This window comes from Shouchella tritolerans (assembly GCF_025770735.1).
Taxonomy (GTDB): Bacteria; Bacillota; Bacilli; order Bacillales; family Bacillaceae_D; genus Shouchella; species Shouchella tritolerans.
In genome coordinates this window covers 1-57,671 of record NZ_JAODPB010000010.1, presented here as the reverse complement: position 1 = coordinate 57,671, position 57,671 = coordinate 1, and the positions used below count along the sequence as shown (strand labels likewise).

At 45.4% G+C, this 57,671-nt stretch carries 58 protein-coding genes, 1 tRNA gene and 1 rRNA gene (1 of these 60 running past the window's edge); 54 read left to right on the top strand and 6 right to left on the bottom strand.

Translation table 11 applies throughout. From position 1 onward, the window contains the following. On the top strand, positions 1 to 259 hold the final stretch of the coding sequence (gene metG / locus N6H06_RS21455) for a methionine--tRNA ligase (protein WP_062751170.1). 1,718 nt of this gene lie to the left of the window's left edge; 259 of the gene's 1,977 nt are visible here — the last part of the coding sequence; its start codon lies beyond the left edge, outside the window; the stop codon is at positions 257 to 259. Positions 260 to 335: 76 nt separating this feature from the next. On the opposite strand, the gene N6H06_RS21450 is transcribed toward metG, so the two are convergent. Beyond that, positions 336 to 803 carry an ArsR/SmtB family transcription factor gene (locus tag N6H06_RS21450; protein ID WP_062751124.1) on the bottom strand — a complete coding sequence of 156 codons (468 nt, stop codon included), beginning with the start codon at positions 801 to 803 and terminating at the stop codon, positions 336 to 338. A 323-nt stretch (positions 804 to 1,126) separates the two neighbouring features. On the opposite strand from N6H06_RS21450, the gene N6H06_RS21445 reads away from it, so the two are divergent. Further along, positions 1,127 to 2,131 (top strand): pectate lyase family protein, encoded by a 1,005-nt coding sequence (locus N6H06_RS21445; protein WP_404830377.1) that lies wholly within the window; start codon positions 1,127 to 1,129, stop codon positions 2,129 to 2,131. A 364-nt stretch (positions 2,132 to 2,495) separates the two neighbouring features. Then, positions 2,496 to 4,121, top strand: a complete 1,626-nt coding sequence (gene abc-f / locus N6H06_RS21440; RefSeq protein WP_062751120.1) for a ribosomal protection-like ABC-F family protein — start codon at positions 2,496 to 2,498, stop codon at positions 4,119 to 4,121. 60 nt (positions 4,122 to 4,181) lie between these two features. Here the strand turns inward: abc-f and N6H06_RS21435 are convergent, their stop codons facing one another. Both N6H06_RS21435 and N6H06_RS21430 read right to left on the bottom strand, forming a co-directional pair. Then, entirely contained in the window at positions 4,182 to 4,421 is a 240-nt protein-coding gene (locus N6H06_RS21435) for a hypothetical protein (protein WP_062751119.1), read from the bottom strand. A 54-nt stretch (positions 4,422 to 4,475) separates the two neighbouring features. Then, on the bottom strand, positions 4,476 to 4,862 hold the full coding sequence (locus N6H06_RS21430; RefSeq protein WP_263707916.1) for an adenine nucleotide alpha hydrolase family protein: 387 nt from the start codon (positions 4,860 to 4,862) through the stop codon (positions 4,476 to 4,478). Positions 4,863 to 4,992: 130 nt separating this feature from the next. Between N6H06_RS21430 and N6H06_RS21425 the strand changes: the two genes are divergently transcribed. The 20 genes from N6H06_RS21425 to N6H06_RS21325 all read left to right on the top strand — a co-directional run bounded on the left by N6H06_RS21425 (position 4,993) and on the right by N6H06_RS21325 (position 24,930). Beyond that, the gene (locus tag N6H06_RS21425; RefSeq protein ID WP_263707915.1) at positions 4,993 to 6,696 is read left to right on the top strand and encodes a WG repeat-containing protein; all 1,704 of its coding nucleotides are present in this window, start codon (positions 4,993 to 4,995) and stop codon (positions 6,694 to 6,696) included. 194 nt (positions 6,697 to 6,890) lie between these two features. Further along, the gene (locus N6H06_RS21420) at positions 6,891 to 7,667 is read left to right on the top strand and encodes a TatD family hydrolase (RefSeq protein WP_263707914.1); all 777 of its coding nucleotides are present in this window, start codon (positions 6,891 to 6,893) and stop codon (positions 7,665 to 7,667) included. Between the two features lie 118 nt (positions 7,668 to 7,785). Continuing rightward, the gene (locus tag N6H06_RS23120) at positions 7,786 to 9,141 is read left to right on the top strand and encodes a G5 and 3D domain-containing protein (RefSeq protein ID WP_302475452.1); all 1,356 of its coding nucleotides are present in this window, start codon (positions 7,786 to 7,788) and stop codon (positions 9,139 to 9,141) included. Between the two features lie 92 nt (positions 9,142 to 9,233). Beyond that, entirely contained in the window at positions 9,234 to 9,818 is a 585-nt protein-coding gene (rnmV, locus tag N6H06_RS21405; RefSeq protein ID WP_153020600.1) for a ribonuclease M5, read from the top strand. Next, complete coding sequence (gene rsmA, locus N6H06_RS21400; RefSeq protein ID WP_062751112.1) at positions 9,811 to 10,698, top strand: 16S rRNA (adenine(1518)-N(6)/adenine(1519)-N(6))-dimethyltransferase RsmA; 888 nt, start codon at positions 9,811 to 9,813, stop codon at positions 10,696 to 10,698. The genes rnmV and rsmA overlap by 8 nt, the downstream gene beginning before the upstream one ends. 51 nt (positions 10,699 to 10,749) lie before the next feature. Beyond that, positions 10,750 to 11,637, top strand: coding sequence for a sporulation peptidase YabG (gene yabG, locus N6H06_RS21395; protein ID WP_062751110.1), 888 nt, complete (start codon positions 10,750 to 10,752; stop codon positions 11,635 to 11,637). 185 nt (positions 11,638 to 11,822) lie between these two features. Continuing rightward, positions 11,823 to 12,086 carry a Veg family protein gene (locus tag N6H06_RS21390; RefSeq protein ID WP_011244936.1) on the top strand — a complete coding sequence of 88 codons (264 nt, stop codon included), beginning with the start codon at positions 11,823 to 11,825 and terminating at the stop codon, positions 12,084 to 12,086. A 118-nt stretch (positions 12,087 to 12,204) separates the two neighbouring features. Next, on the top strand, positions 12,205 to 12,381 hold the full coding sequence (locus N6H06_RS21385) for a small, acid-soluble spore protein, alpha/beta type (RefSeq protein ID WP_062751108.1): 177 nt from the start codon (positions 12,205 to 12,207) through the stop codon (positions 12,379 to 12,381). A gap of 172 nt (positions 12,382 to 12,553) precedes the next feature. After that, positions 12,554 to 13,447, top strand: a complete 894-nt coding sequence (gene ispE / locus N6H06_RS21380; RefSeq protein ID WP_062751106.1) for a 4-(cytidine 5'-diphospho)-2-C-methyl-D-erythritol kinase — start codon at positions 12,554 to 12,556, stop codon at positions 13,445 to 13,447. Positions 13,448 to 13,478: 31 nt separating this feature from the next. Then, entirely contained in the window at positions 13,479 to 14,312 is an 834-nt protein-coding gene (purR, locus tag N6H06_RS21375; RefSeq protein ID WP_062751104.1) for a pur operon repressor, read from the top strand. Positions 14,313 to 14,325: 13 nt separating this feature from the next. After that, on the top strand, positions 14,326 to 14,697 hold the full coding sequence (locus tag N6H06_RS21370; RefSeq protein ID WP_062751103.1) for a RidA family protein: 372 nt from the start codon (positions 14,326 to 14,328) through the stop codon (positions 14,695 to 14,697). A gap of 198 nt (positions 14,698 to 14,895) precedes the next feature. After that, positions 14,896 to 15,192 (top strand): septation regulator SpoVG, encoded by a 297-nt coding sequence (spoVG, locus tag N6H06_RS21365; RefSeq protein WP_011244941.1) that lies wholly within the window; start codon positions 14,896 to 14,898, stop codon positions 15,190 to 15,192. 334 nt (positions 15,193 to 15,526) lie between these two features. Then, a complete protein-coding gene (gene glmU, locus N6H06_RS21360; RefSeq protein WP_213029606.1) occupies positions 15,527 to 16,891 on the top strand; it encodes a bifunctional UDP-N-acetylglucosamine diphosphorylase/glucosamine-1-phosphate N-acetyltransferase GlmU in 1,365 nt (454 codons plus the stop codon). 25 nt (positions 16,892 to 16,916) lie between these two features. Further along, entirely contained in the window at positions 16,917 to 17,867 is a 951-nt protein-coding gene (locus tag N6H06_RS21355) for a ribose-phosphate diphosphokinase (RefSeq protein ID WP_062751099.1), read from the top strand. Between the two features lie 119 nt (positions 17,868 to 17,986). After that, positions 17,987 to 18,643 (top strand): 50S ribosomal protein L25/general stress protein Ctc, encoded by a 657-nt coding sequence (locus tag N6H06_RS21350; protein ID WP_263707913.1) that lies wholly within the window; start codon positions 17,987 to 17,989, stop codon positions 18,641 to 18,643. A gap of 57 nt (positions 18,644 to 18,700) precedes the next feature. After that, positions 18,701 to 19,258: an aminoacyl-tRNA hydrolase gene (pth, locus tag N6H06_RS21345; protein WP_062751095.1), complete on the top strand. Its 558-nt coding sequence runs from the start codon at positions 18,701 to 18,703 to the stop codon at positions 19,256 to 19,258. Between the two features lie 166 nt (positions 19,259 to 19,424). Further along, positions 19,425 to 19,652 (top strand): anti-sigma-F factor Fin family protein, encoded by a 228-nt coding sequence (locus tag N6H06_RS21340; protein ID WP_062751093.1) that lies wholly within the window; start codon positions 19,425 to 19,427, stop codon positions 19,650 to 19,652. A 271-nt stretch (positions 19,653 to 19,923) separates the two neighbouring features. Continuing rightward, a complete protein-coding gene (gene mfd, locus N6H06_RS21335) occupies positions 19,924 to 23,466 on the top strand; it encodes a transcription-repair coupling factor (protein ID WP_263707912.1) in 3,543 nt (1,180 codons plus the stop codon). A gap of 166 nt (positions 23,467 to 23,632) precedes the next feature. Then, on the top strand, positions 23,633 to 24,172 hold the full coding sequence (spoVT, locus tag N6H06_RS21330; RefSeq protein ID WP_062751089.1) for a stage V sporulation protein T: 540 nt from the start codon (positions 23,633 to 23,635) through the stop codon (positions 24,170 to 24,172). Between the two features lie 119 nt (positions 24,173 to 24,291). Continuing rightward, positions 24,292 to 24,930: a YIP1 family protein gene (locus tag N6H06_RS21325; RefSeq protein WP_213029603.1), complete on the top strand. Its 639-nt coding sequence runs from the start codon at positions 24,292 to 24,294 to the stop codon at positions 24,928 to 24,930. 32 nt (positions 24,931 to 24,962) lie between these two features. Here the strand turns inward: N6H06_RS21325 and N6H06_RS21320 are convergent, their stop codons facing one another. Continuing rightward, entirely contained in the window at positions 24,963 to 26,027 is a 1,065-nt protein-coding gene (locus N6H06_RS21320; protein WP_062751085.1) for an undecaprenyldiphospho-muramoylpentapeptide beta-N-acetylglucosaminyltransferase, read from the bottom strand. A 34-nt stretch (positions 26,028 to 26,061) separates the two neighbouring features. After that, complete coding sequence (locus N6H06_RS21315) at positions 26,062 to 26,691, bottom strand: YIP1 family protein (RefSeq protein ID WP_263707911.1); 630 nt, start codon at positions 26,689 to 26,691, stop codon at positions 26,062 to 26,064. Positions 26,692 to 27,024: 333 nt separating this feature from the next. Between N6H06_RS21315 and N6H06_RS21310 the strand changes: the two genes are divergently transcribed. Genes N6H06_RS21310 through N6H06_RS21295 form a run of 4 tightly spaced genes read left to right on the top strand, consistent with a single transcriptional unit; the run spans position 27,025 to position 30,997 of the window. Continuing rightward, positions 27,025 to 28,587, top strand: coding sequence for a polysaccharide biosynthesis protein (locus N6H06_RS21310; RefSeq protein ID WP_263707910.1), 1,563 nt, complete (start codon positions 27,025 to 27,027; stop codon positions 28,585 to 28,587). Positions 28,588 to 28,600: 13 nt separating this feature from the next. Next, positions 28,601 to 30,067: a bifunctional methyltransferase/pyrophosphohydrolase YabN gene (locus tag N6H06_RS21305; protein ID WP_263707909.1), complete on the top strand. Its 1,467-nt coding sequence runs from the start codon at positions 28,601 to 28,603 to the stop codon at positions 30,065 to 30,067. A 13-nt stretch (positions 30,068 to 30,080) separates the two neighbouring features. Then, positions 30,081 to 30,335, top strand: a complete 255-nt coding sequence (locus tag N6H06_RS21300; protein ID WP_035202177.1) for an RNA-binding S4 domain-containing protein — start codon at positions 30,081 to 30,083, stop codon at positions 30,333 to 30,335. After that, positions 30,335 to 30,997 (top strand): HAD family hydrolase, encoded by a 663-nt coding sequence (locus N6H06_RS21295; RefSeq protein WP_082808488.1) that lies wholly within the window; start codon positions 30,335 to 30,337, stop codon positions 30,995 to 30,997. Before N6H06_RS21300 ends, N6H06_RS21295 begins: the two co-directional genes overlap by 1 nt. 176 nt (positions 30,998 to 31,173) lie before the next feature. Here N6H06_RS21295 and N6H06_RS21290 read toward each other — a convergent pair whose 3' ends face one another. Next, positions 31,174 to 32,139 (bottom strand): 2-hydroxyacid dehydrogenase, encoded by a 966-nt coding sequence (locus N6H06_RS21290; RefSeq protein WP_062751071.1) that lies wholly within the window; start codon positions 32,137 to 32,139, stop codon positions 31,174 to 31,176. A 130-nt stretch (positions 32,140 to 32,269) separates the two neighbouring features. Between N6H06_RS21290 and N6H06_RS21285 the strand changes: the two genes are divergently transcribed. The 27 genes from N6H06_RS21285 to N6H06_RS21155 all read left to right on the top strand — a co-directional run. Beyond that, positions 32,270 to 32,767 (top strand): GNAT family N-acetyltransferase, encoded by a 498-nt coding sequence (locus tag N6H06_RS21285; RefSeq protein WP_213029600.1) that lies wholly within the window; start codon positions 32,270 to 32,272, stop codon positions 32,765 to 32,767. 114 nt (positions 32,768 to 32,881) lie between these two features. After that, positions 32,882 to 33,913, top strand: coding sequence for an NAD(P)/FAD-dependent oxidoreductase (locus N6H06_RS21280; RefSeq protein WP_062751164.1), 1,032 nt, complete (start codon positions 32,882 to 32,884; stop codon positions 33,911 to 33,913). Positions 33,914 to 34,012: 99 nt separating this feature from the next. Next, a complete protein-coding gene (locus N6H06_RS21275) occupies positions 34,013 to 34,594 on the top strand; it encodes a YqaA family protein (RefSeq protein ID WP_062751162.1) in 582 nt (193 codons plus the stop codon). A 134-nt stretch (positions 34,595 to 34,728) separates the two neighbouring features. Next, positions 34,729 to 35,043, top strand: coding sequence for a sporulation protein YabP (gene yabP, locus N6H06_RS21270; RefSeq protein ID WP_062751067.1), 315 nt, complete (start codon positions 34,729 to 34,731; stop codon positions 35,041 to 35,043). Then, complete coding sequence (gene yabQ, locus N6H06_RS21265; RefSeq protein WP_213029599.1) at positions 35,043 to 35,606, top strand: spore cortex biosynthesis protein YabQ; 564 nt, start codon at positions 35,043 to 35,045, stop codon at positions 35,604 to 35,606. Before yabP ends, yabQ begins: the two co-directional genes overlap by 1 nt. Before the next feature lie 11 nt (positions 35,607 to 35,617). Next, a complete protein-coding gene (locus N6H06_RS21260) occupies positions 35,618 to 35,995 on the top strand; it encodes an FtsB family cell division protein (protein ID WP_238583397.1) in 378 nt (125 codons plus the stop codon). A 77-nt stretch (positions 35,996 to 36,072) separates the two neighbouring features. Beyond that, positions 36,073 to 36,501: a S1 domain-containing RNA-binding protein gene (locus tag N6H06_RS21255; protein WP_062751061.1), complete on the top strand. Its 429-nt coding sequence runs from the start codon at positions 36,073 to 36,075 to the stop codon at positions 36,499 to 36,501. A 256-nt stretch (positions 36,502 to 36,757) separates the two neighbouring features. After that, positions 36,758 to 36,831 (top strand) — tRNA-Met (locus N6H06_RS21250). Positions 36,832 to 37,078: 247 nt separating this feature from the next. Then, positions 37,079 to 38,401 (top strand): CitMHS family transporter, encoded by a 1,323-nt coding sequence (locus tag N6H06_RS21245; RefSeq protein ID WP_263707908.1) that lies wholly within the window; start codon positions 37,079 to 37,081, stop codon positions 38,399 to 38,401. Between the two features lie 287 nt (positions 38,402 to 38,688). Next, complete coding sequence (spoIIE, locus tag N6H06_RS21240; RefSeq protein ID WP_263707907.1) at positions 38,689 to 41,211, top strand: stage II sporulation protein E; 2,523 nt, start codon at positions 38,689 to 38,691, stop codon at positions 41,209 to 41,211. A 47-nt stretch (positions 41,212 to 41,258) separates the two neighbouring features. Then, entirely contained in the window at positions 41,259 to 42,011 is a 753-nt protein-coding gene (locus N6H06_RS21235) for a VWA domain-containing protein (protein WP_318527602.1), read from the top strand. Then, complete coding sequence (locus N6H06_RS21230) at positions 41,974 to 42,921, top strand: protein kinase domain-containing protein (protein WP_404830376.1); 948 nt, start codon at positions 41,974 to 41,976, stop codon at positions 42,919 to 42,921. Before N6H06_RS21235 ends, N6H06_RS21230 begins: the two co-directional genes overlap by 38 nt. A gap of 21 nt (positions 42,922 to 42,942) precedes the next feature. Then, the gene (tilS, locus tag N6H06_RS21225; protein WP_062751052.1) at positions 42,943 to 44,352 is read left to right on the top strand and encodes a tRNA lysidine(34) synthetase TilS; all 1,410 of its coding nucleotides are present in this window, start codon (positions 42,943 to 42,945) and stop codon (positions 44,350 to 44,352) included. Between the two features lie 41 nt (positions 44,353 to 44,393). Continuing rightward, a complete protein-coding gene (hpt, locus tag N6H06_RS21220; RefSeq protein ID WP_062751051.1) occupies positions 44,394 to 44,933 on the top strand; it encodes a hypoxanthine phosphoribosyltransferase in 540 nt (179 codons plus the stop codon). A 69-nt stretch (positions 44,934 to 45,002) separates the two neighbouring features. Then, entirely contained in the window at positions 45,003 to 46,991 is a 1,989-nt protein-coding gene (gene ftsH / locus N6H06_RS21215; RefSeq protein ID WP_062751050.1) for an ATP-dependent zinc metalloprotease FtsH, read from the top strand. Positions 46,992 to 47,049: 58 nt separating this feature from the next. Beyond that, positions 47,050 to 47,820, top strand: a complete 771-nt coding sequence (locus tag N6H06_RS21210) for a type III pantothenate kinase (RefSeq protein ID WP_062751047.1) — start codon at positions 47,050 to 47,052, stop codon at positions 47,818 to 47,820. A gap of 16 nt (positions 47,821 to 47,836) precedes the next feature. Beyond that, positions 47,837 to 48,724, top strand: coding sequence for an Hsp33 family molecular chaperone HslO (gene hslO, locus N6H06_RS21205; RefSeq protein WP_062751046.1), 888 nt, complete (start codon positions 47,837 to 47,839; stop codon positions 48,722 to 48,724). A gap of 134 nt (positions 48,725 to 48,858) precedes the next feature. Continuing rightward, positions 48,859 to 49,797 (top strand): cysteine synthase A, encoded by a 939-nt coding sequence (gene cysK / locus N6H06_RS21200; RefSeq protein WP_213029596.1) that lies wholly within the window; start codon positions 48,859 to 48,861, stop codon positions 49,795 to 49,797. A 182-nt stretch (positions 49,798 to 49,979) separates the two neighbouring features. Then, on the top strand, positions 49,980 to 51,416 hold the full coding sequence (gene pabB, locus N6H06_RS21195) for an aminodeoxychorismate synthase, component I (RefSeq protein WP_318527601.1): 1,437 nt from the start codon (positions 49,980 to 49,982) through the stop codon (positions 51,414 to 51,416). A 12-nt stretch (positions 51,417 to 51,428) separates the two neighbouring features. Then, a complete protein-coding gene (gene pabA / locus N6H06_RS21190) occupies positions 51,429 to 52,022 on the top strand; it encodes an aminodeoxychorismate/anthranilate synthase component II (RefSeq protein ID WP_263707905.1) in 594 nt (197 codons plus the stop codon). Continuing rightward, entirely contained in the window at positions 52,007 to 52,846 is an 840-nt protein-coding gene (gene pabC, locus N6H06_RS21185; protein WP_062751038.1) for an aminodeoxychorismate lyase, read from the top strand. The genes pabA and pabC overlap by 16 nt, the downstream gene beginning before the upstream one ends. After that, positions 52,843 to 53,667, top strand: a complete 825-nt coding sequence (gene folP / locus N6H06_RS21180) for a dihydropteroate synthase (protein ID WP_062751037.1) — start codon at positions 52,843 to 52,845, stop codon at positions 53,665 to 53,667. Before pabC ends, folP begins: the two co-directional genes overlap by 4 nt. Then, positions 53,660 to 54,025 (top strand): dihydroneopterin aldolase, encoded by a 366-nt coding sequence (gene folB, locus N6H06_RS21175; RefSeq protein ID WP_263707904.1) that lies wholly within the window; start codon positions 53,660 to 53,662, stop codon positions 54,023 to 54,025. Before folP ends, folB begins: the two co-directional genes overlap by 8 nt. Further along, on the top strand, positions 54,018 to 54,536 hold the full coding sequence (folK, locus tag N6H06_RS21170; protein WP_062751036.1) for a 2-amino-4-hydroxy-6-hydroxymethyldihydropteridine diphosphokinase: 519 nt from the start codon (positions 54,018 to 54,020) through the stop codon (positions 54,534 to 54,536). Before folB ends, folK begins: the two co-directional genes overlap by 8 nt. 119 nt (positions 54,537 to 54,655) lie before the next feature. Then, on the top strand, positions 54,656 to 55,657 hold the full coding sequence (gene dusB, locus N6H06_RS21165) for a tRNA dihydrouridine synthase DusB (RefSeq protein ID WP_062751035.1): 1,002 nt from the start codon (positions 54,656 to 54,658) through the stop codon (positions 55,655 to 55,657). 91 nt (positions 55,658 to 55,748) lie between these two features. Then, a complete protein-coding gene (gene lysS, locus N6H06_RS21160; protein ID WP_263707903.1) occupies positions 55,749 to 57,248 on the top strand; it encodes a lysine--tRNA ligase in 1,500 nt (499 codons plus the stop codon). A 332-nt stretch (positions 57,249 to 57,580) separates the two neighbouring features. After that, positions 57,581 to 57,671, top strand: a 16S ribosomal RNA gene (locus N6H06_RS21155); the annotation flags it as partial.

Below are 57,671 nucleotides of genomic sequence, written 5' to 3'. Positions count from 1 at the left end.
ACCGGTGGAAGGCGCGGACCGACTGTTGAAAATCCAGTTGGACCTTGGCACAGAAACGCGCCAAGTTGTTTCAGGGATTGCTAAGTATTATGCACCAAGTGATTTGGTTGGAAAAAAAGTCATTTGCGTGACGAATTTAAAGCCTGTTAAACTACGTGGTGAATTGTCACAAGGGATGATTCTTGCTGGTTCAAAAGGAAAGAAATTGCAACTAGCAACCGTTGATGGTGATCTTCCTAACGGGGCGCAAGTAAAATAACATTTTGCCTAATCATACAAAGAACCAGTTGACCGGAGTTGCCGGCCGACTGGTTCTATTGTTTGTTTACACACTCTCACTCACTTTTGCCTTCTTCCTGTATTTCGGTGATGGAAAATTCAACGACACATGGGATTTGCGCAGTTTTATCGGCCCGTGCCTTTTCGCCGTATTTTATAAAAAGCTGGTGCATCTCTTCACGCATTTCTTCAATTAACGTATCGGACAAGTATAAAGGCGCCCTGCTTTTCGCACGATGCTCTTCCCCCTGTCCCCCAGGTCCCCTGAACAAAACGGTTTTCGCCTTATAATACTTTTCAACAATTCCTTTTACTGTTTCCACATGGTCAAGTTCCAGAATGCCATGGTCATACAATTGCTTAATATGGTAATAAATTGTTCCAGGGTTCTTCCCTAGCTGAACGGCTGTTTGTTTTGAAGTCATCGGTTTTTCTGCGAGCAAACTGATGATTTGCCCACGCAAAGGATCGGATATGATTTTTTGTTGTTTTAACGTAATGTCCATAATTTCATATTTTTGCATGACGATCCCTCATTTTAGTGAATATGCAAGTCGATTTATTTTTTTAAATTAACAGTAGATCTATTCTACCTATTGAGAAACAAAATTGCAACTGTATTGCCAGTACAAAAATCTTTATAACAGCCGATAAGGACTCCATTGTCCGAGTAAAAAAATAACGAAAAAAAAGCGAGTGACGAGTTGCTTTGAGTGGGTTCTGAGAGAATGATTATCATGGTTATAGCAAGCTGTGTAATAAACTGAGCATGATTTACAAATGAAAGGAGGCAAGTATGGAAGTCGGTTGCTAAGTAGAAAAAATAAAAGAAAGCAGGGGATGAGATTTGAGAAAGTTGTGGTCGTTAATGGTTGCGTTTTTGCTGGCGTTTGGTGCTTTTTCCGTACCAGCGTATGGGCAAGAAGGGGCTGAAGCAGCCAATGTTCATTTTTCAATGCAAGGGTTTGCCACTCTTAATGGTGGGACAACAGGGGGTGCTGGAGGAGAGGTTGTAACCGTTTCCACTGGTGATCAATTGATAGCCGCGCTAAAAAATAAAAAGGCGAACACACCTTTAACCATTTATATAGACGGAACGATCACGCCTGCAAACACATCTGCAAGCAAGATTGACATTAAAGATGTCAATGATGTGTCTTTGTTAGGGGTGGGAACAAATGGGGAACTTAATGGAATTGGCATTAAAGTATGGCGGGCCAATAACGTGATTATCCGCAATTTAAAAATCCATCATGTGAATACAGGCGATAAAGATGCAATTAGCATTGAAGGCCCGTCCAAAAACATTTGGGTTGACCATAACGAATTATATAATAGCCTTGATGTGCATAAGGACTATTATGATGGATTGTTTGATGTGAAACGCGATGCTGATTACATCACTTTCTCATGGAACTATGTACATGACAGCTGGAAGTCAATGCTGATGGGTTCGTCTGACAGCGATTCATACGGACGAAAAATCACATTCCACAATAATTACTTTGAAAACTTGAATTCCCGTGTGCCTTCTGTTCGTTTTGGCGAAGCCCATATTTTCAGCAATTACTACGCAGATATTAAAGCGACAGGGATCAATTCTCGGATGGGCGCTCAAGTACGAATCGAGGAGAACTATTTTGAAAGGGCAAACAATCCAATTGTGAGCCGAGACAGCAAGGAAATCGGGTATTGGCATTTGGTCAATAACCGCTATGTTCAATCGACTGGCGAGCAGCCAACTGTCTCGACAACGACTTATAATCCGCCATACAGCTATCAAGCAACGCCTGTAAACCAAGTCAAGGATGTGGTGCGGGCGAACGCCGGAGTTGGCGTTATTTCTCCTTAAAGCTGTGTGAAAGCGCTATCTAGAGAGAGAAAAAGGCAACCGTCTCTCGTTCTAGGAATAGAACGCTTTACATTTTTGCCTTCTTCCATTACGCTAACAGTAATGATGAAGGAGGTGAGTAGATAATGGATCTTTTTAATGGCAGCCAGGCAAAGTTTCGCGCCTATTTGTGGATTTGTCAGGCTATTTTTTCCGCTGTTGTTGCAAAATTGGACCAGTCTGTCCTTTTTTACGCAACTGCATAGGAAAAACCATTAGGAAGAGACATTTCTACTCGCATACGGATTGAGGCGGCGGAGAATTTCTCTGCCGTCTTTTTGGTGTACCCAAGTCTCTTCCTACTATCAAATAGGAGGAACGAAACGTGATTCTTTGTTATGCCAATCAAGTCAGCCAATCATATGGCGCTACACAAGTGTTTGCGAACCTGTCAATGGAAATTAAAAGCGGTGCCCGCATTGGCCTCGTCGGGCGGAATGGCGAAGGGAAGACAACGCTGGCCCGCATTCTTGCCGGAGTAGAACGCCCTGCAAGTGGCGAGATCGGCTGGCGAAAAGGACTGACGAAAGGCATGTTAGCCCAAGCACCTACCTATTCGCCAGACAAGTGTGTCTACACGATACTAGAAACGGTATTTAGCGATATAAAAAAAGTGAAAGAGCATATGACGCGATTGGAAGAAGTGCTCGCAATCGAGCAGCAACCAGCCAAGCTAGAACGTGTCTTAGAGGAATACGGCAGCTTGCAGCAGCAGTTTGCTGATGTTGGTGGCTTTGAATATGAGGCCAATATTCGCCGCATTGCCGCAGGGCTTGGCATTACGGGATTGCTTGAGAAACGTTGGGGAGCTCTTAGCGGTGGCGAACGGACGAAAGTCGGCCTAGCCTGTTTATTGTTGCAAAAGCCTGAATTACTCATTCTAGATGAACCAACTAACCATCTTGATCTGTACGCGTTTGATTGGCTTGCTGACTGGGTGCGCCATTATGCAGGAGCAGTGCTCATTATTTCTCATGACCGTGCTTTCCTTGATGCTGCTGTAACGGAAATATGGGAAATGGAGAACGGTGTGTTGCATCACTATGCAGCCAATTACAGTGGCTATTTAATAGAGCGGGAAGAACGCCTCATGAGAGAATTCCAGCAATACGCGGATCAACAGAAAAAGATCAAAAAGATGCGGGAAGCGATTAAGCGCTTAAAAGAATGGGCGAACCGCGCTAACCCGCCTAATGCAGGGATGCACCGTCAGGCTAAGAGCATGGAAAAAGCATTAGCGCGAATGGAAGAGCTAAAAAAGCCGCCGCAAACGAAGAAAGTAGAACTGTCTTTTGAGCAGCAAGGGCGCAGTGGTGAAGATGTAGTTGAACTAACATCAGTTTCGAAAACATTTGGCGAACGGCAAGTGCTCGGTCAAGTTGACTTAGCTGTGCGCCATCAAGAACGAGTCGCCCTTGTTGGCGCTAATGGGGAGGGGAAGTCGACGCTATTAAAGCTCATTTTAGGGGAGATCGAGCCTGATACAGGACAATGCAAAATAGGGGCTAGTGTTTCATTAGGCTATTTGTCACAGCATGGCACAGAACTTGATCCAAAGCAGACGGTGCTCGAAGCATTCCGTGCCAGTGCGCTTTTAACAGATGGCGAAGCCCGAGGCCAGTTGGCGCGCTTTTTGTTTTATGGGCAAGATGTTTTTAAGCGTGTCGCCGATTTAAGCGGAGGCGAAAAAATGCGGCTGCGGCTAGCCCAGTTGATTTTTGAAAAACATAACGTGCTCCTATTGGATGAACCGACAAACCATCTCGATATAGACTCAAAAGAAGTGCTTGAAGAGGCATTGGCTGAGTTTGCAGGCACGATCATCACGGTATCACATGACCGTTATTTTTTGAACAAACTTTTTCCTGTCACTTATTGGCTTGAAAATGGGGCTGTCACTCGTTATGAAGGCTCGTTTTCATACGCCTGGGCAAAACGAAAAAAACAATAGCAATAACCAGCCAAAGCAAAAGCGCCAGACAAAGGGAAATGCCCGTCGTTTGGCGCTTTTTTAGATGGAAGGGGCAATTGGCAAATAGATGGATTCGCGACCATTATGTTTCATCGATGTCGACCAGTTGGCGGACTGTGCCATCATCAACACGAACTTCAAATATATGGCGTCCTTAGCGAAGGAGAAAATGCCGCTGTCAAAATCCGTTTGCCACTCTTTAAAGAAGACGCCTTCATAGGTGAAGCCTTTGCTGGCGTCAAATCGCCGTTCATAAGGGCCATCTATTTGTTCCACCAAATAGGCAGATATGCCCCTTTCATAATTCTAATTATCCGTTTCATCGGCCCGTTCTTAAGGGACTACATGAAGATCAGCGAAAGGCGCTTTTTCAAGCAACGTGTCAATAATCGAACCGTCAAGTAAGGTAGTCCATAAATTTTCGGCAATTTGTGTTGCTTGTTTTTCTTTTGCCAAGTTGAGGATGACGTTTGTAATGTTGTAGGCATGAGATTTCTCTACACTCAAATCAGCGCCGTATTCATCAGCAAGTTCTTTAAAAATGGACATATCCATTTTTTTATCGTGTTTATACTCCTCCTCTGGCAAAGAATCAAACACAAGGATCGATAAAGGCGCGTTAAGTTGAGATGCAAGAGCGGCCACTCTTTTAATGAGTTTGCTGCCGTGATGGCCGTAATGGACGCAAACAAGGATCTGTTCGTTAGGCGAAGTAGACATCCATTTCCCTCCATTCCTTTTCTGATACTTACACACGGCAATGGCCGAATGAAAATCGGCAATTTTTGTACATGGCTTAGGAAAAGCCGTCATATACTGGACCAACCAGGCGAAGCAGGAGGTTGGTAGCATGGAACGATTGACCGAGAACCTTTATCCCGTTTCGACGAAGACGGTGAATGGCACAAAATGGGGGTATATAAACGACAGAGGGCGTATCCGCATTTCACTCGTTTATGATGGGGCAGAGCCTTTCCAAAAGAATGGTATGGCGATTGTTACGTTAACTGAAAAGCAAGGGCTTATTAATCAATTTGGCCGTTTTGCCGTTAAGCCAGTCTATAAAAGCATTCAGCCTTTTTCAGAAGAACGGGCCATAATTCAAACAAAAGACGGGTTTAAAATGATGGATGAGGAAGGCCATGTACGCACGAAAAAAACGTATGCCTACATTGCTCCAATGAAAAATGGCCGTGCGCTGTTTCAAACAAATGGCCGTTACGGGTTTCTTAATCCTGCTGGCGAGGAAGTCATAGCAGCCCATTATCTTTTTGCCTTTGATTTTGACGAAGGAAAAGCAGTAGTGCAAACGAAAACCGCAGAGTTTCAACTGATTGATGAGAACGGTCATGTGCTGCATACATATCCATATACCGATGTTGGATCGCTAAGCGAAGGACGGATAGCTTTTAAGGAAGGCGATCTTTATGGCTATTTGGATGAGGCAGGAAATGTTGTTATTCCGCCCAAATATGGCATGGCTTTTGCCTATGAGGATGGCTTTGCGATTATCGCAACCAGTGGCGACAACTATTCTTATGGGTTGATCAACAAAGCAGGCGACACCGTATTTGAACCTACATACAATGAAATACGCTTGCTTCAAGAAGGACGTATTGCGCTTGGGAAAGCGAAGGACGCCAATAGGCCGTTTTTAAGCCGTTATGCGATTGCTGATACAAGCGGGGCCGTATTGACGGACTTTGTCTATGATGATGTTGGCTCTTTTAGGAAAGGTACTGCCAGCGCGGTGAAGTCAGACAAAACGTTTTTTATTGATAAAGAAGGCCATAAAGTCAAGACATTTCCGGCTTTTTCTGGTACAGGTGTACTTCGGAAGGATAATGGCATTGTTTCAGCATTTATTGACCAGCGCCTTTTTTATACAGATGAGCATGGAAAAATCATTTGGCACCCGGAGACAGAAATACCACTGCGCCGTCCTTATCGCATCCAAGAACGCCTCTATAAACGTGGACCCAATTATTACGTCTATTATCCACAAATTGAAGGGATGGCGAACCAACTTGAACAACAGGCCATCAACCAAAAATTGGCGAAACAAGCGGGAGTACGCCATGTTACGGAGACAGAAACAAAGGAACGTACGTTTACAGGTGATTTTAATGTTTTATTTTTTAAAAAACACCTCGTTGTGTTGGAAATCGATGGCTATACGTATCCATTTGGAGCAGCGCATGGGATGCCAACAAGGACTTTTGCAAATGTAGACGTACGCAATGGCCATGATTATGCCCTTTCGGAGCTATTTAAACATGGCCGTGATTATGTGACAGCGTTAAGCAAACTAGTAGGCGAACAAATTAAAAAAAGGGCTGATGATTACTTTCCAGATGCATACAAAGGGGTGAAAAGCACCCAACCTTTCTATGTTGATGAGCATGCGCTCTATCTTGTCTTTGATGTATATGAGCTGGCGCCTTATGCGGCTGGTTTTCCTACTTTCAAAATCCCCTTTGCCGAGATTGAACCGATCATTGACCAATCAGGGCCGTTTTGGCAGTCGTTCCACTATCACCATCAGCCAAACTGATGGAAAACTGCCAGAAAACGAGGGGAAATGGGTGTTCATGGGCAAAGGGTTTTGTGTACACGAAACGGCTAGGAGAGGCAAGCGGCGAAGTATGCGTGCGTTTGTCTCTAGTCTGTAAAGGGTGCCCACTTTTTTAATGCTTTACTTGCGTTCACATAGCCAAAAGGCATAAAATGCCTTTGAGGTGAATAGTGATGTTATTTGATACGCATGTCCACTTGAATGCCAAGCAGTTCCACGGAGATGTCAAGGAAACGATTGCCAGGGCGCAGGAAGCAGGCGTTAAAGAAATGGTTGTCATAGGTTTTGACGAGCCTACAATTGAGCGGGCGATGGAACTGATCGAACAATACAACGATTTATATGCGGCTGTCGGTTGGCACCCGGTAGACGCCATAGATATGAAGGATAAGCATTTGCACTGGTTGGAAGAGCTGTCAGCCCATCCGAAAGTGGTTGCTCTTGGCGAAATGGGCCTTGATTACCATTGGGACAAATCGCCAAAGGATGTCCAAAAAGAAGTGTTCCGCAAACAAATTGCTTTAGCAAAAAAAGTAAACTTGCCGATTATTATTCACAATCGCGAAGCCGACCAAGATGTTGTCCAACTCCTTGAGCAAGAAGGAGCAGCTGAAGTTGGCGGCATTATGCATTGTTTTGGCGGCAGCGTTGAAATAGCAGACCGTTGCTTAAACATGAATTTCCATATAGGCCTAGGCGGCCCTGTCACATTTAAAAACGCCAGACGGCCAAAAGAAGTAGCTGCGCATGTGCCGATTGAACGGTTGCTGATCGAAACCGATTGTCCTTATCTGGCTCCTCACCCTTATCGAGGAAAACGAAATGAGCCGGCCTATGTAAAGCGGGTTGCAGAAGATATCGCAGAATTACGGGGTATAAGTTATGAGGAGCTGAGCCGGAAAACGAGGGAAAACGCACTGAAATTATTTGGAATTAAAGATAATAGTTAGTTATTGTTCCTATCATTTGGACAAATTGCAAAGGTTACTGCTTTGTTACGTTTGTGTAACTGTTGTTGACACGCTATTCGTTCGTCTCTATAATTCGGTGCTTGAGGAGGGACGAACGATGAGCGATAAGCACAACCTGTTGAATAGGCCTGAAGCCGACCCTGCCATTAGGCGGAGGATCTTGATTGCAGTCGCGCTTTTCCTAGGACTAATTCTTATTTTATCTGGATTATTTGAGTTGACCAAAAAAGCGGTTGCTGTTGAACAAAACGGTGAGAAGGTTACTGTGCGCACGCACGAATCGACAGTCGCGGATTTGCTTGAAAGCTTGGAGATTCGTGTAGGGGAGCATGATTTGATTGAGCCGTCGTTGCAAACGGAGATTGAATCTGGGATGGACATTGTTTATAAGCCTGCGGCTGAAGTGACATTGTCTGTTGCCGGTGAAGAGACAACAGTCTACACAGTTGCTGACAATGTAAACGATTTGTTTGCTGAGTTAGGAATCGAACCAAAAGCCGAAGACGAGATTGAACCAAGTGGAGATACCCCGATTGAGGATGGGTTACATATTGCCTATTCGCCAGCCGTGCTTTTAACTTTTGCCTCTGACGGCAATGAAGACGAGTACTGGAGCACCTCAGCGACTGTCGCTGACTTTTTGAAAGAAGCCAATGTCGAGCTTGGCGAACTCGACCGAGTTGAGCCAGATCTAGACGAAGAATTGCGAGACGGGCTTGATATCCGCCTCGTACGTGTTGAAAAAGTCACCGATGTCATTGAGGAACCAACTGCATTTGAAACGCTTCGCGAAGAAGACAACGATTTAAACCAGGGCGTGGAGCGTGTAGTAGAACAAGGGAAAAAAGGCAAGCAAGCTCTTCACTATGAAGTGACGCTCGAAGACGGCATCGAGGTTGACAGGCAGCTTGTGAAGAAGGAAACCGTTGAAGAGAGTGAAAACCGCATTATTGCGATTGGAACAAAACAAGAAGAGGCAAAAGAGTATGTCTCTGAGACGCAAACGGCCCATGAAACAGTAACCCAAGAACCAGTGAATGAAGAACCAGTGAATGAAGAGCCGGTTAGCCAACCGGAAAAAGAACCGGCAAAGTCGGAAAAACCGGAACAGGAAAGCGAGCCGCAACCGCAAGAAAAACAAGAAGTGCAGCAAGAGAAACAACAAAAGACGTTGCAAATGCAATCGACTGCTTATACAGCAGCTTGTGACGGCTGCAGCGGAGTTACAGCAACTGGCATTGATTTAAAAAGCAACGCCAATATGAAAGTTATTGCTGTAGATCCAAGTGTCATCCCCCTCGGCACCCGTGTACACGTTGAAGGGTACGGCGAAGCCATTGCTGGTGATACAGGCGGTGCTATCAAAGGAAACAAAATTGACGTACACGTCCCGACAAAAGAAGATGCTACGAACTATGGAAGCAAAAGCGTGAAAGTGACAATACTCGATTAATAAGCGAAAAAAGCAAGCTGCTGGCAAAGCACTTGCTTTTTTTTTGCATGAAAACAGGCTACAATAACGTCATGGTCTTTTTAGAGAACGGAGTGAACGACATTTTAGTGATCAATGAAATGATTGTTGTGGAAGGAAGAAAGGACACGGTTTCCATCAAACGGGCTGTTGAAGCGGATACGATTGAAACAAATGGATCGGCGGTCGGCGAGTCTGTGTTAAAACAAATCGAGCTTGCTGCCCAACGCCGCGGTGTCATCGTATTTACGGATCCGGACTACGCAGGGAACCGCATTCGCCAAATTGTCAGCAAGCGAGTGCCAGGCTGCAAGCATGCATTTATCAAAAAAGCGGACGCGAACCCGAAACAGCAGGGGAAGAGTGTAGGCGTAGAGCATGCCTCGCCCTATGCAATCCGGGAGGCGCTTCTTGCCGTTCGTACGGAGCAGCTTGAGCCCTTTGCAGCACAAATGACGGTTGCTGATTTAATGGAAGCAGGATTATTATCAGGAAAAGGGGCGAGAAGCCGCCGCGAACGTTTAGGCGAGCACTTGTCGATCGGCTATGCCAACGGAAAACAGCTTTTGAAGCGGCTGCACATCTTTCGGATCACCCCTGAAGAATTTAAGGAAGCGGTGAGGTGGATAAACAAACAGGAGGAAAGTGAAGTTGAATAAAGACATTGCGACACCAGCGCGGACAAATGCAATTTTAAAAAAGCACGGATTTACATTAAAGAAAAGTTTAGGACAAAATTTTCTCATTGATTTGAACATCCTTGCCAAGATTGTGGAAGCAAGTGGTTTCGATGAACAAGACGGCATTGTCGAAATTGGTCCAGGCATAGGCGCCTTAACGGAACAACTGGCGAAAAAAGCAGACAAAGTGGTCGCCTTTGAAATTGACGGCCGTTTAATCCCGGTATTGGAAGACACCCTTTCGGCTTACCCGAATGTTAAGATTATCCACTCTGATGTGCTTAAAGCCGACTTGGCCGGTGTGCTGGACACTGAGTTTTCGAAAGGGCAAGCTATCCATGTTGTTGCCAATTTGCCCTATTATGTCACTACCCCTATTTTAATGAAATTGCTGGAAGACAGGCTCCCTTTTAAAAGCATCACCGTCATGATCCAAGCAGAAGTAGCAGAGCGAATTGCGGCAAAGCCAGGGTCGAAAGAATACGGTGCCCTATCGATCGCTGCCCAATATTACGCGGAAGCAAAGCCAATGGTGGTTGTGCCGGCCTCTGTTTTCGTGCCACAGCCACGGGTTGATTCAAGTGTATTAAAATTAACGATTCGCGAAAAGCCGTTAGTGGAAGTCATTGATGAACGTTGGTTTTTTGACGTATTCCACGCTAGTTTTGCCAATCGCAGAAAAACAATTTTAAACAACCTTGTCCATAACCTTGCCGGGAAGGACGCCAAAGCCGCTGTTGAACAAGGGCTGTCCGAGGCGGGGATTGATCCGAAACGCCGGGGTGAGACGCTGTCACCGCAAGAATTTGCTCGTTTGAGCGATGCCCTTTATTCAACGTTGCGGAAAGCTGACCGATAAAGGAACCATCGCCGTTGCCTCTTCATAGGCTATCGCAGAGGGGGCAACGCGATGACAATACAAGTTGGTGATGTGGTAGGCCGACTCTCTTATGATTGCGATGTCTTGTTTCGTGTGCTTGCAATCGAGCGCGGCTTGGCAACATTAGTCGGTGAAGAAATGCGTCTGCTGGCGGATGCGCCAGTGACCGATCTAAAAAAGATGTCCGCAAAAGAACGGGAAACGGATAAAAAGCGACAAAAAGAGCGAGAGGATGTTTCCTACCGGTTGTTTCGCCAAGATGCAAAATTAATGAAACGAAGGCAAGAATATCAAGCTGCATCAGGCTACGAAGAAACGCCGCGTTTTTTTGAAATGAGAGGCCGTGTTCTTCACTTAGATGGAGACTCAAATTATTTAAATCGTTGCACGGCGTTATATGAAAAATTCGGCGTCCCCGTTTACGGCGTCCACATGGAAGAAAAAGAAATGCCAACGCAAATGGCCTCGCTTATGGAAATGGTCCAACCGGATATTGTTGTGATTACAGGGCATGATGCCTACTCAAAAGCAAAAGGAGACAGGAATGAGTTAAAGGCTTATCGCCACACAAAGTATTTTGCGGACTGTGTCCGTATTGCAAGAAGCACGGTACAAAGCCGTGATGACTTGCTTATTTTTGCTGGGGCCTGTCAGTCCCATTTTGAGACGTTAATTAAAGCTGGCGCTAATTTTGCCAGTTCCCCAGAACGTGTTAACATCCACGCGCTTGATCCAGTCTATATTGCATCAAGGCTTAGTCGTACTTCTTTTTTAGAGACGGTTAATTTATGGGAAATATTGCGCAATACCATTACAGGACAAAAAGGAATAGGCGGCATTGAAACACGTGGCTGTATGCGCCTCGGTTTGCCGTTAAAAGAGCAAGATGAAACGCCTCAAACGCCTCAAACCGACTGAGGCGTTTTTTTGGCTGTCATTGACATTTATTAGCATACATAAAGGAAGCGTTTTTAGTATATCCTACAAACAACAAAAGTTGACAAAGATAGTTGTTGACAAACAGGTTTACTGGTTGTTATAATTTAAAATTTGACTTTTTTGTAATTGCGTTATATACTATGAAGAGCGAGGTGGTTGTGAGTATGGCAAACACAATAATTGACATTAAACGGGCACTAGACAAAAATGTTGGCAAGCGTATTACCATTAAGGCAAATGGCGGACGCAGACGCTCTTCAGAGCAGTCAGGCATGATTGAGGAGACATATCCTGCCGTGTTTATTGTTAAATTGGATGAAGACCAAAACTCGGTGGAACGCGTCTCTTACAGCTATGCGGATGTGCTCACTGAAACAGTTGAACTGTTTTTGTCAGGAGAAAACGGCCAAAAAGCAACAATTATATAGGAATAGGCGTTTGCCTCAGTGACTTTCTTTCCAGCAAAAAGAAAGTCTTTTTTTTGTCCATTTGCTCATACTAAGGGTGCTGGGCTAACCAGCAACAAGCAAAAGGAGCGGGTTTAAAATGGGGAGAAGACGAGGCATTATGTCAGATCGCTTAAAAGAAGAACTTGCAAAAGAGCTTGGTTTTTATGATACGGTCCAAAAAGAAGGCTGGGGCGGCATTACGACAAGAGACGCAGGGAACATGGTAAAACGTGCGATCGAAATTGCCGAACGAAACTTGCAAAATGGACAGTAATGGTTTGAAGCCTGTTGCGCAGCCGCGCAACAGGCTTGTTTATATCTGTGAACGAAATAGGGCATACAGAGGTGTTTCTCTGTTGCTAGAGCTGGCAGGATAGAAAAGGTGGTATGTTGCACGGACAAGTGATAAAATAACGAAAGCATATGCGAGTATAGAAGGTGACGATGTGAAGTATTCAATTAAAGCGCCTGCAAAGATCAATTTGTCCCTTGATGTGATAAGGAAACGGGAAGATGGTTATCATGAAGTTGAAATGATCATGACAATGGTGGACTTAGCTGACCGAGTCGATTTATCACTCCGGGCTGATGGAGGCATATCGATAGACGTTTCTGAAGGGTTTGTCCCGAGTGATGAGCGGAACTTTGCTTACCAAGCGGCATCGTTGTTAAAAAAACGGTACAATGTTAAAGAGGGCGTACACATTTACATTACGAAACGGATACCGGTAGCAGCGGGCCTGGCTGGCGGCAGCAGCGATGCAGCCGCAACGTTAAAGGGCTTAAATGAGCTTTGGAAACTCGGCCTCTCAGTGGATGAACTGGCAACGCTAGGCGCTGAGATTGGTTCTGACGTTTCTTTTTGTGTGTACGGCGGCACGGCGCTAGCGACAGGAAGAGGAGAGCAAATTAAGCCGATTGCTTCCCCCCCGCCCTTATGGGTGATTTTGGCAAAGCCACCAATTGGCCTGTCAACGGCGGACGTTTATAATGGCCTAAAGTTAAGCGAGGCAAGGCATGCAAAAACAGCAGAGATGATTGCGGCTCTTGAGCGCCAAGATGCTGCATCCATTTGTGCGTTGCTCCATAATACATTGGAAGATGTGACGCTACGGCTTTATCCGGAGGTCGCCCATATTAAAGAGCAAATGAAACGCTTTGGCGCTAACGGTGTACTAATGAGTGGAAGCGGTCCGACTGTTTTTGGCATTGTCGAAAAGGAGTCGCGGGTTAACCGGATTTATAACGGCCTTCGTGGCTTTTGTGATGAAGTGTACGCAGTGCGACTGATTCGTACAAGCGACACTTGTCCAAATACGGATGAAAATGGTATGTTATAAATAAATATTCGGTTATGAGTGCGGAGGGATTATGAAAAAGTTGAAGCGCAGTGGGCGCCTTGTAGATATGACTCATTTTTTGCTGCAACATCCCCATGAAATCGTATCACTAACCCATTTTTCTGAACGTTATCAAGCGGCTAAATCCTCTATTAGTGAAGACTTGGTCATTATTAAAGACATGTTTGAAGAAGAAGGCTACGGTGCGTTAGTGACGATACCAGGGGCAAGCGGCGGCGTAAAGTTTATGCCAAAGATGAACAAAAAAGAAGCAGAGCAATTAATTGGCGAATTGGTACAGGCGTTAAACAAACAAGAACGGATTTTGCCAGGCGGTTACCTGTATATGATGGACTTGTTAGGCAATCCAAAGTTAATGCACAAAGTGGGCCGCTTGTTTGCAGCAGTGCTTGCCGATAAGGAAATTGATGCGGTTATGACGGTAGCAACGAAAGGCATCCCCCTTGCTTATGCTGTCGGCCATTATTTAGGGGTTCCCGTTAGCATTGTAAGAAGGGATCACCGCATTACAGAAGGTTCAATGGTCAGCATTAATTATGCTTCTGGATCTTCTGACCGAATCCAGACAATGACGCTCGCACGAAGAAGCTTGGCGCCAGGATCAAACGTATTCATCGTTGATGATTTTATGAAAGCAGGCGGTACACTTCGAGGAATGGTCGATTTGCTCGAAGAGTTTGAAGCCGATTTAGTTGGCATTGGCGTATTGGTCGAGTCGGCGGAAGTGTCGGAAAGGCTTGTTGATGATTATTTGTCTTTGACAAAATTAACGAACGTCAATGTTCGTGAAAAAGTGATCGATGTTACAGAAGGAAACATTCTAACCAAATTAGAAACATCTTAAAGGAGGCTGCTTTATGAAAGTCGTGCATACCAATGAAGCGCCGGCAGCAATCGGCCCTTATTCACAAGGAATTATTGTAGGAAATCTCTTCTTTTCATCTGGGCAAATTCCACTTACTCCTGCTGGGGAACTGGTTACAGGTGGAGTAGAAGAGCAAACCCATCAAGTGTTTGCAAACGTAAAGGCGGTATTGGAAGAAGCCGGTTCATCACTTGAAAAAGTGGTAAAGGCGACCGTTTTCATCAAAGATATGAACGATTTCCCGCGTATTAATGAAGTGTACGGCAGCTATTTCCGTGAACATAAGCCGGCAAGGTCATGTGTGGAAGTAGCGCGGCTGCCTAAAGATGTACTTATTGAAGTGGAAGTCATTGCAACCATTTAAAACACTGATCTTCTACTACTCTGGATGATCGTCTGAGTACGGTTGTCGTCAAAGTCGACTGAAGCACCTTTCTCATGCTGGGAAAGGTGCTTTTTCGCTGGTAAAAAAGTTTAGCAAAAAAGATTTGAAATAGGTGAAGGTAATTTTCTTTTTACCGCGAATTGTTTAAACAGATCAACAATAAGAGAGGTGGCTAACATGGAAATTACTGACGTGAGACTTCGCCGTGTCCATACGGAAGGCCGCATGCGTGCAATCGCATCGATTACAATGGACCATGAGTTTGTTGTTCATGATATCCGCGTAATAGATGGCAACAACGGGCTTTTTGTCGCAATGCCAAGCAAGCGGACGCCTGACGGCGAATTTAGAGATATTGCCCATCCTATTTCCTCAAAAACGAGAGAAAAGATCCAGATTGCCGTTATAAACGAGTATGAGCGTGTCGGCGAATATGAAGACGCCCCTAATTATGAGGAAGCAGGAGCTTCTTGAGGTTGTCGGAAGAGTCGGCAAAATCACTCAGGCTAAAAGGTGCGAATTAGCACATAGCTTGTTTTCATGCTTCCAAAGTATGCAAGCGAGGCGTTTGTCTACAGTTTGAGAACGTCGAACTTCCTGAACATGGTAAGTGTTTTCATTTTTAGCCATCTGCTAAAAGAGGATGGCCAAAAATGGATGTTACAGTTGTAAAAAGCCAGCCGGCAAAATCTAGGCTGGCTTTTTACAACTGTAACTGCCTAAACTGTGTAAAGGCGGTGGAATGCCTTGAAATACCGCATTTTTTAAAGTATAGTTTTAATGACAAAGGATTGGCTGGAGGGACATAATGAGCGGACGATTTGCGGTTATTTTAGCAGCAGGGCAAGGGACGCGTATGAAGTCAAAGCTTTATAAAGTGCTACACCCTGTCTGTGGCAAACCGATGGTTGAACATGTAGTCGATCAAGTTTCCAAATTGGCTTTTGATAAAACAGCGGTTATTGTGGGGCATGGAGCAGAGGAAGTAAAAAAAACACTAACTGAAAAAATTGAATTTGTAATGCAACCAGAACAGCTTGGTACAGGCCATGCTGTTAAATGTGCTGAGCATCTATTGGCAAGCCATAAGGGCACAACGGTTGTGCTGTGCGGAGACACCCCTTTGATTACAGCCGCCACAATTAAGAAATTGATGGATACCCATGAAGCAAACGGAGCCAAAGCAACAGTGTTGACGGCTCACGCTCCAGATCCTAATGGCTATGGCCGTGTGATTCGCGGAAGCCATGGGCAAGTGGAGAAAATTGTTGAACATAAAGATGCTTCTGTGGAGGAGCTGGCGATTGCGGAAGTGAATACAGGTACGTACTGTTTTGACAATGAAGCATTGTTTGAAGCTCTTGCAGAAGTAAAAAATGAAAATGCACAAGGGGAATATTATTTGCCTGACGTTATTGGCATTTTACGGCAAAAGGGCGAAACCATTTCTGCCTACCAAACAGACACGCTTGCGGAAACGATGGGCGTGAATGATCGTGTAGCTCTCTCACAAGCAGAGGCAGCGATGCGCATGCGCATTAATGAAGAGTGGATGCGCCAAGGCGTTACGATTATTGACCCGCAAACAACGTATATTTCTGCAGACGCATCGATTGGTCAAGATACGGTCCTTTACCCAAATACGACCATAAAAGGGCGGTCTGTTATTGGGGAAGACTGTGTGATTGAATCAGGGACAGAAATCGCTTCTGCAACGCTTGGCAGAGGCGTTCACGTGTGCAGTTCGGTAATAAGCGACAGCGTGGTGGCCGCCGGCTCATCGATTGGCCCATTTGCCCATATCCGTCCTGGCTCAGATGTTGGAGAAAATGTACGCGTTGGCAATTTTGTCGAGCTAAAAAAGGCAAGCGTCGGTAATGGAAGCAAAGTTTCACATCTCTCTTATGTGGGCGATGCGGAAGTAGGCAGTGATGTCAATGTCGGCTGCGGCGTCGTGACTGTCAATTATGATGGCAAAAACAAACATAAGACAATTATTAAAGACGGCGCTTTTGTTGGTTCAGGATCGAATTTGATTGCGCCTGTAGAGATTGGCGAGCGTGCATTTGTTGCAGCCGGCTCAACGATCACGGATGATGTTCCGAGCCAAGCACTATCGATTGCAAGGTCGAGGCAAGTAAATAAGGACAATTACGTGAAAAAAGATGTATAAGAACAACTGGAGGTCAAGCAACGAAATGGCAAATTACAGCGATCCAAGCTTAAAGGTGTTTACGCTCAATTCTAATAAAGGGTTGGCTGAAGAGATTGCCCGGCACATCGGCGTCTCACTTGGAAAGAACTCAGTGATGCGATTTAGCGACGGAGAAGTGCAAATTAACATTGAAGAAAGCATCCGTGGCTGTGATGTCTATTTGATTCAATCGACATCAGCTCCAGCCAACGAACATTTAATGGAGCTTCTCATTATGATTGACGCAGTAAAACGGGCTTCAGCACGAACGATAAATGTCGTGATCCCTTATTACGGCTATGCGCGCCAAGACAGGAAAGCGCGGGCGCGGGAGCCAATTACCGCCAAACTCGTTGCCAATTTACTTGAAACAGCAGGGGCAACCCGTGTGTTGACCATTGATTTACATGCTACGCAAATCCAAGGGTTTTTTGACATTCCAGTTGACCAGCTAATGGGCGTTCCGCTCTTGTCTGATTACTTTGAGAGCAAAAAGCTTGATGATATTGTTGTTGTATCGCCTGACCACGGCGGTGTTGTACGCGCGAGGAAAATGGCGGACCGCTTAAAAGCACCAATTGCAATTATTGATAAGCGTCGCCCGAAACCAAATGTTTCAGAAGTCATGAATATTGTCGGCAATATTGAAGGGAAAACAGCTATTATTATTGACGATATTATTGATACGGCAGGAACGATTACACTTGCGGCGAATGCATTAGTAGAGCAAGGGGCTACAGAAGTGTACGCGTGCTGTACACATCCTGTTTTGTCGGGACCGGCTATCGAACGTATTAGCAATTCAAAAATAAAAGAGCTAGTCGTAACTAATACGATTGCACTAAATGAAGGCCAAAAAGGGGAAAACATTACACAACTTTCTGTTGCCGGCTTGATGGCTGAAGCGATTATCCGCGTCCATGAAGACGCGTCGGTGTCAACCCTTTTTGATTAAGGTTAGCTGGTGATGTCGGAAGGTCACGGGAAAAAACGATCCATGTCTGTTTGAAAACCTAGCTATGAGGGAACACATGTAAGTAGTTGTGTTAAATCTTACAGTAGAGGTGAAAGATCATGACCGTATTGAATGCTCGTGAACGCAAAGACCAAAAAGCACACCAAACAAAAGAACTCCGTAATCAAGGGCATGTCCCAGGCGTATTATATGGCAAAAAGGTTAAAAGCACACCTGTATCTGTAGAAGCTGTCGCCTTTTTAAAGACATTCCGCGATGTTGGCCAAAATGGCTTGTTTGACCTTCAATTAGAGAACGGCGGCAAACATCATGTCATGGTTCAAGAAGTACAAATTGATCCTCTTAACAATCAGTATATGCACGTTGATTTTTTTGAAGTTGATATGAATGTAGAACGGGATGTGAATGTTCCCGTCCATTTAGAAGGAGATGCGCCGGGAGCGAAGGAAGGTGGCATCGTCAACCATTTGCTTTATGAAATAACGGTCAATTGCCTTCCTGCTGATATTCCTGAAGCAATAACGGTTGATATTTCAAGCCTGAACATTGGCGATAGCCTTTCTGTTTCTGACATCCGTGCCAATGTGCCCGTTACGATTGTCAATGAAGACGATGAGACCGTTGTTACGGTAACGCCGCCGACGGTCGCTGAAGACCTAGATGCAACAGAGGAAGATAATACGACGGCAGAATCAGTGGAAGCGACAGGAGAACGTAATGACGATAACCTTGATCGGCCAGGACGTGTAGAATAAGTGTAAAGGAAAGGTATGGCTCGTGTGAGTTATGCCTTTTTCGTAAAGGAGTAGCAAATGAAGTTAGTAGTGGGTCTAGGGAATCCTGGGAAAAAGTATGAACACACGCGGCATAATATTGGGTTTGACATTATTGACCGTTGCGCACAAGAACTTGACTTGCCCCTGGACAAGCAAAAGTTTAAAGCAATTTATGGAGAAAAGCGGATCGGTAGTGAAAAAGTTGTTCTTTTAAAGCCGTTAACGTATATGAATTTATCAGGCGAAGCTGTACGCCCGTTTATGGATTATTTTAATATTAGCAATGACGAGCTTGTTGTTATTTATGATGACCTCGACTTGCCTGTAGGGAAAATACGCTTGCGAAAGAAAGGCAGCGCTGGCGGCCACAACGGCATTAAATCACTGATTGCTCATTTAGGAACAGAGGAGTTTAACCGTATTCGTGTTGGAATAGGCAGGCCGGCACATGGTGAGCCTGTTGTCAATTATGTCCTCGATACGTATCGCAAAGAGGAATTGCCTCTTATAAATGAAGCAGCCGAAAAATCGGCAAAGGCGATTGAGGCGTGGTTAGAAAAACCTTTTCTTGAAGTGATGAATACGTTTAACTGAGTTGATTTTGATAACGATAACTGGCCGTTCCATGGATGGGTGAACGAGCGATTCCATGGCTTTAGCCATGTTGAAGGCTCAAGCGGATGGCAGCTACTAGAATTCGGATATTTCCCCTTTTTTTTGTCCATACTATGGAAATCACGTGTGAAAAAGAGGTGGAAAAATGGCTGTATACTATGGCTGCCGTCATTGTGGACAGACGATCGGTGTTGTGTTTGAAAACGCAACGGAAGTTGACTTAGGTTTTCATGAATTGAATGAAATGGAAAAAGACGAACTATTGACTTACTACGAGAATGGTGATATACATGTGAAGGCCATATGTGAAGATTGCTATACCGCGTTGAGCGATAACCCTCAGCTGTATAGTTACCCGTATTTCATCCATTGAAAAGAGGCGGCTTCGTTTATAGAAAGAACAAAAAAAACAACGCTTTGGTCAGCTTTTTAACCAAAGCATTTTTCCGTTCATAAGATGCATTGGCATATTCCGCGCTGTCAATGAGTAGCAATAAGCAAGTTCCTTTAAGGAGTTATCGTTAAAAAGTCGAGTATGTATCCGTAAAAATACGTACGGCGCTCGGGGTTTCTTTAACGCGTCTCGACTTGTTTTTCCGCTTATGTGAATACGCGAAGAGAAGAAATTCAGGGGGATATAAAAGATGTTAGGATTGCAGCAATTGGTGGGCAGCGTAAAAGAAGTGCGCGCTGTTGCAAAGGGTATTGAAAATGAAATGAATGAGCAACTTCTTACTGGCTTGACCGGTTCCGCTCGCACGGTTGTAAGCGCTGCGTTATTCAGGGAAACAGGAAGAAGTCAACTCGTGGTTACCCATAATTTATACCAAGCCCAAAAAATATATGAGGATCTTGTTGAATTATTAGATGAGGACACGGTTTATCTTTATCCTGTGAATGAGCTCATCTCAGCAGAAATTGCCGTCGCAAGCCCGGAAATGAAAGCGCAGCGCTTGGATTTGCTTAATGCGCTAGTACAAGATTTTAAGGGCATTGTCGTCGCTCCGCTTGCTGGCATTCGCCGCTTATTGCCGCCAAAGGCTTTATGGCAAAGCAGCCAGCTCCAGTTGAAAACAGGTGACGACATTGGCGATTTGGAAGAATTTATAAAAAATTTCGTCACAATGGGTTACCGCAGGTCTGATATGGTGTCAGCACCTGGGGAATTTAGTGTGCGCGGAGGAATTGTTGATCTGTATCCGCTTACGAAAGAACATCCTTTGCGAATTGAGCTTTTTGATACAGAAGTCGATTCAATGCGCTACTTTTCATTGGAAACGCAGCGTTCGGAAGGAATGATCGACGAAGTAACAATCGGTCCTGCTCAAGAAGTGCTGCTGCATCATCAACACTATAGCCACGGGGCGAAGTTGTTGGAAGAAAAATATGAGGCAACGCTAAAAAAAGTAGCAAGCAAACAAACACGGGATAAATTGCAAGAGCATATTCCTTTTGAAATTGCCCAACTGAAGCAATCGGCTACGTTTGAAGGCATGTACAAATACATGTCGCTTTACTATGAAACGCCGCAATCGTTATTGTCTTATATGCCAGAAAATGCGTTTGTCTGGGTTGACGAAATGAATCGAGTCAAAGAAATGGCTGAACACTTGCAAAAAGAAGAAGCCGAATGGCATACGGCGATGCTTGAACAAGGGAGCATCGTCCACGGTACGCAGTTGTCCCTTGATGCACTCGCAAGGCTGCAACAGGCGCCACAGCCGGTTCTTTATACGTCGCTTTTCCAAAAACAAGTGCCTTCAACCAAGCCAGAACAAATCATAAACTTATCATGTAAATCGATGCAAAATTTCCATGGTCAAATGGATTTGCTTACTTCTGAAGTAAATCGCTGGCTTTCAAACGATTATACGGTTTTGTTCATTGCCGGAACAGAGGATCGTGCCAATCGGCTTGCTTTAAATTTAGAAGATGAAAAAATCGATGCCCATTTGATTGAGGCGATAACGGATCTGACTCCTGGTAAAGTGCAAATTTATACTGGGCACCTGCACACCGGATTTGAGCTATCCGAACAGAAACTTGTCGTTGTTACGGAAGAGGAAGTATTTTCGAAGCGGGCGAAACGTCCTAAGCGTCGGCAAAAGCTATCAAACGCTGAGCGGATCAAAAGCTATTCTGAATTGGCTGTTGGCGACTTGGTCGTTCATACCAATCATGGTGTCGGTAAATATTTAGGCGTCGAGACGCTTGAAATTAATGGTGTCCACAAAGATTATTTAAATTTGCGCTATGCTGGCAATGACAAGCTGTATGTGCCCGTCGAACAAATTGACCAAGTGCAGAAATATGTCGGTACAGAAGAAAAGGATCCGAAGATTTATGCACTCGGAGGAAGCGATTGGAAAAAAGTAAAAAAGAAAGTCCAATCTTCGGTTGAAGACATTGCTGATGATTTGATTAAGCTGTATGCAGAACGTGAAGCAAGTGTTGGCCACCGCTTTTCTCCTGACGGGCCAGAACAAGCCGAGTTTGAAAGCTCATTTCCGTACCAGGAAACGGAAGACCAGCTGCGAGCCATTAAGGAAATTAAGGAAGACATGGAAAAGCAACGGCCAATGGATCGCCTATTGTGCGGCGATGTTGGGTACGGAAAAACGGAAGTGGCTATTCGCGCTGCCTTTAAGGCGATTATGGATGGTAAGCAAGTCGCCATTTTAGTGCCGACAACCATTTTAGCCCAACAGCATTTTGAAACCATTTCAGAACGATTTTCTGACTTTCCGATTACAGTTGGCGTTCTAAGCCGTTTCCGTTCACGAAAAGAGCAAAATGAAGTGCTGAAAGGCTTGAAAGCAGGATCTGTAGATTTGGTCGTCGGTACGCACCGTCTGCTCTCAAAAGACGTACAGTTTAAAGACTTAGGATTATTGATCGTCGATGAAGAACAGCGTTTTGGCGTTACCCATAAAGAGAAAATCAAACGCATGAAAGCCAATATCGATGTGCTGACGTTGACAGCGACGCCGATTCCGCGAACTCTCCATATGTCGATGCTCGGTGTTCGCGATTTATCAGTTATTGAGACGCCGCCGGAAAACCGCTTTCCTGTCCAAACGTATGTCGTTGAGTTTAATCCAGCCATTGTACGCGAAGCGATTGAGCGTGAATTAAGCCGTGGTGGCCAAGTGTATGTCCTCTATAACCGTGTAGAAGACATTGAGCGGATGACGGAGCAAATTTCTACGCTCGTCCCTGACGCAAGGGTAAGCTATGCACATGGACAAATGAATGAGCGTGAACTGGAATCAATCATTTTGGATTTCCTTGAAGGGGAAAGCGATGTGCTCGTGACGACGACTATTATTGAAACGGGCGTAGACATTCCAAACGTCAATACGCTCATTGTTTGCAACGCTGACAAGATGGGTTTGTCCCAACTTTATCAAATCCGCGGGCGCGTTGGTCGCTCAAACCGGGTGGCGTACTCGTATTTTACGTACCAGCCTGACAAAGTGTTAACCGAAGTGGCTGAAAAGCGCCTACAGGCAATCAAAGAATTTACTGAGCTTGGCTCAGGCTTTAAAATTGCAATGCGTGATTTAACGATCCGCGGGGCTGGAAACTTGTTAGGGTCCCAACAGCATGGGTTTATTGACTCAGTCGGGTTTGACTTGTATTCGCAAATGTTGAAAGAAGCAATTGAAGAACGGAAAGGGGAAAAACCGAAAGAACCGCCATTTAAGGCGGAGCTGAATGTAAATATTGATGCCTACATTCCAGAGCGGTATATCCCTGACGCGAAACAAAAAATCGAGATGTACAAGCGCTTTAAAGGCGTGGAAACGTTAGAAGAAATTGCTGACTTGCAAGACGAGCTCGTTGATCGTTTCGGCGAATACCCAAAACAAGTCGCTTATCTTTTTGAAATGACAAAAATCAAGCTGATTGCCGATCAAGAAAAAGTCGAGAAAATTACAGAAGGCAAGGACGCCGTTACGATTTTATTGACAGAGGAAACAACCAGTCGGATCCATGTTGCCACACTTGTCGATGCTGCCCAAAAAATCGGTCGAGACGTTAGCATCGGCTCACAAGGAAACCAAATTAAACTGGTTATTAAGACAAAGCAACTTTCTGATGAAACGCTGCTTGCATACATCATCGAATTACTTGAAGCATTGATCCGTGCTGACAAATCAAAGAAAGCGATGTCTGCGTCGTAAGGCCGTTTCCGCTTCAAGAGCCTCCTTTCAAAAAAGATTACAAAATAATTCATTCGCTGGTGAATAGTTCATGGAAACGGAAGAATACTACATTTACACCCATTGAATGTATTCTTCTGATTTGCATCATTCTGTGTAAACACCTTCAGAAAGAGAGGCTCTTCTTATGAAAGCAACAGGAATTGTACGACGCATTGACGACCTCGGGAGAGTAGTCATCCCGAAAGAAATACGCCGCACGTTGCGGATTCGTGAAGGCGACCCTTTGGAAATATTTGTTGATCGTGACGGCGAAGTGATTTTGAAAAAATACTCGCCGATTTCCGAGCTTGGCGATTTTGCAAAAGAATATGCGGAAGCCCTTTATGATAGCTTAAATCAAAATGTACTCATCTCGGATCGTGATACGTATATTGCTGTAGCGGGGGCGCCAAAGAAAGAATTTGCCAATAAGGCAATTGGCGATGCGGTTGAGTCTGCTATGGTAGAGCGTAAATCTTACTTGCAAGCCAATGCTGGTGAATACAACCTTGTTGGCGATCACAAAGACGATTTTCAAGGATACGTGGTCGCGCCAATCATTGCGGGCGGCGATCCCATTGGTACGGTTGTAATCTTCTCTAAAAATGAACCATTGAACGGCAATCTTGAACAAAAAATGGCTGAAACCGCTGCTGGCTTTTTGGCTAGGCAAATGGAGCAGTAGCACGACAAAAACACCATGGGAACGGCATGGTGTTTTTTCGTGTGCTTTCTCTGCATCAATCGAGAAGAGAGTATGGTACGATAAGAGTTCAAGTAAAAAAAGGAGGTACATCAAAAAACATGCAAAATTGGTTTAAAGTATGGATTCGTCCCCGGCAAGTTGTCGCTGATGAAATAAAAACAGCCAAAGAAAAGAATCAGACATGGAATTATTTGCTGATTGCTTATGTGTCTGCTGTACTGAGCACTTTTACAAATTTTTCGAGCGAGGTTGTTCCAACATTTGCTTACGTTATTATGTTTGCTTTACTTACTAGCATTGTGGTAGCTCCGTTTAGCCTCTATGTCCTCTCTTGGCTATACAAGTGGGTCGGCAGTTGGCTTGGCGGGAAAGGGACAGCACTTGACCTTCGCGTCGCTACTGTACATACAAGCATGATCCCATTGAGTATTATTGGCCTTATTAGCATCCCTTTTATTCTCGTTATCGGCGAATCCTATTATTGGTTCGACATAGAAAGCATTCTTTTAGGTATCGAGATCGCGCTTTCGCCACTACAACTGTGGGCACAAAACATCCTCACCCTTCTTAGTGTGACAGCGGGCATTTGGACATTCGTGCTTTTGATGCATGGAATTGGCGAAGCCCATCAATTTTCTGCATGGAAATCGGTTTTAGTTGTTCTCATTTTAGGAGCGATGCTCGTCGTGATTGCAGTGGTTGTTAGCTTTTTTCTCGTAATAGCCGGTGCTGTATGATTCCAATAAAAAAACGCCCCACAGGCGTTTTTTTATTGGACCTCTTGCTCAAGCTTCTCCGTAATGTAGGCAACAGCGTTTGTTGCTTGGCTCGCATTCATTGCCTCAATGTATGTTTGCCTGCCATCATAAAGCTCCTGGACTTCTTGTTGCAATGTTTCCTTTGTCAAGTTTTCTTCCTCTAACATGCGTGCATAGCCATTTTTGACAAAAGTTTGGGCGTTCAGGATTTGGTCGCCTCGGCTTTGTGCTCGTGAAAGAGGGATGATGAGCATTGGAATGTGCAAAGCCAAAAACTCAAAAATGGCATTCGAACCGCCGCGTGTGACAACGAGGTCAGCGGCTTGAAGAAAGTGAGGCAGTTCATCATGAACATATTCATACTGTTTGTAGTTGCGGCGCCCTTCCAACGCTGGATCGAGGTGGCCTTTTCCGCAAATATGGATGATTTGATACGTGTTTGTTAGCGTATCAAGGGATTCGCGAATGGCTTCGTTGATCCGCTTTGCCCCTAAGCTCCCGCCCATCACAAGCAATGTTGGCCGCTCTCGGCTAAAGTCTGTTATGGTCAGCCCTTGAATGCGGGAGCCTTCAAGGAGCTCGCGGCGAATCGGAGAGCCGACCGTTGTGGTTGCTCCTTTTGGGAAATGGGCGGCTGTTTCAGCGAATGATGTATAAAATGTGTTAGCAAACCGTTTAGCAAGGCGGTTTGCAAGCCCAGGCGTCAAGTCGCTTTCATGCAAATGGACGGGAATGCGGAGCGTATAAGCTGCAGCAACAACTGGTACCGTGACAAAGCCTCCCTTAGAAAACACAACATCGGGCTTTTCCGCTTTTAAAATTTTCCGGGCTTGGCGAAAACCGTTTGCAATTCGAGCAATATCGGTCACATTTTTCCAATCCATATAGCGGCGTAGCTTGCCGCTGGAGATGCCAAAGTAGCGAATCCCGGCCTTTTCAACTAGTTGCCGTTCAATCCCCTCATAAGAGCCGATATAGGCAATTGACCAGTCTTTGTTGTTAAGCTCGTTGATAATAGCAAGATTCGGGGTGACATGGCCAGCCGACCCTCCACCAGTAAAAATGATTTTTTTCATAAAAGTCCCTTCTGTTCAAACGGATTTCCATTTCCTATATAAAAAGCCGTGTGATTTGGTCAATGACGATAAAAAGTATCGCCATGCAGCCAAGAAAAGCAATCAAAATCAGCATGGATCGCCACAGTTTAATATTTTGCGCTTCTGCAAAAGCAACGAGAAAGATGCCGATCAACCAAATCGAAGCCACGTTATGGCCAAACACGCCGATTTGATAAACGATATAAATGACGTTGCTGTGTAAAAAATAAGCCTGCACATAGGCTATACCAAAAAGGAGTATGCTGACAAGCCCTAGCAGGATTCCTGGCATAGAAAAGCCATAAACCAGTGCTTTTCTCGTCGCTTCCACATTGCCATTGCCACCATACCAACTGCCGACCCGTCCCAGAAGAAGGCCAAACACGTAGTAAAGCAAAGGACCCATCAAAGAGCCAATTACTAAAATAGCCAATATCGAGGCGGCTGACAACTCGCCTAGCAAAATAAAGGCTTGGATGTGGGAATAGGACAATGTCATAAGCAAGCCAAACAATAACGAAATCAATAGGGCGGCTTTTTTATGTAAGCCATACTGAAGGACATCCTGCATCTGCCTACGCGGGTGGAGCCAGACCGAAAACCATAGGTTTCGCGCTTTCAAAACATCACCTTCGCTTATCAAATTCTACCCCCTATCATACCACGTTTCTCCAGTTGGATTGAAGCGCACTGGAAAAAGAAAATAATTATTAGTATCATACATAGAGAAAGACGCAAAGATACCGGTTGGACGGTTTGGGCCGACCACCCTACTTAGGGGTGGGGATCGAAGTCCGTTGCCCATTCAACGGGGCATGTTTAGAGAACACTGTGTTAGTGTCAAAAAGGAGAGGAATGCTGCTTTTAATAACACCGTAAACAAAGGTGCGATGGGCTCGTTTTCGCTTTTGTTTATGTTTTGAGTAGCAAAGAATGGTTGGGTGATTCAGGCAGGACGGGAGCAGTTAAAGGCGCAGTGGTTATCGCGTTTGCAGCACTGATGGCTAAAGTACTATCGGCTGTCTATCGAATCCCATTTCAAAACATTGCTGGTGACTTTGGTTTTTACGTATATCAGCAAATCTACCCTTTTTACGGGACAATTGCAATTCTAGCCCTTTATGGCTTTCCAGTTGTGATTTCCCGGCAAGTTGCTGAGAAGAAGGCGCAAGGGCTAGAAAAACAAGCACATGAATTGGCCATACAAGCGTTTGTGGGAATGACCGTATTCGCTGTCGTTGCTAGCATTGGATTTTCAGCAGCAGCGCCGTTAGTTGCCCAATTTATGGGGGATGAACACCTTGCCCCCCTTCTCCGCCTCGTAAGCGTTGGCTTTTTGTTTTTGCCTATACTAAGCGTAGGTAGGGGAGTTGGACAAGGATACGGCGATATGAAACCGACTGCTTTTTCCCATATAGGGGAACAGTTTTTACGGGTAGCGGCAATTATTTTTGTGACATATGCTTTGGCAGCTGCCAATAGTGGGCCTTATATGATCGGCACAGGTGCTGTGTACGGCTCGCTTTTAGGAAGCTTTGCTGGTTGTATCATTGTCATAGTTGCTACAAAGCAGATTAAATGGAAAAAATGGACGCTTTCCTTCGCCTCTATAGGCTCAGTGCTTAGGCAAAGTACATCGACTTTATCGCAAAGCGTTTACGTTTGTATCAACGCTTTAGTCTTATTGCTGTTTCAAATGATTGACGTTTTTACTGTCGTTCGTTTGCTCCAAGAAGCAGGCTTACAAGAAGAACAAGCTTATTTGGCAAAGGGTGTGTATGATCGAGGCCAGCCGCTCATACAGCTTGGCACGGTGCTCGCCACTTCCCTTGCTCTCGCCCTTGTTCCTCTGTTAGCGAAAGCGCTGGCAGGAGGAAAGGAGCGAAATGCGCAGATGTACCGCGATGCAGCAGTTCGGATGACGATTTTGCTAGGGGGAGGGGCCGCGATTGGTTTAGTTGTACTAATGGGACCGGTCAACCATATGCTGTTTACAGACCGTGCAGGGACAGACATTTTGCAAGTTGTTGCTCTCTCGATTTTCCCTGCTTCGCTCTACTTGACGGCTGCAGCAATTTTGCAAGGCTATGGCAAAATCCATATTCCCCTCTATGCCGTGGCTGTTGGTCTTGCAGTAAAGCTGGCGGGCAACCTTTTGTTTATACCAGTGATGGCATCAGCAATGGGAGGGGCGTGTGCAAGTTTACTTGCCTTTTTGGCGATGGCGGCTATCGCACTGCACGCGATTAGGCGCCAAGATGGTATTCTGCTTGTGCAAAAGCGCTCTTATATAAGCACTGGTGTGACGCTTTTCCTGCTGTTTCTGGTCGCTTATGGATGGAAGTGGCTGTTGGAGGCATTTTTTTTTACAAGTGAAGAACGAGTAGGCGATACAGTGATTGCCCTATCAACATCGCTTGTTGGGGTAGCTGCCGTTGCTTGTTGTCTGCTTGCCAGTTCTGTCTTAACATTGCGCGAGTGGGCAAGCGTTCCAAAGCTGGCAAATTGGCGGCGGAAAGCAATGAATATTTTAAAGTAAAGGCAAGGTGACTATGGGAACCATATCAGTTGTTGGACTAGGAGCAGGCAATCTTGCGCAACTGCCCCTTGGCATTTACCGTGCATTAAAAAAGGCGAATTGCATTTATGTGCGCACAGACAACCATCCCGTCCTAGTGGAATTAGCGGAAGAGGGGCTGGCGTTTACGTCATTTGATGCTGTTTATGAACAACATAGCGAGTTTGAAGATGTTTACAAAGAGATTGCAACGCGTTTGCTAGAAGAAGCAAAACAAGGTGATGTCCTTTATGCCGTGCCTGGGCATCCATTTGTGGCGGAGCGGACGGTCCAACTTTTGCAAAAGCAAGCGCAAGGAACAGAAGTAGCGATTCACGTACTTGGCGGTGCCTCCTTTTTAGACGACATGTACACGGCTTTGGCAATCGATCCAATTGAAGGCTGCCAAATTGTTGACGGCACGGCGTTACGTGCTGAAGAATTGCAAATTCGCCATCACCTCATCATCGTGCAAGTATACGATACACTGATTGCGTCAGAAGTAAAACTGACGTTAATGGAAAAGTTGCCAGACGATTATGAAGTGTCGATTGTGACTGCAGCCGGCACGTCAGAGCAGTCGATTTTGCGAGTGCCTTTGTTTGAATTGGACCATTATGTAAAAGCAAACAATTTAACCGCTGTATATGTGCCGCCTGTAACAGAGGACCCATTATTGTACCGCGACTTTTCCTATTTGCGAGGCGTCATTGCAACGTTGCGGGGACCAGAAGGCTGTCCTTGGGACCAGAAGCAAACACACCATACATTAAAACGGTACTTGCTTGAGGAAGCATTTGAAGTGTTTGAGGCGATTGATGAAGAAGACGACAGCCATTTGGCAGAAGAGTTGGGCGATGTCCTGCTACAAGTGCTCTTACATGCGCAAATTGGCGAAGAACAAGGCTATTTTAACGTGGATGATGTGATTGGGGCCCTTACAGAAAAAATGATTCGCCGCCATCCCCATGTGTTTGGTAATGCAAAGGCGGAAACAGCTGGCGAAGCGTTACAGACATGGCAGCAAATAAAAGCGCAAGAACAAGAAGAACAGCCCAAGCCTAAGTCTGCATTAGACGGGCTAGCTGAAACGAATTCCATGCTTGTAGATGCAGCGGCCTTGCAAAAGCGTGCAGCCAAGACTGGTTTTGAATGGGCGAACGTCGCAGAAGTGTGGGAAAAGTTCTTTGAGGAAATAGAAGAATTTAAAGTGGAAGCTGCCAAGTCAAGCAAAAGCAAAATGGAAAAAGAATACGGAGATATTCTGCTTGCAGCGGTAAGCTTAGCTAGATTTTATGATCTATCCCCAGAAGTCGCCCTGCACCGTTCGTTGACTACATTTAAAAAGCGGTTTTTGTATATTGAACAAAAAGCGCAGGAAAAAGGGCAGGCGATAGCCGACATCGAGATGAGCGAACTGGATTGCTGGTGGAATGAAGCAAAAGGTAAATTTAGCGAATAAGAGGAGTGATTGGATGCGGTTGGATAAATTTTTAAAAGTCTCGCGCCTGATTAAAAGGAGAACGTTAGCGAAAGAAGTTAGCGACCAAGGCAGGGTAACAGTCAATGGCCAAGTGGCAAAAGCGGGGACAACAGTTAAAGCAGGAGATGAACTGGCGATTCGATTTGGGCAAAAAATCGTCACGGTAAAAATAAACGACGTACGTGACACCACACGAAAAGAAGAAGCTGCTGAAATGTATACGATTGTTAAAGAGGAGTCTGTATAATGCGCGGTTTTATTTTTGATATGGACGGCGTCATCATTGACAGCGAGCCGCTCCATTTCCAAGTGGAGCAAGACCTGTGTAAGAAATACGGCGTCGAGCTGGGAGAAAAAGAATTAGAATCCTATGTAGGCACCCGCGCAAGGGATATGTGGCAGCAAATTAAGAAAACGCACAGTGCTACGTTTGAAGTATCTGCCGTGCTGAACGAGGCCAATGAGCGAAAGCAAGCCTATGTTGTCAGTGGGGAAGTCGAACCGATCCCTGGCATTAAAGAACTGCTTGCAGCTTTAAAAAATAACGGGTACCGCATTGGTTTAGCGTCTTCGTCGCCGCGACCGTTCATTGAAGCGGTGCTTAACGGTTTTGGCATCAGCGACTATTTTGATGTTGTCATGAGCGGAGAGGAAGTCGCTAACGGGAAGCCTGCACCTGACGTTTATAGGGAAACAGCCAAAAAACTTGGCGTTCAACCGGATGCTTGCACGGTAGTAGAAGACGCTGCACATGGCGTGCAGGCTGCCTTGGCCGCGGGAATGCGCGTCATTGGCTTTGTGAACCCAAATTCAGGTAGCCAAGACTTGAGTGCAGCACACGACCAAGTAAATGAGATAGGGCAAATCCAACCGCGAGCGGCGGAAATAGTGGTCCAGAAAAATCGATAACTGCCCTCAGACTGATAGAAAACGCTTGTTAGACGAGGAGTGCAGGCGAGGGAAGATGTGAGTAGAACGGGGGTTCATAAGCATACGACTGAGGCAAAAGACGACGGATGCGAGCGTTTGTCTACAGTCTCAAGCCGTAAACAAAAATTGTTTACGGCTAGTATGTTCGACGATGTTTAGGAAAGAGCATCACGAGGCTTTTGCCCGAGTGCTCCGGCCACGAGGTTTTCTGCAGCGCGCAGCGCCATCGCTTCACGGGTAGCGGCTGTGGCTGAGCCAATATGAGGTGTTAGTGTAACATTATCCAACTCTAGCAATGGATGTCCTGGTGGCAACGGTTCGACTTCAAACACATCAAGAGCAGCACCAAAAATCGTTTTTTGCTTTAATGCTTCAATCAGGGCAGCCTCGTCAATAACGGCACCGCGAGCACCATTGACGAGAATGGCCGTTTCTTTCATTTTGCTTAGCTCTTCTTTTCCAATCATATGCTTTGTTGCCTTAGTAAGTGGCACCATGACGACAACGACATCCGCTTGTTCAAGCAGTTCGTGTAATTCTACTTTTTTGGCGCGATACTTTCTTTCGATTTCCGGCCTGCTTGAGCGGTTATGGTAAAGAATCTTCATCCCAAAACCTTCCTTGGCACGATGAACGATTTTTTCGCCAATACGCCCCATGCCAACAATACCGAGTGTTTGGTTGTAGACATCTTGTCCATATAGAGACTGTGCTGTTGTGTGTTTTGTCCAGTTGCCTGCCTTCATTTGTTCGTGCAGTGGAGCAATACGGCGCGCCCCTGATAGAATGAGGCCAAACAGCAAGTCTGCAACCGTTTCGTCAAGAACATACGGCGTGTTTGTGACATAAATGTTTTGTTCTGCTAGGCCTTCAACATCAAAGCCATCGTAGCCAACGGTGGCGGTGCTAATGACTTTTAGCTTACTAGCATGTTTGACGAGCTCGGCATCTGCGCCAATTCCTGTTAGCATCGCGCCGTCGACATCAGCCAATTCGTGGACCAATGCTTCTCTCGTTAGCGGTTTGCTTTCGTCCCATATCCGCAAATGGCAGAATTGTGAGACATGGTTAAGCGCAGCTTCAGGCAAAGAACGTGCTAAGAAAACAGTCGGTTTGCTCATATGTACCCCTCCTCTAAGTTTAACGATAGCAATCTATGCTTGATTTGTCACCTCCCTTCTTGATGCAGGAGGGAACAAATCAATGTAGAATATCTGAGAAAGTAAATTAGATATTTGGGGGCGAGTAGCTGTGCAACTTCGAGAAATAACAATCAGCGATGCAAAGCAGTTTTTGCAGTTGCAATTGCAATTAGATAAAGAAGCAAGTTACATGCTCTATGAGCCTGGGGAAAGAACGACAACGGTGCGTGAACAGCGGAAGGCGATTGCCGATATCCAGCAGTCCCCGTCGTCCACAATTTTTGTGGCGGAACACAACAAAAAGCTTGTTGGCTATCTGAGTGTGTTTGGTTCCCGATTGCAACGCATTCGCCATGTTGGCTATATTACGATTGGGATTTTAGAGGAATACTGCAACCAAGGCATTGGCAGGAAGCTGCTAGAGCAAGCGGACCATTTTGCACAGAGCGTTCAGCTTCACCGGCTGGAGCTAACGGTGATTGAAGAGAATACACGGGCGCTGCATTTGTATCGGAAATGCGGGTACGAGCAAGAAGGTGTCCGCCGCCGGGCAATCCGACATGGCCACAAGTGGCTTAATGAGATCTATATGGGGAAATTGCTATAAACCACGATTTGGCGCTTGAAAATGGTGCATTCCTCCTCTAAACTAAAAGAAAAGTGAGAATGATTTTCATTATCCTAGAGAGTGGACGGAGGAATAACCGTGCAGGAAAAAGAGATGTTTGACCTAACCATTATTGGCGGCGGACCGGCCGGTTTATATAGCACGTTTTATGCAGGGATGCGTGATTTAAAAGTAAAGCTCGTCGAATACAATAAAGAGCTAGGCGGCAAAATTTTGTTTTACCCAGAAAAAATTATATGGGATGTTGGGGGAATGCCGCCAACAACAGGTAGAAAATTAATTGATCAGCTTGTTGAACAGGCAACGACCTTTAACCCAACGATATGTTTAAATGAACACATCGTTCGGATGGTGCGGGAGCCCGACAACACGTACACCCTTTTTAATGAGCAAGGCGAAGCCCATTATACGCGGGCGGTGATGCTCGCTTCTGGACATGGCATTCCCGTTATGCAAAAGCTTGAAATTGAGGGCGCCGACCGGTATGAAGTTTCCAATCTCCATTACACGGTCACGCAAATGGACATATTTGCAAACAAACGGGTTTTAATTTCTGGAGGAGGCAATGCAGCCGTTGACTGGGCGAACGAACTTGCCAACATTTCAAAAGAAGTGGTTCTGTGCCATCGCCGCGACGAGTTTGGCGGGCATGAGAAAAATGTGGAACAAATGAAATCTGTTACGAAAATACACACCCCTTACCAAATAAAAGAACTGCATGGGGTAGGATCTGCCATTGAAGCGGTTACCCTTGCCCATTGTGATACAGGGGAACAACGACAAATTGAAGTCGATGCTGTCATTGTAAACCATGGAATGAAACTAGATGGTTGCTTTTTGATTGAAGCAGGCCTTGAATTGGAAGAGGACGGCTTTCTCCGCGTATCAGCTTGTATGGAGACAAGTCAGCCTGGCATTTTTGCCGCAGGGGACGTGACAAGGCATGCAGGGAAACTTCAGCTCATATCGGGAGCGTTTGTTGAAGGGGCGACAGCGGTTAATGGCGTCAAGCAGTTTTTGGACCCGAAAGCGGATAAGCAAGCGTATGTATCTTCCCATAATGAAAAATTTAAGAAAAAAAATGAGCAGCTAAAGCAGGAGAAACAAGCACAGCCAATGAACTAAGTTCGCAAGGCTGTACTTAGACAGCGCAAGCGCTCATAAAAATAGAGAATAAAAGAAGCTCTTGTTTAAGAGAGGGGCGCCTATCGATTGGACGGAATAATGGGGTTTTTAGAAGATTTTGGTTACTGGGGGTTGTTCGTGCACGCCTTTGCAGATGCTGTGATTTTTCCAGTCCCTGCGTTTTTTCTACAAGTGTCCTTAAGCTTGCTTCACCCAAACCAAGCCATTTGGTTTGCAACAGTAGGGTATATCGCTTGTCTTCTTGGCACGCCAGTTGGATACATGCTCGGCCGTTTGCTCGGAAATTCTGTCTTGCAAAAGTGGTTAAAGCCAACCGCTTTAACAAAGGCCGAGAAACTGTTTAAAAAGAACGGAGAGGCAGCTATATTAATTGGCGCCTTTACGCCGATCCCTTTTAAAGTATTTACGATTTTATCAGGAGCGCTCCAATTTTCGTTATGGAAACTAATGGTTTATGCAGCGCTTGGAAGGGCTGCTAAATTTTATGCTGTTGGTATCCTCTTTTATGTATATGGTCGTGCAGCCGAGAACATGGTTCATTCATACTTGACGTATGCGATGTTAGGAGTGGCTATTCTTCTTGCAGTCGGCATCTACTTAAAGCGCCGCGTTCAAGAGCGCCCAAAAACAGAAACGCAAAAGGGCAAAGAACTTTCATAACTGGACGTAACTCCTTTAAACGAATAGGGTAGGCCGTCTCCATTAGAGTGTGTTTTGTGCTAGAAGCTTGTTCTAGGGGCAAAGCCCCATGCATACATTGCAATAAAGACATGCTTTCTAGGAGGGTGCAGAAAATGGACGGTTCTACTTACGAGTTTGGCACGCCAATGGGACGTGAACGAAAAAACAACGACCACGACGTTACGTTGCGCGGGCGCAAGCAATTAGATATAACAGGCGTCAAACAAGTAGACAGCTTCGATAACGAAGAATTTTTGCTGGAAACGGTGCAAGGCTATTTATCGGTCCGAGGCGAAAACCTTTATATGAAAAACTTAAATGTAGAGCAAGGAAATGTCTCGATTGAGGGAAAAATCCACGACCTGATTTATGTCGATCAAAACCAGCAAGGAAAATCCAAAGGGCTCTTTGGAAAACTGTTTAAATAATGGCTTTAACTGTTCAGTTCTATACAATGGTCGCTATGGCCGCAATGGGCATTTGCCTTGGCGCGGCTATTGATACGTACGGCCGTTTTCTGCCTAGGCAACGTACCTTCCGCATTCACATCGCTTTGCTTGACATTACATTTTGGATTGTCCAAGCGCTGCTTGTCTTTTATATTTTATTTAAGACAAACCAGGGAGATATCCGAATTTATGTATTTTTGGCGCTACTATGCGGTTATGCTGCCTACCAAGCATTGTTTAAAGGCGTATATAATTGGCTCGTCAATTTGGTCATTAATATCGTTCACGCTGTATTCCGTTTCGTTTGGAGTCTTTTTAAAGCGCTCATTGTCATGCCGATAAAATGGTTGTTGATGTCCGTGCGCCGCTTCGTTATGATTATAGTAATCTCTGTGTGGAGCATCATTCTTTATGTCCTGCTTAAACCCCTATATTGGCTAATGAAAAAACTAGGCCTTATTGGCCTTTTAAAAAAAGGACAGCCTATCTTGCGTAAATGGCAGGAACGATTGGAGCGTTTTAGGAAAAAAGATGAGAGGTGAGCGATTTGGCAGTGAAACACCGGGCAACGATTAAAGAACTTGACACAGACTATATGGAGCAAAGGCAGCAAGAACTAATCCGACAAGCGAAAAGGCGAAAAGGCCTCTATCGTCGGCTTGGATTTATGGGCATCGTCTTTAGTGTGCTCGCTATTTGTTGCAGTGTAACGCTGTTCTCACAACGAGCCGATATTAATGAAAAACGGGAAGAACAACAAGCTGCGGCTGAACAATTGGAGCAGCTAAAGAATGAGGAAGAACAACTCTTACGCGACATTGCCAATTTTCAAGACGATGAATTTATTAAAGAGATTGCCAGACGTGATTATTACCTCACTCTTCCAGGCGAAACAAGAATTAACGTCTCCAAGCAGCAGTCGAGCGATTGACACCAAAATTTCAGGTCGGGTATAATATATTGGAGTACGTTTAGTTCACCCAAAATTTAAGGAGGATGTACGTTTTCATGTCCATTGAAGCAGGCAGCAAGCTGCAAGGCAAGGTGACTGGCATTACACATTTCGGTGCATTTGTGGAATTGCCAGGCGGGTCAACGGGTCTGGTTCACATTAGTGAGGTTGCGGATCATTATGTAAAAGATATAAATGAACTTTTAAAGGTTGGCGATGAAGTGACAGTGAAAGTCGTCAATATAGAAAAAGACGGCAAAATTGGTCTTTCGATCCGTAAAGCGGTTGACCGTCCCGAAGGAGAAAGCCGCCCTCCGCGCCCTCATCCGCGCTCCAGTAATAATCGAGGAGGCGGAAAATCGCGCCCTGCTGCGTCTTTTGAAGACAAGATGAGCCGTTTCCTAAAGGATAGCGAAGAACGTTTGTCGACGATCAAAAGGCAAACAGAGTCTAAACGCGGCGGTCGGGGTGCAAAACGCGGATAGCGATGTTGCTTGTGTAACGTATATCTGTTTGTAAATAGGAATGAGAGAGGAGCAGGGTAATCCTGCTCCTCTGATGTTGTCGACAAAGTCGACAACATCCTCAGACTGATAGAAAACACTTGACAGATGGGGCGAAGATGACGTTTGTGAGTTGTTCCTACAGTCAGAGGTGAGAAGGAAACCCTTTTCTACACTAGATTTTAATGTTGACTTTCATAGAAAAAACAAGTATATTAAATAATGTCGTGAAAAGCGAGGCGGTGTAGCTCAGCTGGCTAGAGCGTACGGTTCATACCCGTGAGGTCGGGGGTTCGATCCCCTCCGCCGCTATCTATTAGTTATCAAACTGGTAGAAAATGCTTGTCAATAGAACGATCCTGAGTGTTTTCTACAGGATAAAACCCTCTTTTCTGAAAAGGAAAAGAGGGTTTTTTCGCGTCTCGTAAACAAAATGGACAAAATAAAAAAAATGAATAGAATGCCCATTAAATTGGAAACGGTTACAGCGCCCGCCTGTTTCGTTAAGATAAGAGAAATCTCATTATAAGATTGATTAATTGTTTGGAAGGAGACCGGTATGTTTAGCCTTAGTTTTATTGGACTGATTGCGATTGTGGCAGTTGTCGCTTTGCTTATCAGCAAAAAAGTGTCGCCAATCGTTGCTTTTACGCTTATTCCCATTATAGCTGCTGTCGTTGCAGGCTTCGATTTAGATGACATTAGTGGTTTTTTCAGTGTAGGCGTCAATGATGTTATTTCTGTCGCCGTTATGTTTATTTTCGCGATACTCTTTTTTGGCATTATGCAAGATGCAGGCTTGTTTGATCCAGTTATCAATAAAGTGCTTGCCCTCTCAAAAGGAAATGTCATTGGCGTAGCAGTAGCAACAGTTATCGTTGCCAGCGTCGCTCATCTCGATGGCTCGGGAGCAACGACGTTCTTGTTGACAGTCCCGGCGCTTTTGCCTACTTACAAGCGTTTACAGATGAGCCCGTATTTGCTTCTGCTATTAATTGGTCTAGGGGCAAGCATCATGAATATGGTGCCGTGGGCAGGACCGGTGGCGCGTGTTGGTACCGTACTTAATATGAGCGCCGGAGAACTTTGGTTGCCGCTTATCCCTTTGCAACTTATTGGCATCGCGTTTCTGCTCGGGCTAGCGGTGTTGCTTGCTCTCAGAGAAAAAAAGAGAATTGCCGATCGCCATGTATGGAATGAAGCAGCAGCTACAGCCTACGCGGCAAATGCCTCGAAAGGAAAAGAAAGTCAAAAGAAAGCAGGCGCTCTGCAAATGACTGTCAATGCTCTTCTAATGGCTGCTGTCATTATTGTTTTGGCCGTCGACGTCTTGCCGTCTCCGCTCGTATTTATGCTTGGCGTGGCGCTGGCGCTGCCGTTTAATTTACGGAAAGTAGACGACCAAATGGAAGCAATTAAAAGGCATGCTCCAAATGCGTTAATGATGGCAACGATCATCATTGCGGCAGGCTGTTTTTTAGGAATCTTAAACGAGTCAGGGATGCTTCGGGCGCTGGCAGTCGATATAGTTGGCGTGCTTCCACACGCTGTTGTTCCTTATCTTCATGTCATTATCGGCTTTTTTGGCGTCCCATTTGACTTAATTTTAAGCACAGATGCCTATTATTTTGCATTGTTGCCACTCGTTGAACAGATTGTAACAGAAGTTGGGGTTTCTTCCACTTCAGCCGCATATGCGCTCGTGATCGGAAACATCATTGGTACATTTGTTAGCCCTCTTGCTCCGGCCGTATGGCTGGCATTGCAGCTTGCAGGCCTTGAAATGGGGAAACATATCCGTTATTCCTTTTTTATTATGTGGGGATTTAGCATCATCATGCTTGTGAGCGCTTACTTCCTGGGCATTATTACATTCGCATAATAGCGTGAGAGCCGCATCGTTGGGTGCGGCTTTTATGTTGTCAACAGATTGAGAAAAATGAGTTTTCCCTATGCCTTAATTCGTACGTCATTTCTAGCCAACCATTGAGCATCTACCCAAAGATACGCTAACATCAAACCCCTATTATTCGATTTTTGTGAATCATCCACACTGATTAGCCCGAAGTACGTCGAAATAATTTTTCATATTGGCCCTTAATTCTGACAAATTGCTCCAGCTTTGCTTGCTATAGTGTACGTACGATATTAATAGGGTGGTGGGCGAGAATGATAAGTAAAGTGATAAAGACGTCAGAAGAAATGGGTACAGCAAAAGTAGCTGAAAAGCTCAATGGTATATGGGCCAAATGTGCAAGCGGTGGACAAGCCCTTAAAAGCGGAGCCAAAACGGTGCTTTATGATTGGGGGATATTCATTGCTATTCTTGGTTTTCTGCTAGGAAGGGCTATGATTTTATCAGGGTTGACTCCATTTATCTTGCCATTCTTGGCTGCCGTGTTTTTGTTAAGACGCTCTCAATCACTCATTGCCGCGGCTTCGTTATTAGCCGGCGCTGTATTTAGTTTCCACGGTCAATTTATTTTTGCCATTGCAGGGATCGGGTTCTTTCTTATCCTGTACAAATGTATGAAAATGTTCATGAAACACCCTGCTAAATCGCTCCCTTATCTTGTGTTTTCAGCTAGTATCGCAACGAGGCTGTTACTCGTATTTTTCACAGAAGGTGGATTAAGCCAATATGCGATGATGATGGCTACAGTCGAAGCGGCACTTAGCTTTATCCTGACGATGATCTTTATCCAAAGCATACCGCTTGTGACAGGAAAAAGAGGCGGACAAGCCCTTCGGAACGAAGAAATTATTTGTTTGATCATATTGCTTGCCTCTGTAATGACTGGAACAGTCGGTTGGACGATAAATGAGGCCGTGCTTCAGCATAGCTTTGCAAGTTACCTCGTTTTAGTGTTCGCTTTTGTTGGCGGGGCCGCAATCGGCTCGACGGTCGGGGTGGTGACAGGCTTGATTTTAAGCTTAGCGAGTTTAGCAAGTCTCTATCAGATGAGCCTGCTTGCCTTTGCGGGTTTGTTAGGCGGGTTGTTAAAGGAAGGAAAACGGATCGGCGTGTCACTTGGCCTCCTTGTAGGAACGCTCTTAATTGGCATGTATGGCCAAGGGGGCGGGCTTGGGGCAAGTGTGTCGGAGTCTGCCATTGCAATCACGCTATTTTTACTGACGCCAAAGAGCTGGCTGACAAAGGTAGCACGCTATATTCCTGGGACTGTGGAGCATTCCCAGGAACAGCAGCAATATTTACGCAAAGTCCGAGACGCGACAGCGGGAAAGGTTGAACGGTTTTCGTCTTTGTTCCAAACGCTATCGAACAGCTTTCATACACCTCCTAAAAATGAGGAAGAAGAGCATGACCATGAGGTCGATGTGCTCCTTAGCCGCGTGACGGAAAAAACATGCCAAACGTGCATGTTGAAAGAAAAGTGCTGGGTGCAAAATTTTAATGCTACCTATGATTCAATGAAGCAAATGGTCCAGGAAAGCGAGGTGCACGGAGCGGTTGTCGATGCAAAATTACAAAGGCAATGGCGCAGCCATTGCCGCAAGCCTGACCAAGTCATGGCTGCCCTTAATGCTGAGGTGAACCATTATCGGGCAAACAAGGAATTGAAGAGACAAGTGTTAGAGAGCCAGCGGCTAGTCGCCGACCAATTGCTTGGCGTTTCCCGGGTAATGGGTGATTTCGCAAAAGAGATCCAAAAAGAAAAGCAGCCTCATGTCATCCAAGAAGAGCACATGGTAGATGCTTTGAGAAACGCCGGCCTTGAGGTTGGGCATATAGACATTTACAGCATGGAGAGTGGCAGCATTGAAATTGAAATGAGTGTTCTATGCAGCCATGAAAATGGCGAGGCGGAAAAAATCATCGCGCCAATGCTTTCTGATTTAGTCAAGGAAACGATTGTATTAATGCGGGAAGAACCAGGCTTTTATTCAAATGGATATAGCCATATTTCATTTGGATCAGCAAAGCCTTTTGCTGTTGAAACAGGCATTGCCAAAGTCGCCAAAGGCGGCGAATGGTTATCTGGAGACAATTATGCCATGATCAAATTAAATAGCGAAAAGTTCGCAGTTGCGATAAGTGACGGCATGGGAAACGGCGAAAAAGCTCATTTGGAAAGCAGTGAAACGTTGAAGTTGCTGCAAAAAGTGTTGCAATCAGGGATTGAAGAAACAGTGGCAATCAAGTCAGTCAATTCCATATTGTCATTGCGCAACACAGAAGAAATGTTCTCTACACTCGATCTGGCGATGATAGATATGCAAGATGCAGGAGCAAAGTTCCTGAAAATTGGATCAACACCAAGCTTTATTAAACGCAAAGACCACGTCATAAAAATTGAAGCAGGCAACTTGCCAATGGGAATTCTCCATGAATTTGAAGTAGACGTTGTTAGCGAGCAGCTTAAGCCAGGTGACTTGCTGATTATGTGCAGCGATGGGGTGTTTGATGCGAAAAGGCAAACTGAGAACAAGGAGCAATGGATGAAGCGTATGATTAAGGAAATTGAAACAGATGACCCACAAGAAGTGGCCGATGTGCTCTTAGAGAAAGTCATTCGTTCGGAAAAAGGGATTGTGATTGAAGATGACATGACGATCGTCGTTACACAGTTGAAACACAATACGCCGAAATGGTCTTCGATCCCGATCCATCCGAAGACGACAAAAAACAAGAAAGCTACACCGTTCTATAAACAGGCAACAGGCACTTAAAAGTATATTTTCCCTCCAATATGACCATGATGGTAACACGAAATCAGATGGAGGGGAAACGAATGAATGGGACATTAAGGCAAATTTTGCTCATGACTGACGGGCATTCGAACTATGGCGAAGATCCTGTAGCGATTGCGCGCTTGGCCCAAGAGTATGACGTTACGGTAAATGTAATCGGCATTACTGATGAAAATCGCGAAAATGAAAAAGGGCTTCAAGAGGTTGAAGCGATTGCACTGGCTGGTGGAGGGGTAAGCGAAATTGTTTTTGCCAGGCAACTGGCTAAAACAGTTCAGATGGTAACAAGAAAAGCGATGACGCAAACACTCCACGGTGTCGTCAACCAAGAACTTAAACAAATATTAGGCCAAAACGATGAAATGGAAGACTTGCCGCCGGGAAAACGTGGACAAGTGATGGAAGTAGTGGATGATCTAGGTGAGAAAGTGCTCTTAGAGGTACTTGTATTAATCGACACAAGTGCAAGCATGGCAAATAAATTACCGATGGTACAAGAAGCGTTATTGGATTTGTCAATCAGCTTAAACTCCCGCTCAGGGGATACGAAATTTTCTTTGTATTCATTTCCCGGGAAAAGAAAGCCGATTGAGAGATTGCTTGATTGGACTCCAAAGCTCCAATCACTAACTGCGACTTTTACAAAACTGTCAACGGCGGGAATGACACCGACTGGCCCAGCTTTACAAGCAGCACTCCAAGTGTTTGAGGAAAGACGGGGCAAAAGGAGATTGGAAGACGATGAGAATGAACAGCGCCAAGGGCGATTTGGATTTTGAACTTTACCCAGGACTGGCATTTCGCGGCAAGTGGAACCGTAAACCTTATAAGTTGATTCGAAAACTTGGGGCAGGGGTCACTGGCTATGTTTACTTGGCAGAAGGAGAAACGGGTTCAGTTGCTTTAAAGATCGGCACAGAACCGATGTCAATTACAGCAGAAGCGAATGTACTGAAACAGTTCAGCAAGGTCCAAGGCAAGCCGCTTGGGCCTTGCTTATTTGACGTTGACGACTTCCTGTCTGCCAACAGCGTCCTTCCTTTCTACGCAATGGAGTATATTGAAGGCGAAAATTTTGTTGACTTCCTCCGGGGCAAAGGGCCAGAGTGGCTGCCTGTATTAGCATTGCAATTGTTGGGTGCATTAAGCGCGCTCCATCAACAGGGCTGGGTATTTGGCGATTTAAAGCCCGAAAATGTGATCGTCACTCGTCGTTCGGCTGAAGTAAGATTGTTAGATGTAGGCGGGACCACACGAGTGGGACGTGCGATCAAGGAATATACCGAGTATTACGACCGAGGTTACTGGGAACAAGGAACACGAAAGGCGGAACCGACCTATGACTTATTTGCGGCGGCGATGATGATCGTCGACTGTGCGTATCCACGGCAAGTAAAAAAAGAGCGGGGCAATACGGCAAACCAATTAAAAAAGCTTGTTTATCAAGCGCCGCTATTAAAACCTTACCGGGAAGTGGTTTATAAAGCGTTAATGGGAGGGTATGGATCTGCGGAAGCAATGAAAAACGACTTTCTTGCCTCAGTGAAGCAAACCGAAGGACATAGCCGAGTGAAACGGAAACAGCAACATAAAGCAAGAAAACAGAAAGGGGCGCCGATCGACTTAATCCTAGTGATGTCTTTTGTTCTCATCCTTTTTGTCCTATACTTATTAATACAATCATTTTGAAAAGCTATAGGGGCGAATAGAATGGAAGCACGCGTGGAACAGTTTATCGCAAACAATCGATTGTTTGAAATGGAAGCAAACGTACTCGTTGCCGTCTCAGGCGGCCCCGATTCAATGGCGCTCCTTGCAATAATGGCCAAATTGCAAGCAAAGTGGAGGCTCAATCTGTTTGTCGTTCATGTAAACCACCGCCTGCGAGGCGAAGAGTCAAATAGAGATGCCGAACTTGTTCAAGCTTTCTCTGCTCGCCTCGGCGTGCCGTGCAATGTGAAAGACGTCGACGTCGCTGCCTTTAAAGCCGAGCGCCATGTTGGTACGCAACAAGCGGCCCGTACACTCCGCTACCAGGTCTTTCAAGGGGAAATGGAGCGAGTACATGCAACGGTGCTTTTGACTGCCCACCATGGCGACGATGAAGTAGAAACGGCTTTTATGAAACTGACTCGTGGAACGACGCCGTTGACGAAACTAGGCATTGCGGCTACAAGACCCTTTTCAAATGGTGTTTTGGCGCGACCGCTTCTGGAAGAAACGAAGCGATCCATTGTCGCCTACTGTAACGAAAATGACATTCCTTACCGAATCGACCAGAGTAATTTTTCCGATGCTTATACGCGCAATCGGTTTCGAATGAACATCGCTCCTTATCTTGTCGAGGAAAACCCCCATATCCATAAACACATTGGCCGTTTTGACCGCTGGCAGGATGATGACAACCACTATTTAATGGAGCAGGCGAAAGCTCATTTGAATCAAATTTTAATGGGAAAAAGCGAGAAAAGTATCGAACTTGAAATTCAGGCGCTTTGTCTTGCCCCCTTTCCTTTACAAAGAAGAATGATTCATCTAATATTAAATTATCTTCACTTAAATGTTCACGGAGTAAATGACATGCGTGCTTTTCCTGATGCAATTGAGCAGATCCAAGCGTTTCTCCAAACAAGTGCCCCTTCCGCTCAACTAGATTTGCCAGGTGGGGTACAAGTGAAACGTTCCTACGGGACGTGCTTGTTCACAACCGCCTCTTTTACAGAAATAAAAGCTTATTGTCATCTGCTTTGTATCCCAGGTAAAGTAGACACGCCCCTTGGAGTAATCAGGGCGGATACACGAGAAGAACTATTGGAATTAGAACATACGGATGCTGTTTCATTTCAGGCGAGCCAAGTGGCTTTTCCGCTATACATACGAAATCGCAAGCCGGGAGATAAGCTTTCCCCAAGCGGAATGAGCGGAAGCAAAAAAGTGAACCGTTTGTTTATCGATCGAAAAGTAGATCGCGCCAAAAGAGATGCTTGGCCTCTGCTTGTCGATGCAAATGACTCGATTCTTTGGGTGCCTTCACTTCAAACATCCCGCATTCTCACCCGCTCCGCTGATGAACAAGGCGAGCTACTCCATGTTACTTTTTCCCAACATAAATGGCCATAACGAGAAAAAGGCACCAACTTACAGGAGGTACAAGACCGTACATGAAGAACGACATGAAAGAAATTTTATTGACTGAGGAACAAATTCAGCAAAAAATCAAGGAATTGGGGCAGGCTATCACAAAAGAGTATGAAGGCCGTTTTCCACTATTTGTCGGTGTTTTAAAAGGCGCCCTGCCTTTCATGGCTGATTTGATTAAAGCTGTGGATACCCACTTGGAAATTGATTTTATGGATGTGTCCAGCTATGGAAAAGGCACTGTCTCCTCAGGTGAAGTGAAAATTGTAAAAGACCTTGACACGAAAGTGGAAGGGCGTGATGTCTTAATTGTCGAAGACATCATTGACAGCGGCTTAACGCTAAGCTATTTAGTCGAGTTGTTTAAATACCGGAAGGCTAAGTCGGTAAAAGTGGTAACGCTTCTCGATAAGCCAGAAGGCAGAAAAGTGGATTTGGTGCCGGATATGACAGGTTTTGTTGTCCCGGACGAATTTGTAGTAGGATACGGTCTAGACTTTGCAGAACGCTACCGTAATTTGCCTTATGTCGGAATACTGAAACCTGAAGTTTATGAAGGCTAATTATTGGTACAGAACGATTTCTTATGGTAAGATAGGTGCAGTTTTGTTGGACGCGGGAGGAGGTACAGAATGAATCGTACAGTACGCACGATAGTCATCTTGACGATACTGATGCTGATTATTATTGCAGGGGTCCAAAGTTTTTCAAATGACCCTACAGAAACCCAGCAAGTTCGCTATGATGAATTCTTAGAGAAGCTCGAGCAAGGAGAAGTGGAAAATATTACTGTTCAGCCTGAACGTTCTGTTTTAGTTGTCACAGGACAGTTTGCAGGGCAAACAGATGGCGAAAATTTCACCACAACGATTCTGAATTCAGACATTACAGCAGACCTTCTCTCTAATATAGAAGGCGTCGAGTTGACGGTTGAACCAGAAGAAGAACAAAGCAACTGGTTGTCAACCATCATTATGATCGCGCCGTTTTTACTAATCTTTCTGATCATCATTTTTCTCATGAGTTCTGCCCAAGGCGGTGGCGGCGGTGGCGGTAACCGCGTCATGAACTTTGGTAAAAGCAAAGCAAAAATGGTTAGCGATGAGAAGAAAAAGGCGAAGTTTAAAGACGTCGCCGGTGCTGACGAAGAGAAGCAGGAGCTTGTCGAGGTCGTCGAGTTTTTAAAAGACCCGCGCAAGTTTGCCGCGATTGGGGCGCGGATTCCTAAAGGGGTGCTGCTTGTTGGTCCTCCAGGTACAGGGAAAACGCTTCTTGCCCGAGCTGTTGCCGGGGAAGCAGGCGTGCCGTTTTTCTCAATTAGTGGTTCTGATTTCGTCGAAATGTTTGTTGGGGTTGGGGCTTCCCGTGTGCGTGATTTATTTGAGAACGCTAAAAAGAATTCCCCGTGTATTATTTTTATTGATGAAATTGACGCAGTTGGGCGCCAGCGTGGCGCTGGACTCGGTGGCGGCCATGACGAACGTGAGCAAACGTTGAACCAATTGCTTGTGGAAATGGACGGTTTTAGCGCAAATGAAGGCATCATTATCATTGCTGCTACAAACCGTGCTGATATCCTTGATCCAGCCCTCCTTCGTCCAGGTCGTTTTGACAGGCAAATTCAAGTGAACGCCCCTGATGTTAAAGGGCGTGAAGAAGTGCTCAAAGTCCATGCGAGAAACAAGCCACTTCGTGAGGAAGTAAAGCTTGATCTCATTGCTATTCGGACGCCTGGTTTTTCCGGCGCAGATCTTGAAAACTTGTTGAATGAAGCAGCGCTTGTGGCAGCAAGAAACGACAAAAAAGAAATTGGCATGGAACATATTGAAGAGGCAATTGACCGTGTCATTGCGGGACCAGCTAAAAAAAGCCGCGTTATTTCCGAAAAAGAAAAGAACATTGTGGCGTGGCATGAAGCTGGGCATACTGTTGTTGGCGTCAAGTTGGAAAGCGCCGACATGGTCCACAAAGTAACGATTGTCCCTCGTGGAATGGCAGGCGGTTACGCGATGATGCTGCCAAAAGAAGACCGTTATTTTATGACAAAGCCTGAGCTGCTTGATAAAATTGTCGGCTTGCTTGGTGGGCGTGTCGCTGAAGAAATCCAATTTGGTGAAGTATCCACCGGTGCTCATAATGACTTCCAACGAGCGACAAGCATAGCGCGGAAAATGGTAACGGAATATGGCATGAGCGACAAATTAGGGCCGATGCAATTTGGGCAAAGTTCTGGGGGGCAAGTTTTCCTAGGAAGAGACATCCAAAACGACCAAAATTATTCAGATGCGATTGCTCATGAAATTGATTTGGAAGTTCAACGCATCATAAAAGACAGTTATGAGCGCTGTAAACAAATCTTGCTTGCGAATAAGGATAGTTTAGACCTTATTGCCAAGAATTTGCTTACGCTTGAAACGCTTGATGCCGAACAAATCCAATCCCTCATTAATGAAGGCAAGCTGCCTGAAAACCATCATGCGTCGAAGAAAAACGGCGACATGAAAGTGAACATCCAGTCAAAAGATTCAGCGGAAGAAGTGGAAGGCGCTTATGAAGAAACGACAAACGTAGGCGAAAACCGTCCGCCGTCTTCAGAGGAAACAAAGGAGAATCGCGATTAAGGGAAAATAGAGGGTGCCTAGATGGCACTCTCTTTTTGTAAGAAAGGGGTTAAAGCCAATGATGTTGGCCATTGATATTGGCAATTCTTCGATCGTAACAGGCGTTTACGACGAGAACGACCAACTTGCATTCATATTTCGGATCGCAACCACGCACGATAAAACGAGTGATGAATATGCCATGTTGCTGCACTCTTTTTTTGAACAAAAAGGTTGCCGTTTTAACGACGTAAAAGGTGTGATTATCGCTTCTGTCGTTCCCACAATTATGCACCGCTTTCGGCGCATGTGCCAAGATTATTTACACTTAACCCCCTTAATTGTCGGTCCTGGCATTCGCACGGGCCTCTCGATCCATTATCAAGATCCGAAAGAAGTTGGTGCCGATCGGATTGCTAATGCCGTTGCAGCAATTGCTCGCTACGGCGCTCCGTGTATTGTAGTCGACATTGGCACGGCTACGACGTTTTGCTGTATTGATGCAAAGCACCGTTACCGTGGGGGCGTTATTGCCCCTGGAGCGGCTATTTCGACGGCAGCTTTGTCGAGTAAAGCATCTAAATTGCCTAAAATCGAACTTACAAAGCCGGCATCTGTTGTAGGAAAGACAACGATTGCCTCCATGGAAAGTGGGACATTCTATGGGCATATAGCGATGATTGACGGCGTGGTTGAACGAATCAAGGACGAGCAGCGTCTTGACAATGCTAAAGTCATTGCAACGGGTGGACTAGCCTATCTTTATGCGGAAGAATCAAGGCAAATTCAACATTTGGAACAAGAGTTAACGTTAAGTGGGCTAAAATATATTTACGATAAAAACCAATGATTGGAGCGGTTTTGAAATGGAAGACTATGTAGTAAAGGCAACAGCCTACAACGGTGAGGTCCGGGCGATTGCCCTTAGAGCAACCGAAATGGTCAAAGAAGCATGCAAAAGACAGGGTACTTGGCCGACTGCTTCCGCTGCCCTTGGACGGACCATGATGGGCGGAGCCCTTATGGCATCAATGTTAAAAGGCAAGGATAAGCTAACAGTACGAATTCAAGGAAATGGGCCGATTGGGGAAATCATCGTTGACGCCCATGCATCGGGGGCAACGCGTGGGACAGTGACCAACCCTCATGTCAGCCCAGAGTTAAACAGCCAAGGCAAGCTCGATGTGGCAAGAGTTGTCGGGAATGAAGGGACACTTTCAGTTGTAAAAGATATCGGTATGAAAGAACCATTTACAGGAAGTGTGCCGATTGTTTCGGGCGAAATTGGCGATGACTTCACGTACTACTTTGCCAACTCAGAGCAAACACCTTCCTCAGTTGGTGTCGGTGTCCTTGTCAATCCTGATGAAAGCGTCCTTGCAGCGGGAGGGTTTGTCATCCAACTATTGCCTGGAGCAAAGGAAACAACCGTTACAGAAATTGAAAAACGGATTGGGGAAACGCCGCCTATTTCAAAGCTGGTGGAACAGGGCAAAACACCTGAAGAAATAATTAATGGCCTTCTTGGAGAGGGAAATGTCAAGTTTCTTGAAACAAAACCTGTTTTCTTCGAATGCACGTGCTCGAAGGAGAGGATCGGCAACGCTATTATTAGCCTTGGGCCGAAGGAGATTGAAGCAATGATTACAGAGGATGCTGGCGCTGAAACGGTGTGCCATTTTTGCAATGAATCGTATTCATTCACAAAAGCAGAACTAAAGGCGTTGTTAGAAGAAGCCGAGAGCAAACGGTAGCCAAAAACCATCCTTCATTGGCGCAGGCGAAAAGCGTGAAAATCAGGGATGTCTGATTGACTTATCTGAAAATGTTTGCTATCCTATTTTTATAAAACCAATGAAGATACTAGGGATTGAGGAGGCGTTTGATTGTGACCGTTGTAAACAACATTACGGAATTGATCGGCAATACCCCGCTTGTAAAATTAAACCGCCTGGCGACTGCTGAACATGCAGACGTGTACTTAAAGCTTGAATACCAAAATCCAGGAAGCAGCGTAAAAGATCGGATAGCACTGGCGATGGTGAATGCAGCTGAAGAATCCGGAGAACTAAAGCCAGGAGCGACCATTGTTGAACCAACGAGTGGCAATACGGGCATTGGCATCGCTATGGTTGCGGCAGCAAAAGGTTATAAAACAAAACTGGTTATGCCTGAAACAATGAGTATGGAGCGGCGTAACTTGCTGCGTGCTTACGGAGCCGAGCTTGTGTTGACCCCAGGTCCAGAAGGCATGGGCGGGGCAATTCGAAAAGCGACAGAGCTGGCCAAACAAGACGGGCATTTTATGCCGCAGCAATTTGAAAACAGCGCCAATCCGAAAATCCATCGTGAAACGACTGGCAAGGAGCTGCTTGAGCAAGTCGATGGGCAGCTTGACGGCTTTGTCGCCGGCATCGGCACAGGCGGCACAATAACTGGAGCAGGCGGCCTATTAAAAGAGCATTTTCCAGAATTAAAAATTGTTGCGATTGAGCCGAAAGACTCTCCTGTTCTGTCAGGCGGCAAGCCTGGCCCTCATAAACTTCAAGGCATTGGCCCAGGCTTTGTGCCAGGCATCTTAAATACAGATGTGTATGATTCGGTTTTACAAGTATCGACTGAACAAGCGTTTGAATATGCACGCCGTGCGGCACGTGAAGAAGGTATTTTAGGCGGTATTTCCTCAGGGGCAGCGATTTATGGAGCATTAGAGCTTGCGAAAGAGCTAGGCCCAGGTAAAAAAGTGGTTGCCATCATTCCTTCAAATGGAGAACGGTACTTGAGCACGCCGCTGTACCAATTTGAGGAAGAAACCACTCATTCATAATTTACCAGCTTAAGTTTGTCGACAACTCGAACATGAGGTTTTAAAGCATATGAACAAGACAAACGTTGCCTATGTGAACGTTTGTCTATAATCTGTAGCAGTCTCTTTTCAAAGAGGCTGCTTTTCTTCTTAGAAATTGTTTAGTAGAATAAGCACATATGCTTTAGAGACGGAGTGAGTCTATGGCACAAAAAGGGTCTGCCATTCGCATATCAATAAATAAAAAAATCGTCATGCCGCAAAACGAGTGGTTTCACCGATTTTCCGCATTGGCGAAAGACGAGCCCTATCATGTACTGTTGGAAAGTGGGCAGACAGGGCGGTATAGCATAATCGGCTTGTCGCCTGTTGCTGTGATCGAAGGCAAGGGCAACACATTAATGGTTAGCGATCAAAACGGCAACCATCTTTTTACAGGCCCGCTGTTATCTTCATTAGAAACGGCGCTTGCACCCTACCAGACAGAGTACACCTTAACAGGCCCACCAATGCAAGGCGGGGCGATTGGATACTTGTCGTATGATGTAGTCCGAGAAATTGAGTCATTAAAGGAAACGGCGGTTGATGATTTGCAACTGCCTGAAGTCTATTTTCTCGTTTTTGAGGAAGTATCCGTGTACGACCATGAGGAAGAGCAGTTGTGGCTGTGTGCAAATGGAAGCGATAGCCAATTGCTGCAGGAGAAGGTGGCGCTGCTTGAACAGCGGTGGCTGCAAACAGAGCCTGCTTCGACGCCACCAAGCAGAAATCTGTTTACATCCCGTTCCCACAAAGAAGCGACATTCACGAAAGAGCAGTTTGTTCGTGCTGTCGAAAGGGTGCAGGACTACATTCGAAGCGGTGATGTATTTCAAGTCAATTTATCCGTTCGCCATACCCGCAGCCTCCAAGTAGACCCTTTTAGCGTGTATAAAGAGCTAAGGCAGCTTAATCCATCGCCGTACATGAGCTATATTCATAGCCCAAAAACACAAATTGTTAGTGCATCGCCCGAATTGTTGATTAAAAAGCGGGGCAATGAACTGGAAACGCGGCCAATAGCTGGAACACGCTCAAGAGGAGCGAGTGAGGAAGAAGATGCCTGGCTTGAAGCAGAACTGTTAAGCAATGAAAAAGAGCGTGCTGAGCATGTGATGCTCGTTGACTTGGAACGAAACGATCTCGGTAGGGTGAGCCAATACGGCACGGTAGCTGTTGACGATTTATTAGTAGTTGAACGGTACTCACATGTCATGCACCTTGTTTCCAGTGTGAAGGGGCAATTGGCGGATGGCCTGACGCTATACGATTGCATTCGTGCCACATTTCCAGGGGGGACGATAACGGGAGCGCCAAAAGTAAGGACAATGGAGATCATTGAAGAGTTGGAGCCCGTTCGCCGTGGCCTATACACAGGATCAATTGGTTGGATTGGTTTTAACGGCGACATGGAACTAAATATAGTCATTCGCACAATGCTGTGCCAGGATGGGAACGCCCATGTTCAGGCAGGCGCTGGAATAGTGATTGATTCCAATGCCGAAAACGAGTACAAAGAATCAATGAAAAAGGCGCAGGCGCTATGGCGTGCGCTTGAATTAGCAGAGCAGAGAGTTTTAACAAAAACGAGCAGAGCCTAGGAGGAGCAAGAGATGATTTTAATGATCGACAATTATGATTCATTTACGTACAATTTGGTTCAGTATTTAGGCGAAATGGGACAAGAGCTGGTCGTCAAACGAAATGATGCTATAACGATTACGGAAATAGCCAGCTTAAATCCCGATTGTATTATGATTTCTCCAGGGCCATGTAGCCCAAATGAAGCAGGAATCAGCTTAGAAGCAATTCGTGCTTTTGCGGGAAAAGTGCCGATTTTTGGCGTTTGCTTAGGACACCAGGCGATTGCCCAGGCGTTTGGCGGCCATGTTGTCCAGGCGGACCAGCTGATGCACGGAAAAACATCTGATGTCCAGCATGATGGAAAATCAATATTTGCTGGCCTTCCAAACCCACTTGTCGTGACACGTTACCATTCGCTTATTGTTGAACGGGAAACGTTGCCTGGATGTTTTGAAATTAGCGCGGAATCAGCGGAAGGGGAAGTAATGGCGATTCGCCATAAGGAGTTGGCGATTGAAGGCGTTCAATTCCATCCCGAATCGATTATGACGAAAGAAGGGAAAACGTTATTGCGTCAATTTATTGATTCTTATCAAGGTGGCACGGCATGTTCCTCAGTATAAATGGAGCTGTCGTTGCAAAAGAGCAGGCGGCCATTTCTCCGTTTGACCATGGTTTTTTATACGGCATTGGTCTGTTTGAGACTTTTGCAGCACATAAAAACGGTGTGTTTTTGCTCGAAGCGCATATTGACCGTCTCTTAACAGGCTTGGAATCGGTTGGAATTGCCTACTCATTGACAAAAGAACGGGCGCTTGAAACCGTCTATACATTGCTTGAAGCAAACCAGCTCGAGGAAGGATATGTCCGCTGGAATGTATCAGCTGGCATGCGCGAGATTGGCTTGTTTCCAGATCGCTATGAGGCGCCAACGGAAATAGTGTATATGAAGCCATTGCCGAAAAAGCCGCTTAGTAAAGAAGCCGTTGTTTTACACACGGTTCGGAACACGCCTGAAGGGGGCTTACGGCTAAAATCACATCATTATTTAAATAATGTTCTCGCCAAACAAGAGCTAAAACAGTCCCCTTATGCTGAAGGCATTTTTTTAACAAAAGAAGGACATGTAGCGGAAGGCATTGTCTCCAATTTATTTTGGATAAAAGGCGATGTTGTCTTCACCCCCTCGTTAGAAACAGGCATCTTAGGCGGAGTAACGAGAAGCTTTGTGATCAAACAATTACAAAGTGCAGGGCATGAAGTGCGCGTAGGCTTATTTAAAGGGGAAGCTCTTCAGGAAGCGGATGCCCTTTTTTTCACGAATTCAATCCAAGGCGTCGTGCCTGTTACAAAATTGGACGGCCGGGAGCTGGAAGTGGGCTCACTTGTGCCGGTCATTGCTGCCAACTACACCCATGCAGCGAATGGAGGAAGCAAAACAACATGAGCAAGCGATTTTCTCTTCAAGTCAATAGGGGAGCACGAACAAAAGTGATGGGCATCTTAAATGTAACGCCTGACTCTTTTTCAGATGGGGGTCGCTACCATCGCCTTGACACGGCAGTTGACCGTGCCCATGAGCTTGTAAAAGCTGGCGCCGACTTAATTGATATTGGCGGAGAATCAACAAGGCCAGGGTACACACCGGTGCCAGCAGAAGAAGAAATGGAACGGGTTATTCCCGTCATTGAAGCGATCACAGCACGGATGGACGTACCGATTTCCATTGACACATACAAAGCTAAAACGGCAAAAGCAGCAGTAGATGCCGGCGCTGCCATTATTAACGATGTTTGGGGAGCAAAAGCGGACCCGGAAATGGCGACAGTTGCTGCAGCCCATGCTGTTCCAATCATTTTGATGCACAACCGCGAGAATAGGAGTTACCAATCATTCATGGAAGATGTGAAAGCGGATTTGCAAGAAAGCATAGACATCTGCGTGAAGGCAGGTGTGCAAAAAGAGCAAATTTGGCTTGATCCAGGGGTCGGGTTTGCGAAAACGTATGAACAAAATTTGGAGGTTATTCGTGAACTAGACCAAATTGTCGAAATGGGCTATCCGGTGTTGCTGGGCACTTCAAGAAAATCTTTAATTGCCAAAACCTTAAATTTGCCGGTTGAAGACCGTATAGAGGGCACTGGCGCGACAATTTGCTTAGGAATTGCGAAAGGCTGCCAAATGATTCGTGTCCATGATGTAAAGGAAATGGCGCGCATGGCCATTATGATGGACGCCATGCTGAAAAGGAGTGATGATGTTGGATAAAATCTTTTTAAATCAACTGTCTTTTTACGGATACCATGGCGTCTATCCAGAAGAAACAAAGTTGGGCCAACACTTTATCGTCGATTTAGTGCTTGAGCTCGATTTAAGGCATGCTGCACGCCATGATGATTTGGAGGCATCCATCGATTACGGCGACGTACATGAGCGTGTAAAAACGATTGTTGAAGGGAAACCGTACAAGCTGGTAGAAGCAGTTGCTGAACGGATTTGCACCGAACTTTTACAGGCGTATGACCAACTGCAAACATGTACAGTGAATGTGATCAAGCCTAATCCGCCCATTGCGGGGCATTACGACTCGGTTGCAGTAGAGCTAACGAGGTCACGCCATGCATAAGGCTTATATTGCGTTAGGTTCGAATGTAGGAGACCGGGAAAATTATTTGCAGGAAGCAATGAAGCTGCTTGACGCCGATGCTTCGATTCAAGTCATTCAAGCTTCTTCTATATATGAAACGGAGCCTGTTGGCTTTACAGACCAAGGGCCATTTTTAAATATGGTCGCTGAAGTCGAAACAACTCTTAGCCCGTTTTCATTGCTTGCGGCAACACAAGCAATAGAGAGGAAACTTGGTCGAAAACGCCTTATCCGCTTCGGCCCTCGTACACTAGATCTTGACATTTTGTTGTTTGATCATGAAAATATAGAGACGGGTGAGCTGCAAATCCCCCATCCACGAATGTGGGAGCGCGCGTTTGTGCTCGTTCCACTAGCAGAAATAGCGCCTGATGTATACAGCGAAACCTGTAAGCAAACAGTGGCTGAATTGGCTTCGGCGACTCAAGCTGGTGTAACATGGTGGAGAGATTGGAGCGGCGTTGACCAATACGTCCATACAGAAAGCTAAACGCTGTTGCTGTAAGCGCATCTGTATTTAGGTGAATAGAGCAGGATCATCGATCCTGAAGTGTTTATACATGTCCAAAGCGGAGATGATACAAAGGAGAGCAAATGGAGGTGTGACCTATGCTGAAAATAGGCGACATAGAAATGAAAAACCAAGTCGTACTCGCGCCTATGGCAGGAGTATGCAACCCGGCGTTTCGCTTGATTGCGAAAGAATTTGGCGCCGGCCTAGTTTGCGCGGAAATGGTTAGTGACAAAGCCATCTTGCATAAAAACGAAAAATCGTTACAAATGCTTTACGTAGATGAGCGAGAAAAGCCACTTAGTTTGCAAATTTTTGGTGGAGAAAAAGACACACTAGTAGAAGCAGCACGCTTCGTAGACCAAAATACCAATGCCGATATCATCGACATTAATATGGGTTGCCCGGTACCGAAAATTACAAAGTGTGACGCAGGAGCCCGTTGGCTTCTCGACCCCAATAAAATTTACGAAATGGTCGCTGCCGTTGTTGATGCAGTCAAAAAGCCGGTAACCGTCAAAATGCGGATTGGTTGGGATGAAGACCATATTTATGCAATCGAGAATGCTCGTGCAGTTGAACGAGCGGGCGGAAGTGCAGTGGCAGTACATGGTCGCACGCGCGTTCAGATGTACGAGGGTGTGGCTGATTGGAATATTATTGGCGATGTGAAAAAGGCAGTGAACATTCCGGTTATAGGAAACGGTGATGTTGCTACACCGCAAGACGCCAAGCGGATGCTAGACGAGTATGGCGTTGATGGTGTGATGATTGGCCGTGCGGCTCTTGGAAACCCTTGGATGCTGTACCGTACAATCCAATATCTTGAGAATGGTACTCTTCCTCCAGAACCGACTCCACGTGAGAAAATCGAAGTTTGTTTAATCCATTTGGATCGTTTGGTTGCTTTAAAAGGCGAGCGTGTGGCAGTGCGCGAGATGCGTAAACATACAGCTTGGTATATTAAAGGATTGCGTGGCAAAGCGAAAATCCGCGACAAAGTGAACCAATTTGAAACAAGGGATGATGTAGTAAAAGCCCTTTATGAATACGTTGATTACTTAGAGGGGCGCGAACTGGCGGAGAGTTCTGCGATATAGTACACTGTTCATAGTGATGAACGGCAAAGGGTTTGACCGGTTTACTCGGTCTACCCTTTTTCAGTGAATGAGGACAAGGGGTTGAGAGCAAATGACGGAAGGATTGGAAATGCATGATTTGCTTGCCGTGCGCCGAGACAAGTTAAATCAATTGTACGACGAAGGGGTTAACCCATTTGGTGGAAAGTTTGAGCGGACGCATACGTCAAACGAAGTGATTGAGCAATTTGCTGCGTTTACGAAAGAGGAGCTTGAAGAAAAAGACGATCATGTCGTGCTTGCAGGGCGATTAATGACAAAACGCGGCAAAGGAAAGGCTGGATTTGCCCACATTCAAGATATAGGAGGGCAGATTCAAATATACGTTCGTCAGGACGCCGTAGGAGAAGAAGCGTATGGTTTATTCAAGTCATTAGATATTGGCGACATGGTTGGTGTCGGCGGACGTCCATTTAAGACGAAGGTAGGAGAAATGTCTGTAAAAGTGACGGAGCTGGTGATACTAGGGAAATCGCTGCGTCCGTTGCCAGACAAGTACCACGGTTTAAAAGACGTTGAACAACGTTACCGCCAGCGTTATCTTGACTTAATCACGAGTCCTGAATCAAGAACCGCGTTTATAACAAGAAGTAAAATCATTCAAGTCATGCGCCGTTATTTGGATGAAAAAGGCTTTCTTGAAGTGGAAACGCCGATGATGCATAGCATCCCTGGTGGAGCTTCTGCTAGGCCATTTGTCACTCACCATAATACGCTTGACATGGAGTTATACATGCGTATTGCGATCGAGCTTCATTTAAAGCGTTTGATCGTTGGCGGCTTGGAAAAAGTGTACGAAATAGGCCGCGTGTTTCGGAATGAAGGGATATCAACTCGCCATAACCCAGAATTTACAATGATCGAACTTTACGAAGCGTACGCAGATTACCATGATATTATGCAACTGACAGAAGGCGTAATTTCGCACATTGCTAAGGAAGTCCTTGGCACGACCACTGTCCAATACGGAGAACATACCGTTGAACTGGCACCTGGTTGGAAGCGAGTCCATATGGTTGATGCGATTAAAGAAAAGACTGGCGTCGATTTTTGGCAGCAGATGAGCGACGGAGAAGCGCGAGCACTTGCCAAAGAGCATGGAGTGCCAGTAAAAGAAACAATGACATTTGGCCATGTTGTAAACGAGTTTTTTGAGCACTTTATAGAAGAAACGCTTATTCAGCCTACCTTTGTGTATGGCCATCCTTTAGCGATTTCGCCGCTTGCAAAGAAAAACGAAGAAGACCCGCGCTTTACTGATCGCTTTGAGCTGTTTATTGTTGGGCGTGAGCATGCCAATGCATTCTCTGAACTTAATGATCCGATTGATCAGAGAAAACGCTTTGAAGCACAACTAATTGAACGTGAGCAAGGTGACGATGAGGCCCACCGAATGGATGAAGACTTTATTGAAGCACTTGAATACGGCATGCCTCCAACAGGCGGTCTCGGCATTGGCATTGATAGACTTGTCATGTTGTTGACGAATTCACCTTCCATCCGGGACGTCATTCTCTTCCCGCAAATGCGTAACCGCGAGCAAGGCGAATAAGCAATGGTTGGCTGATCTGTCGCTTTCTAGAGGTCAGCCAACCGTTTGTTTAAAAAAACATAAGAAAATCTTTTAAAAAAGTGTTGCGCTTTTTGTTTTATAGTGATATATTATTTCTTGTCGCTAAGATGCGATGTTCACCAAACAAAGCAAACCAAAAGATTTTATTGACAAACGTCGATTGTTTTGCTAGAATAAAAAAGTTGCTGAAATAAAGTTAGCAACCGAGTCCTTTGAAAACTGAACAAAAGCCAAGCGTAAAAGAGATACAAGGTATCTCGTCAATCATAGTGAGTCACAACTTCGGTTGTGCAATGAGCAAGTCAAACTTTTTAACGGAGAGTTTGATCCTGGCTCAGGACGAACGCTGGCGGCGTGCCTAATACATGCAAGTCGAGCGGACAGAAGGGAGCTTGCTCCTGG

Coding starts and splice junctions, on each gene's coding strand:
- N6H06_RS21210 (WP_062751047.1), top strand. CDS start 47,050: ATGATGTTGGCCATTGATATTGGCAATTCTTCGATCGTAACAGGCGTT.
- purR (WP_062751104.1), top strand. CDS start 13,479: ATGAAAAAGTTGAAGCGCAGTGGGCGCCTTGTAGATATGACTCATTTT.
- spoVT (WP_062751089.1), top strand. CDS start 23,633: ATGAAAGCAACAGGAATTGTACGACGCATTGACGACCTCGGGAGAGTA.
- yabG (WP_062751110.1), top strand. CDS start 10,750: ATGACAATACAAGTTGGTGATGTGGTAGGCCGACTCTCTTATGATTGC.
- glmU (WP_213029606.1), top strand. CDS start 15,527: ATGAGCGGACGATTTGCGGTTATTTTAGCAGCAGGGCAAGGGACGCGT.
- N6H06_RS21420 (WP_263707914.1), top strand. CDS start 6,891: ATGTTATTTGATACGCATGTCCACTTGAATGCCAAGCAGTTCCACGGA.
- pth (WP_062751095.1), top strand. CDS start 18,701: ATGAAGTTAGTAGTGGGTCTAGGGAATCCTGGGAAAAAGTATGAACAC.
- N6H06_RS21430 (WP_263707916.1), bottom strand. CDS start 4,862: ATGTCTACTTCGCCTAACGAACAGATCCTTGTTTGCGTCCATTACGGC.
- N6H06_RS21255 (WP_062751061.1), top strand. CDS start 36,073: ATGTCCATTGAAGCAGGCAGCAAGCTGCAAGGCAAGGTGACTGGCATT.
- N6H06_RS21235 (WP_318527602.1), top strand. CDS start 41,259: ATGGAGGGGAAACGAATGAATGGGACATTAAGGCAAATTTTGCTCATG.
- N6H06_RS21320 (WP_062751085.1), bottom strand. CDS start 26,027: ATGAAAAAAATCATTTTTACTGGTGGAGGGTCGGCTGGCCATGTCACC.
- N6H06_RS21275 (WP_062751162.1), top strand. CDS start 34,013: ATGGGGTTTTTAGAAGATTTTGGTTACTGGGGGTTGTTCGTGCACGCC.
- N6H06_RS21280 (WP_062751164.1), top strand. CDS start 32,882: ATGTTTGACCTAACCATTATTGGCGGCGGACCGGCCGGTTTATATAGC.
- N6H06_RS21450 (WP_062751124.1), bottom strand. CDS start 803: ATGCAAAAATATGAAATTATGGACATTACGTTAAAACAACAAAAAATC.
- N6H06_RS21370 (WP_062751103.1), top strand. CDS start 14,326: ATGAAAGTCGTGCATACCAATGAAGCGCCGGCAGCAATCGGCCCTTAT.
- pabB (WP_318527601.1), top strand. CDS start 49,980: ATGGCACAAAAAGGGTCTGCCATTCGCATATCAATAAATAAAAAAATC.
- N6H06_RS21325 (WP_213029603.1), top strand. CDS start 24,292: ATGCAAAATTGGTTTAAAGTATGGATTCGTCCCCGGCAAGTTGTCGCT.
- mfd (WP_263707912.1), top strand. CDS start 19,924: ATGTTAGGATTGCAGCAATTGGTGGGCAGCGTAAAAGAAGTGCGCGCT.
- N6H06_RS21230 (WP_404830376.1), top strand. CDS start 41,974: ATGAGAATGAACAGCGCCAAGGGCGATTTGGATTTTGAACTTTACCCA.
- folK (WP_062751036.1), top strand. CDS start 54,018: ATGCATAAGGCTTATATTGCGTTAGGTTCGAATGTAGGAGACCGGGAA.
- N6H06_RS21355 (WP_062751099.1), top strand. CDS start 16,917: ATGGCAAATTACAGCGATCCAAGCTTAAAGGTGTTTACGCTCAATTCT.
- ftsH (WP_062751050.1), top strand. CDS start 45,003: ATGAATCGTACAGTACGCACGATAGTCATCTTGACGATACTGATGCTG.
- folP (WP_062751037.1), top strand. CDS start 52,843: ATGAGCAAGCGATTTTCTCTTCAAGTCAATAGGGGAGCACGAACAAAA.
- pabC (WP_062751038.1), top strand. CDS start 52,007: ATGTTCCTCAGTATAAATGGAGCTGTCGTTGCAAAAGAGCAGGCGGCC.
- N6H06_RS21300 (WP_035202177.1), top strand. CDS start 30,081: ATGCGGTTGGATAAATTTTTAAAAGTCTCGCGCCTGATTAAAAGGAGA.
- N6H06_RS23120 (WP_302475452.1), top strand. CDS start 7,786: ATGAGCGATAAGCACAACCTGTTGAATAGGCCTGAAGCCGACCCTGCC.
- spoVG (WP_011244941.1), top strand. CDS start 14,896: ATGGAAATTACTGACGTGAGACTTCGCCGTGTCCATACGGAAGGCCGC.
- N6H06_RS21295 (WP_082808488.1), top strand. CDS start 30,335: ATGCGCGGTTTTATTTTTGATATGGACGGCGTCATCATTGACAGCGAG.
- N6H06_RS21290 (WP_062751071.1), bottom strand. CDS start 32,139: ATGAGCAAACCGACTGTTTTCTTAGCACGTTCTTTGCCTGAAGCTGCG.
- N6H06_RS21425 (WP_263707915.1), top strand. CDS start 4,993: ATGGAACGATTGACCGAGAACCTTTATCCCGTTTCGACGAAGACGGTG.
- hpt (WP_062751051.1), top strand. CDS start 44,394: ATGAAGAACGACATGAAAGAAATTTTATTGACTGAGGAACAAATTCAG.
- N6H06_RS21350 (WP_263707913.1), top strand. CDS start 17,987: ATGACCGTATTGAATGCTCGTGAACGCAAAGACCAAAAAGCACACCAA.
- N6H06_RS21385 (WP_062751108.1), top strand. CDS start 12,205: ATGGGGAGAAGACGAGGCATTATGTCAGATCGCTTAAAAGAAGAACTT.
- N6H06_RS21245 (WP_263707908.1), top strand. CDS start 37,079: ATGTTTAGCCTTAGTTTTATTGGACTGATTGCGATTGTGGCAGTTGTC.
- tilS (WP_062751052.1), top strand. CDS start 42,943: ATGGAAGCACGCGTGGAACAGTTTATCGCAAACAATCGATTGTTTGAA.
- N6H06_RS21390 (WP_011244936.1), top strand. CDS start 11,823: ATGGCAAACACAATAATTGACATTAAACGGGCACTAGACAAAAATGTT.
- spoIIE (WP_263707907.1), top strand. CDS start 38,689: ATGATAAGTAAAGTGATAAAGACGTCAGAAGAAATGGGTACAGCAAAA.
- pabA (WP_263707905.1), top strand. CDS start 51,429: ATGATTTTAATGATCGACAATTATGATTCATTTACGTACAATTTGGTT.
- dusB (WP_062751035.1), top strand. CDS start 54,656: ATGCTGAAAATAGGCGACATAGAAATGAAAAACCAAGTCGTACTCGCG.
- yabP (WP_062751067.1), top strand. CDS start 34,729: ATGGACGGTTCTACTTACGAGTTTGGCACGCCAATGGGACGTGAACGA.
- N6H06_RS21305 (WP_263707909.1), top strand. CDS start 28,601: ATGGGAACCATATCAGTTGTTGGACTAGGAGCAGGCAATCTTGCGCAA.
- hslO (WP_062751046.1), top strand. CDS start 47,837: ATGGAAGACTATGTAGTAAAGGCAACAGCCTACAACGGTGAGGTCCGG.
- lysS (WP_263707903.1), top strand. CDS start 55,749: ATGACGGAAGGATTGGAAATGCATGATTTGCTTGCCGTGCGCCGAGAC.
- N6H06_RS21340 (WP_062751093.1), top strand. CDS start 19,425: ATGGCTGTATACTATGGCTGCCGTCATTGTGGACAGACGATCGGTGTT.
- yabQ (WP_213029599.1), top strand. CDS start 35,043: ATGGCTTTAACTGTTCAGTTCTATACAATGGTCGCTATGGCCGCAATG.